A 42079-nucleotide genomic window follows, 5' to 3' on the forward strand; every position below is an offset into this window, starting at 1 on the left:
GGGCGGGGTGCCGTCACACGCCCGCCGCCCCCAGCAAGGACCCCGCCGCGTAGGTCACCGCCATGGCCAGCGCCCCGCCGCCCGCGTTCCGCAGCACCGCACGGCCGGGCCTGGCCGCGCCCAGCCGTGCGCTGCTCCAGCCGGTGAGGACGAGGGCGGCCAGGACGGACAGCACGGTGACGCCCAGCCGCCACCCCGGCGGCGGCAGCACGATCGCCAGCAGGGGCAGCAGCGCGCCGACCGTGAACGCCAGGAAACTCGCCCAGGCCGCGTGCCAGGGATTGGTCAGTTCGTCGGGGTCGATGCCGAGCTCCACGCGCGCGTGGGCCCGCAGCGCGTCCCGCGCGGTGAGCTGCTCCGCCGCCTCCCGGGCCACGTCGCGCGACAGGCCCCGCTCCTGAAGCATGTCGGTCAGCTCCCGCAGCTCCGCCTCGGGCTGCTCGCGCAGCTCCCGCCTCTCCAGGGCCAGCGCGGCCATCTCCGAGTCCCGCTGGGTCGACACCGACACGTACTCCCCCGCCGCCATCGACATCGACCCCGCGAGCAGCCCGGCCAGCCCGGCCGTCAGCAGCGCCGAACGGGAGTCCGTCGCGCCGGCCACACCGACGACGAGTCCCGCGGTGGACACGATGCCGTCGTTCGCCCCGAGGACGGCGGCCCGCAGCCAGTTGAGCCGCGCCCCGAGCGCACCCCCGTGCGCCTCGTCGTGCGTTGGTTCCGTCGGTTCCGTCGGTTCCGTCACAGAACGGAGAATCGCACAGTTCGCCCGTCGCGCAGACCTCTGACCGGCGGTCAGCCGCCGTACCGGCCCCGCGGACCACCCTTCGCCGGACCGGTGCGGGACCACCGGGGGGCGAGGCTGTCAGTCGGGGACCGTATCCTCAGGGACCATGCTCGAAGACCGCACGCTCGCAGGGTTTTCCGCCACGCCGTGGCCGGCCGCGTATCCGAAGGGGTACGCGGTCGTCGACGTGGAGACGACCGGCCTGGCGCGGGACGACAGGATCGTCTCCGCGGCGGTCTACCGGCTGGACGCGCGCGGTGAGGTCGAGGACCACTGGTACACGCTGGTCAACCCCGAGCGGGATCCGGGGCCGGTGTGGATCCACGGGCTGACGAGCGAGACCCTGGAGGGCGCGCCGCTGTTCGCGGACATCGCGGAGGAGTTCGGGTCGTGGCTGGCCGACCGTGTGCTCGTCGCGCACAACGCGGTCTTCGACTGGCAGATGATCGCGCGGGAGTACGCGCGCGCGGAGCGTGAGGCGCCGGTGCGGCAGCGGCTGTGCACGATCGCGCTCGCCAAGGAGCTGGGCCTGCCGCTGCCCAACCACAAGCTGGAGTCGCTGGCGGCGCACTTCGGTGTCATACAGCGGCGGGCGCACCACGCGCTGGACGACGCGCGCGTGCTGGCGGAGGCGTTCCGGCCGAGTCTGCGGGCCGCGGCCGCGGGCGGGGTGCGGCTGCCGCTGCTGGAGTGCCGGCCGCTGACGGAGTGGTCGGACCGGCCGGCGCCCCGGCAGTCGTCGGGCGGCTACGGCGGCTACCGGCAGAGCAGCTGGCGCCCGTCCCGCAAGAGGCCCGCGTGCCCCCACCCCAACCCGGGCCGCTACGAAGCGGGCAAGCGCCTCAAGCAGGGCATGCGGGTGGCCTTCTCCGGGGACACCTCCACCGAACGCGAGCTGCTGGAGGACCGGGCCGTGGAGGCCGGGCTGCACGTGGCCACCAGCCTGTCCCGGCTGACCAGCCTGCTGGTGACCAACGACCCGGACTCGGGCACGTCGAAGGCGGTCAAGGCGCGGCAGTACGGCACTCCGGTGGTGGACGAGGCGGCGTTCGGGCAGCTGCTCGGGGACGTGGAGCCGGCGGACGGCCGTTGACGGGCGTCCGGGTGATTGCCGGACGACTCGCCCGCCGCCCGCTCGCCCGTGCGGCGGCCACGGCTCACCCTGTGGCGCATGGCGAGATGCGAAGTGTGCGGCAATGACTACGGAATGACCTTCGAGGTGCACGCCCAGGGCGCGGTGCACGTCTTCGACTGCTTCGCCTGCGCGATCCACCGCATGGCACCCATCTGCGAGCACTGTCGCGTGCAGATCATCGGGCAGGGTGTCGAGGTCGAGGGCCACTGGTACTGCGGCGCCCACTGCGCCCGCGCGGAGGGGAGGGTCGGAATCGTCGACCACGTGTGAGGACACCCGGGACACCCCTGCCGAAAACACCCCGCGGCCCGGGAGGTACCGTCGTGGGGTGTACCGCTTCCTGTGGACCCGCCAGTGGGTGATCCTCACCATCGTCGCGATCGCACTGATCCCGGCGATGATACGGCTGGGTTTCTGGCAGCTGCACCGCCATGAGCACAGGGTCGCGCTGAACGAGGTGATCTCCGCCTCGCTGGCGGCCAGGCCGGTCCCGGCCGAGTCGCTGACCGCGCCCGGCGCGACGGTGAAACACGCCGACCTGTACCGCAAGGTCACCGCCAAGGGCCACTTCGACACCGCGAACGAAGAGGTCGTGCGCCGCCGCACCAACGCCGACGACAAAGTCGGTTACCACGTGCTGACACCCTTCGTCCTCGAGGACGGCAAGGTCCTCATGGTCAACCGGGGCTGGGTTCCCGCGGACGCCTCGCAGACGGCGTTCCCGAAGATCCCGGCGCCCGAGCGCGGCGAGATCACCGTCACCGGCCGGCTGATGCCCGACGAGACGACCGCGGACAGCGGTATCAAGAACGTCAAGGGCCTGCCCGAGCGCCAGGTGATGCTGATCAACAGCGTCCAGCAGGCCGAGCGGCTCGGCGAGGAGGTCCTCGGCGGCTACGTCCAGCTGACCTCCCCCGTGCCCAAGGACGGCAGCCCCGAACTGCTGCCCGAACCCGAGCACAGTGACATCGGCCCGCACCTGGCGTACGCCGTCCAGTGGTGGCTGTTCGCGGCGGGCGTCCCGGTCGGCTGGGTGGTCCTGCTGCGCCGCGAGGCCCGCGAGCGCGCTCAGGCGGCGGCGCAGGCGGGGGCGCAGGAGACGGAACCGGCGTCGGTGTAGCGAACAGGTCACGGACCGTCCCCACCGCGCGGCACGTCCCTGATTGCCGCCCGCGTCCGCCGGGAATCCGGTCATCCGTGCACCCGCGGATCGAGGACTACGCGCTCATCGGCGACGAGCAGACCGCCGCACTGGTCGGCAGGGACGGCTCCGTCGACTGGCTGTGCCTGCCCCGCTTCGACTCCGGCGCCTGCTTCGCCCGGCTGCTCGGCGACGAGGACAACGGCCACTGGCGCATCGCCCCCAAGGGCGCCCCCGGCCCCTGCGCCCGCCGCGCCTACCGCCCCGACACCCTGGTCCTCGACACCGAGTGGGACACCCCGGACGGGTCGGTACGCGTCACCGACCTGATGCCGCAGCGCGACCGCGCACCGGACCTCGTACGGATCGTGGAGGGCCTGAGCGGCCGGGTGACCGTGCGCAGTACGCTCCGGCTGCGCTTCGACTACGGATCGATCGTCCCCTGGATGCGCCGATCGGACGGCCACCGGGTGGCCGTCGCCGGCCCGGACTCGGCGTGGCTGCGCAGCGAGCCGGCGGTCCGCACCTGGGGCGAGCACTTCGGCACGCACTCCGAGTTCACGATCGCCGCCGGCGAGAAGGTGGCGTTCGTCCTGACCTGGCACCCGTCGCACGACCCGCGCCCGCCGCTGATCGACCCGTACGAGGCGCTGGAGCACAGCGTCGAGGACTGGAGGGCCTGGGCGGCGCGCTGCCGCTACGACGGACCGCACCGGGACGCCGTCGTCCGCTCCCTGATCACCCTCAAGGCGCTCACCTACGCCCCCACCGGCGGCATCGTCGCCGCCCCCACCACCTCCCTGCCCGAGGAACCGGGCGGCGTACGCAACTGGGACTACCGCTACTGCTGGCTGCGCGACTCCACCCTCACCCTGGGCGCCCTGCTGTCGGCGGGCTACCAGGAGGAGGCCGAGGCGTGGCGGAACTGGCTGCTGCGCGCGGTCGCCGGCAACCCGGCCGACCTGCAGATCATGTACGGCCTGGCGGGCGAGCGGCGGCTGCCCGAGTACGAGCTGCCGTGGCTGTCCGGCTTCGCCGGCTCCGCGCCCGTACGCGTCGGCAACGACGCCGTCAGACAGCTCCAGCTCGACGTGTACGGCGAGGTCATGGACTCGCTGTCGCTGGCCCGGCGCTCAGGACTGTCCACCAAACCGCACATGTGGTCGATGCAGTGCGCGCTGCTGACCTTTCTGCGCGGGGCCTGGCGGCAGCCCGACGAGGGGTTGTGGGAGGTGCGCGGCGGCCGGCGCCACTTCGTGCACTCCAAGGTGATGGTGTGGGTGGCCGCCGACCGCGCGGTGCGCACGCTGGAGGAGAACCCGTCGCTGCGCGGGGACATGGACGGCTGGCGGGCACTGCGCGAGGAGGTGCACCGCGAGGTGTGCGAGAAGGGCTACGACGCCGAGCGGAACACCTTCACCCAGTCCTACGGCTCCCGCGAACTGGACGCCGCCCTGCTGCTCATCCCCCGGGTGGGCTTCCTGCCGCCCGGCGACCCGCGCGTGGTCGGCACCGTGGACGCGGTCCGCGCGGAACTCGGCGAGGGCGGCTTCGTACGCCGCTACAGCACCGACACGACCGGCGTCGACGGGCTGCCCGGCGGCGAGGGCACCTTCCTGGTCTGCTCGTTCTGGCTCGCCGACGCGCTGCACATGACCGGCCGTACGAAGGAGGCCCGGGAACTGTTCGAACGGCTGGTCGGCCTCGCCAACGACGTGGGGCTGCTCGCGGAGGAGTACCAGGTGGGCCGCGACGGGACGCCCGGACGGCAGCTCGGCAACTTCCCGCAGGCGTTCAGCCACATCGGCCTGGTGAACACAGCCCTCGCCCTGTACGGGGAGGAACGGGCAGGATAGATGTCATGGATCTTGGACTGAAGGACCGGGTGTACGTCGTCACCGGCTCGACCCGCGGACTGGGCAACGCCGCCGCGCGCGAGCTCGTCGCGGACGGCGCGAAGGTGGTCGTCACCGGACGGGACGGGAAGCGGGCCGCCGAGGCGGCGGCCGAGCTGGGCCCGAACGCGGTCGGGGTGACCGTGGACAACGCGGACCCCGAGGCCCCCGCGCGGCTGATCGCGGCGGCGCGGGAGCACTTCGGCGGCTTCCACGGCATCCTCGTCAGCGTCGGCGGGCCGCCGCCCGGCTTCGTCGCCGACAACACCGACGAGCAGTGGCAGGCCGCGTTCGAGTCGGTGTTCCTGGGCGCGGTGCGGCTCGCCCGCGCGGCGGCGGCCGAACTGGAGCCGGGCGGGGTCATCGGGTTCGTGCTGTCCTCGTCGGTGCACGAGCCGATTCCCGGGCTGACCATCTCCAACGGGCTGCGGCCCGGGCTCGCCGGGTTCGCCAAGTCCCTCGCGGACGAGTTGGGGCCGCGGGGGATCCGGGTGGTGGGACTGCTGCCGGGGCGCATCGACACGGATCGCGTGCGCGAGCTCGATGCGTTGTCCGCGGATCCTGAGGCGACGCGGGCGGCGAGTGAGTCGCGTGTGCCGTTGCGGCGGTACGGGACGCCGGCCGAGTTCGGCCGGGCGGCCGCGTTTCTGCTGTCGCCCGCGGCGTCCTATCTCACGGGTGTGATGCTGCCGGTCGACGGCGGGGCCCGGCACGGTTTCTAGCGCCTGGCCGACCGACACGGCCCCGCGCCCCTCGGGTGGGTCAGCTCACCCGTTCCGCGCGGTGCTTGACGCTGCTCAGTCTCACCTCTGCCGGGAGGCTCTCCAGGTTGGCCGAGTCCCTGGCTCGAGCAAGGGACCGAGTCGTGAGGTCGGTCAGGGTCGTTCCCGGGTCCACGTGGGGTTCCAGGAGGAGCTGGACGTGGGTCGCGGGGGTGGCGCGGCGGCCGGTGAGGTGGACGTGGGCGCGGGACACGCCGTCCAGTTGCTCGGCCTCCGCCGCCAGCACGTCCGCCAGGGCGCGGCCCCGCAGCAGGGCGGTCTCGCCGTCGCCGGTGTCGACCAGCACCTCGGCGAGCCGGCGGCGGCGCAGTACGGCGATCAGCCACCACAGGGCCAGCAGGAACAGGACGGCCAGGCCGCCGAGGACGGCGGGCCACCACCAGCCGGTCTCGCGCCACCGGGTCCGCTCGGCGGTGCTCAGCAGTACGTCGTGCGGGCCCCGGTGGATCCACCAGGAGGGCGGCCGCAGGCCCAGCCCGAGGGCGAGCACCGATCCGCCGACGACCAGCAGCACCAGCCCGACGAGCCCGGTCAGCACCCGGTTGACGATCCTGAGCACAGGTCTCACCCCTTCCGTCCTGGCCGGGTGACGCGCACCGACAGGGCGGGCGGCCGGGTCAGTCCGAGTCCGGCGACCGCGTCGGCGAGCACGGTGTCCAGGTCGGCTCGGACCTCCTCCAGCTCCCGGAAGTGCGAGACCGCGCGTACGTCGGCCCGGCGGCGGCGCAGCCGTACGCGGACCGACCGCACTCCGGAGATCTCCATGGCCCGGTCGCGCAGCACGAGCGCGGCGGCGTTGCGGTGCAGCCCCGCCCGTACCTCGGGGTGGGTGCGCCGCATCGGCAGCAGGCGGCGCAGGCCGGGGGTGACGGCCAGCACGATCAGCCACAGGCCGAGAAGAGCGGCGACGCCCGCGCCGACGCGTACCCAGGCGTCGTCCAGGGGGCGCCCGGCCAGCTGCCGGGCCAGTTCGCGGCGCCAGGTCAGGGCGGAGCGGTGGGCGCGTACGGCCGCGATGTCGTACAGGAACACGCCCGTGAGGATCAGGAGCAGCAGGGCGACGATGCCGGCGGGCACCCGGCGGGCCGACCAGAAGCGGCCGCCGCGGCCGTCCGCGCCGTCCTGGACGGGCGGGGGTTCGTGGGTGTCGGGGGCTTCGGGCCGCCCGAGGGTGTCGTCCTTCTCGATGACCGGTAGGGGCTGCGTGGTGCTCTGAGAGCCCGGGGTCTCGCTCATGACGTCCTCCCCCGTGCCGCGCCGTGCGCGGGTGCCAGGTGCAGCCGTTCCACCCGGACGGCGACCTCCGGCACCCGCATTCCCACCAATGCGCCTACCCGCTCGGTCACTTGACGGCGCACCGCGCGGCAGCACGCGCCGATGTCCCGCGGGTAGGGGAGGTCGAGGAGGATCCGGACGCGGGCCACGTCGTGGTGCACGACCACCGTGGCGTGCGGTGGCGCGGCGTCCGGCGGCAGCGGGCCGAGCGCCTCGCGGGCCGCCTGTGCGGCGATCTTGGCGACGACGCGGTCGGCGATCGCCGTGGCGCCGCGCTCACCGGGCTCGGGGTTCACCGCGGGTCACCGCCGGCGGTGGTCACGGGGGCGGAAGAAGTCGCCGGGTTCCAGGTCCCCCTCCAGGAACCGGCCGACGACGAAGCCGACGGCGCCCAGGGCCGCCACCAGCAGGAAGGCGCCGAATCCGCCGAAGTAACCGGCGAAGCCCAGCGCCATGCCGGCGATCATGCCGACCACGGCCATGCTCATCCTGCGCTCCTCACCTGCTAGGCCGGTGCTGTGGTTCGATGGTGCCGCGGTCGCCTGCGTGTCACTGGATGCGCGGCTCCGGTTCCTCCTCCTCTTCCTCCGGCAGCTTCACGTCGCTGACGGCGATGTTGACCTCGACGACCTCGAGACCGGTCATCCGCTCCACCGCGTCGATCACGTTCTCCCTGACCGCCCGCGCCACGTCGATGATCGACACGCCGTAGTCGACGACGATCTCCAGGTCGAGCGCGGTCTGCACCTCGCCGACCTCGGCCTTCACCCCCCGGGTCACGGACTTCGTGCCGCCCGGGACCCGGTCCCGCACCGCCCCGAAGGTCCGGGAGATCCCGCTGCCCATGGCGTTCACACCGACCACGTCGCGTGCGGCCATTCCGGCGATCTTCTCCACGACGCCGTCGGCGATGGTGGTCCGGCCCCGGGTACCGGGGTCTCCCAGACCGCGCCGGGTCGCCTGTGTCCTGCGTGTCGCGGAGGTCTCCGGGACCTCCCGTTCAGCTTCGGGGGTCTTCGTCCGGTCCTGTTCCGTGGTCATCGCCGTACGTCCCTTCGGTCGTCGTCCCCGAACCACGGTAGGCGGACCGGCGCGATCGCGCGCCCGAAGCGGACCGGGTTCACTCCCCTGTGCCGGCCAGGTCCCGCAGACGCCGGCCCTGGGCCTCGCGTTCGGCGGCGCGCTGCCGCTCGTACGTCCGCTCCTGGGCGCCGCGCAGCAGGGCCTTGGTCTCGACGACGGCGTCACGGGGCGCCGCCAGGAGTGCGGAGGTCAGGTCCCGTACGGTCGCGGCGAGCTGGTCGAGGGGCACGGCGAGGTTCGCCAGGCCGGTCTGCACCGCCTCCTCGGCACCCACGTACCGGCCGGTGACGCAGATCTCCAGCGCGCGGGCGTAGCCGACCAGCCCCACCAGCGGATGGGTGCCGGTGAGGTCGGGGACCAGTCCGAGGCTGGTCTCGCGCATGGCGAACTGCACGTCGTCCGCGACGACGCGCAGGTCACAGGCCAGCGCCAGCTGGAAGCCGGCCCCGATGGCGTGCCCCTGGACGGCGGCGACGGACAGGATGTCGTTGCGCCGCCACCAGGTGAACGCCTCCTGGTACTCGGCGATGGTCGCGTCCAGCTCGGCGTCACCGCCGCGCGCGAGGTCGACGAACGACGGCTCGCCGTCGAAGCCCTCGGGCGCGAACGCCTGCCGGTCGAGCCCCGCGGAGAAGGACTTGCCCTCACCGCGCAGCAGCACGACACGGACGGAGCCCGGCAGCAGCCGCCCGGCCTCGGTGAGCGCCCGCCACAGGGCGGGGCTCTGCGCGTTGCGCTTGGCCGGGTTGGTCAGCGTCACCGTGGCGACCGCGTCGTCGACGGTGAGCCGCACGCCGTCCTTGTCGAGTACCGGATCGAGGTTGTGCTCGGGCGAAGCCATGGTGCGCCTCCGATGGGTGCGGTCAGCGTGGATGCCCTGCGGGCATCGTAAGTGACTGCACAGTAACCACCCGGCCGGCCGGTGGACCGACCGGGTGGTCGCCATCGAAAGCCGATGGGCCGCCCGTGGCCGGTCAGGCCGATGGGGTCTTTTTGCCCCGTGTCGCCCCGCCACGCCCGCGGAGCGTGACGCCCGACTCGCTGAGCATCCGGTGGACGAAGCCATACGAGCGGCCGGTTTCCTCGGCCAACGCCCGAATGCTCGCACCGGCGTCGTACTTTTTCTTCAGGTCTGCCGCGAGCTTGTCGCGCGCGGCGCCGGTCACCCGGCTGCCCTTCTTCAGAGTCTCGGCCACCCGTGCCTCCTCATGGGAAGTGCGCTCTGGTCCCCTCATGATCACCCCTCCGGGCCCTGATGGCCACCCATTCGGCAAGGTCCGTGAGACAGGCTTGTGACGACAGGAGCGCGTCCCCACAAGCGGAATCCACTATTCCGCGCGACGGCGTCCGTGCCGCCGAACGGGTTCTTCCGCGAAACGCCTGGTCAGCGACGCAGAACGGCCGAGCCCTTGGTACATAAGGGCTCGGCCGTGAAATCGATGGAGGACACACCTCGGTATGAGGAGATCTCACACAGATGATGGATCACCGCTAGGCCGAATGATCCATACGCCGTTGATCAACTGTTCGATCAAGCGAGGGCGACGAGGTCCGCGTAGTCGGCGCCCCACAGGTCCTCGACACCGTCGGGCAGCAGGATGATCCGCTCCGGCTGCAGCGCCTCGACGGCGCCCTCGTCGTGGGTGACGAGGACGACGGCGCCCTTGTAGGTGCGCAGCGCGCCGAGGATCTCCTCGCGGCTGGCCGGGTCGAGGTTGTTGGTGGGCTCGTCGAGCAGCAGGACGTTGGCGGAGGAGACGACCAGGGTCGCGAGCGCCAGGCGGGTCTTCTCGCCGCCGGAGAGCACCCCGGCCGGCTTGTCGACGTCGTCGCCCGAGAACAGGAAGGAGCCCAGCACCTTGCGGACCTCGACGAGGTCCATGTCGGGGGCGGCCGAGCGCATGTTCTCCAGGACCGTGCGGTCGGGGTCCAGGGTCTCGTGCTCCTGCGCGTAGTAGCCCAGCTTGAGGCCGTGACCGGGGACGACCGCGCCGGTGTCCGGCTGCTCCACGCCGCCCAGCAGCCGCAGCAGGGTGGTCTTGCCGGCGCCGTTGAGGCCGAGGATGACGACCCGGGAGCCCTTGTCGATGGCCAGGTCGACGTCGGTGAAGATCTCCAGCGAGCCGTACGACTTCGACAGGCCCTCGGCCATCAGCGGGGTCTTCCCGCAGGGCGCGGGCTCGGGGAAGCGCAGCTTGGCGACCTTGTCCTGCTGACGGACCTCGTCCAGGCCGGACAGCAGCTTCTCGGCGCGGCGGGCCATGTTCTGCGCGGCGACCGTCTTGGTGGCCTTGGCGCGCATCTTGTCCGCCTGCGCGTTGAGTGCCGCGGCCTTCTTCTCGGCGTTGGCCCGCTCGCGCTTGCGGCGCTTCTCGTCGGCCTCGCGCTGCTGCTGGTAGAGCTTCCAGCCCATGTTGTAGACGTCGATCTGGGCGCGGTTGGCGTCCAGGTAGAACACCTTGTTGACGACCGTCTCGACCAGGTCGACGTCGTGCGAGATCACGACGAAGCCGCCGCGGTAGGTCTTCAGGTAGTCGCGCAGCCAGACGATCGAGTCGGCGTCGAGGTGGTTGGTCGGCTCGTCGAGCAGCAGGGTGTCCGCGTCGGAGAACAGGATGCGGGCCAGCTCGATCCGGCGGCGCTGACCGCCGGAGAGGGTGTGCAGGGGCTGGCCGAGCACCCGGTCGGGCAGGTTGAGCGCGGCGGCGATGGTGGCGGCCTCGGCCTCGGCGGCGTAACCGCCCTTGGTGAGGAACTCGGTCTCCTGGCGCTCGTACTGCCTGAGCGCCTTCTCGCGGGTGGCTCCCTGGCCGCTCGCGATGCGCTGCTCGTTCTCGCGCATCTTGCGGATCAGCACGTCCAGGCCGCGGGCGGAGAGGACGCGGTCGCGGGCGAGCACGTCGAGGTCGCCGGTGCGCGGGTCCTGCGGGAGGTAACCGACCTCACCGGAACGGGTGACGGTGCCGCCGGCGGGGATGCCCTCGCCGGCCAGGACCTTGGTGAGGGTGGTCTTGCCGGCGCCGTTGCGGCCGACCAGGCCGATGCGGTCGCCCTTGGCGATGCGGAAGGTGGCGGATTCGATGAGGACGCGGGCACCGGCGCGCAGCTCGATACCGGAAGCGGAGATCACGGACAGACTCCTGGGCGGACGGGGGCGGGATGGGCGGCTGAGGACGTTCCCGCCGTCTAATGCGCGAGGAGAATGGCCATGGGGGAAAGTCTAACGGGGGTGTGCAAGCGGTTTTCCCGTGTGTGCGCGGCGGGGCGTTGTCAGTGGCGGGTGCCACACTGAGCCGCGAACCGGATTTTCCGGCGAGAACCGACGCACAAGGGAGTGATCGGCATGGCGGACACGGCCGGCGGACGACGCCCGAGCATGTACCCGACACTGCTGTACGCGGACGCGAGGGCGGCCGTCAAACAGCTGACGGAGGCGTTCGGCTTCACGGAGCTCTCGGTGTACGAGGGCGAGGACGGCCTCGTACACCACGCCGAGCTGGTGCAGGGCAACGGTGCGGTGATGCTGGGCTCGAAGGGCCGCGGCGGCCGCTTCGACGAGGCGATGCGCGACGCGGGCCCGGCGGGGGTGTACGTGGTGGTGGACGACGTGGACGCCCACCACCGGCGCGCGGTGGACCACGGCGCGGAGATCCTGATGCCCCCGACGGACCAGGACTACGGCTCCCGGGACTACATGGCCCGGGACGTCGAGGGCAACGTCTGGAGCTTCGGCACGTACGCCCCCCGTATCGAGGGATGACCCCGCTGCCCCGGCTGACCTGGCTGCCCTGGCTGAACTGGCTGCCCTAGCTGCCGCCGGTGTGCACCTGGAAGGCGGCCCGGCGGACGGCCTTGGCCAGGGCCGGGTCGGGGTGGGCGGCGGCGAGGGCGACCAGTACCTGCACGGTGCGGGGGTGGCCGACGGCGCGCACCTCGTCCAGGAGCGCCGGGACGGTGGGCTGCACCGCGGCCTCCAGGTGGCGTACGAGCATGGGGGCCTCGCCGTGGTCGGCGACGGCGGCGGCGGTGTCCACCCACAGCCACGTGGCCTCCTCGCGGGTGAGGACCCCGTAGGCGTCCTCCGCGTCGGCGCCGTCGTGCTCGGCGAGCCACAGCAGGGCGTACGGTCTGAGCGCCGGCTCGTCGAGCACGGACCGTACATCGGGTTCGGCGGGCGCGCCGACGACCCGCAGCGCCTCGAAGGCGAGGCCGCGCAGCAGGGCGTCCTCGCCGCGGGCGGCACCGAGCAGTCCGGCGACGGCACTGCCGACGGGCCTGGCGGCCAGCCAGGCCCGGTACTCGGCCCGGGCCGCGTTCGGCCGCAGCTGCGCGCAGCCGCGGAGCATGTCCTCCGCCGACTGCTCGATGTTCCCCGCGGGGCTCTGGGCGGCGACACAGATCTGCTCCAGCTTGACCCAGACCGCCCAGCTGCCGAGCGGCGTGAGCGTGGCCTGCCCGTCGCCGTAGGTGAGCGCGCCGACGGAGGCGAGCGCCCGCAGCGCCCAGTCGAGCAGGGGCGCGAGCACGGCGCCGTCGGCCGGCTCGGCGACGGGCGGGGGGTCGGAAGCCGCCGGGCCCACGGGCTCGCCGGCCTCGGTGGCCGGGGCGGGCTGCGGGTCGTAGGGGATCTCGCAGCGTTCGGTGCGCAGTTCGGTGACGCGCTGCTGGAGGAGGTCGAGGAGCTGGTCGACGGGGACGGGGCCGGCGGAGAGCTGGAGGAAGGAGAGCACCTGCGGCATGGCCGAGACGACCTCGGCGACGGCGGCGGGCTCGTGGCCCCCGGGCTCCGGGCAGGCGAGCGACCAGGCGTCGAAGAGGGCGACCCAGCCGCGCAGGACGGCGCTGTCGTCGCGGTTCCAGGCGCGCAGCCGCCAGCCGGGGCGGGCGCTGTCGCCGTGCACCTCGATCAGGCCGGCGAGACGGGCGGTGTCCCAGTCGGCGCGGACCTGGTCGGCGGTCAGGCCCAGGGCGTCGGCCGCGCGTTCGGCGGACGCGTCGGAGAGGGCGGCCGTGCCCTCTCCGGTCGCCCCGGCGCGGCCGGGACCGAGGGCGGCGTCGGCCCAGCGGGCCACGCGGGCCGCCCCGGCCAGCCGGGAGCGCGCCATTCCGGCCAGCTCCGCGGGGGCCGGAGTGCCCTCCGGGGGGCGCGGCGCGGCGCGGCGCGGGTGCCGCTGGTTCACGGCTCGGGGGGCGGCGGCCAGGGGCCGTGGGCGGACGAGTCGAAGCCTGGAGTCGCGCGGGATACGGGACGTCACGGGTGCAGTCTTCCTGGTGACGGTCCGAAAACCCAAACGGAATGCCACGCCGGGCGACGGAGAGGGCCGGGGCAGGGGCCGGGAGGAGGGCGGCACGACGCCGTCAGGCCAGGGCCGAGGCCGTCGGCGGCCGGGGCACCGGCCGAAACGGAACCCGGTCGGCCCGGCCCACCCGCCCGCGGGCCCCGGCCTTCGCCCCGGCCTTCGCCCCGGCCCTCGCCCCCGCTCACATCAGCGGCGTCAGGAAGCGCCGCAGCGCCTCCTCGTACCCCTCCGGGTCGGCGTTCCACATCGCGCCGTGCGGAGCGCTCCGCACCGTGTGCAGGGCGACCAGATTGGGACGGCGGTCGGCGAGGCGGCGGGAGAGCTGCCAGGGTGCCACCTGGTCGCCGGGGCCGTGGAAGATCAGCGTCGGCACCGTGAGTCCCTCGGGGCCGGTCGCCTCGGCGAGCCGGTCGCCGTACAGGCCGGCGCGCCCCTGCGCGGCGTGCACCGCGAGCGGCAGCAGCGGCCCCGGGGTGTGCCGGGCCCGGGCCAGGGCCCGCACCGTGGCCTCCCAGCTGAGCACCGGGGAGTCCAGCACCAGCCCGGAGACGCGCTCGCGCAGCTCCGAGTGGCGGGCGGCCCACAGGGCCATCGTGGCGCCGGTGGACCAGCCGAGCAGGACGACCCGCTCGGCCCCGTGCCGCACCGCGTGGCGGATCGCCGCGTCCAGGTCGTGCCACTCGGTCTCGCCGAGGTGGTTGAGTCCGTCCGGGGAGCGGGGCGCGCCGGCGTCGCCGCGGTAGGCGAGGGCCAGCACCGGGAAGTGCCGGTCGTGCAGGAACTCCATGATGTTCATGGCCAGTTCGCGGGTGGTGCCCAGACCGTGCACCGCGATCACCCAGGTCTCGCGCACTCCGGGCACGAACCAGGCGGGCAGGGCGCCGAGTTCGCCCAGGATTTCCACGTCGTCGTGGTTCAGGCCGAGCGCGGAGCGGGGGTTGCCGACGTGCAGGTTGGGGGTGAGCCACACCTTGTCGCGGGGGTGCAGGGAGCCGTGGGTGACGCGTTCCAGGCGGCGTACCACGGTGTCGGGGCCGTGCGGGGCGCCGGGCAGGACGGGGCCGGCCACCGCGTGGGAGCCGTTGCCGGCCAGGCCGTAGGTGCCGGGGCGCAGGGAGGCCAGGTCCCGGGTGAGGGTGATCTGGCCCGCGGCCGTGCCGTGGACGGTCAGCCGCGGTTCGGTGGGCAGCGGCCGGCCCGGGGGCGCCTTGAGCGCGGCGTCGCTGGCGAGCCGGCCCGCGGCGACGCTCGTCGCGCCGGCCGCCGCCAGGACTGCGGTGACGGCCGCGGCCGTCGCTGTGACTGTGCGCACGGGACCAGTGTCGTGGCGTATCCGGCCAGGGGCCAGTGGGAGGAAGGGTCGGGGTGACATGACCCTGCGAGTTCCACCGAAGGGCGGCGTTCATCCCCGCGCCGCCCGTACGGGCCGCTACCGTCCCGGCTGCCCGTACCCCCGCAGCCGCTCCCCCGCCCGCGCCAGTTGCTCCGGTGTCAGCAGGGACGGTGTCAGGCCGGGCATGGACGACGCCGTCAGCCAGAGGCGGCACATCCACTCCAGCTGGGCGGTGCGGTCGTAGGCCTGGTCGAGGGTGGTGCCGTAGGTGACCGTGCCGTGGTTGCGCAGCAGGCAGCCGGTGCGTCCGGCGAGCGCGCGCAGCATGTTCCGGGCCAGCTCCTCGGTGCCGTACGTCGCGTACGGGGCGACCCGGACGGGTCCGCCGAGCGCGCCGGTCATGTAGTGGATCGGCGGCAGCTCGGCGACGAGCGTGGAGACGGCCGTGGCGTGCACGGCGTGGGTGTGGACGACGGCGCGGGCGTCGGTGGTGCGGTGGACGGCGAGGTGCATGGGCAGCTCGCTGGTCGGCACCAGTGTGCCGAGCACCTGCCGTCCCTCCAGGTCGACGCCGGTCACGTCGTCGGGGGTGAGCCGGTCGTAGGGGACACCGGACGGGGTGACCAGTACGGTGTCGCCCACGCGTACGGAGACGTTGCCGGAGGTGCCGACGACCAGCCCGTCGGACACCGTGCGGCGGGCCGTCGCGACGAGCGCCTCCCACGCGTCGGCCACCTCCGCCGCACTCCGCGCGCCCCCTGCGCGCTCCCGTACGCCTTCTCGTTCCCGCCGCTGCTCCGTCATGTCCCGATCCTGTCAGGACACGCCCCGGAAGTGACCGGTATCTCCTTGGCGGATCACAGGAACGGACACCGCGACGACCGCCCCAGTTCATCTTCTGTTCACCCGGATTACCTACGTTCAACGCGCCAATGACGCTCGAACGATTGCCAGGTAAATGGAAAGCTTCTCGCTGATCCTCGCGATTGTGGTGATCACCGCACTCGCGTTCGATTTCACGAACGGTTTCCACGACACCGCCAACGCGATGGCCACCACCATCTCCACCGGCGCACTCAAGCCCAAGGTCGCGGTGGCCATGTCCGCCGTGCTCAACCTGGTGGGCGCTTTCCTCTCCGTGGAGGTCGCCAACACGATCTCCAAAGGTCTCGTCGACGAGAGCGGCATTCGTCCCGAGGTCATCTTCGCCGCCCTGGTGGGCGCGATCCTCTGGAACCTGCTGACCTGGCTGGTCGGCCTCCCCTCCAGCTCCTCGCACGCCCTCATGGGCGGCCTGATCGGCGCCACCGTCGCCTCGGCCGGCTTCGGCGCGGTGCACGGCGGCGCCCTGATCACCAAGGTGCTCATCCCGGCGATCGCCGCCCCGCTCGTCGCGGGCATCGCCGCCCTCTTCGCGACCCGGCTGACGTACAGCCTCGGCAAGAAGTCGGACGGCAGGGCGGCCGAGAAGGGTCACCGCGTCGGCCAGATCGCCTCCGCGGGCCTGGTCTCGCTGGCCCACGGCACCAACGACGCGCAGAAGACCATGGGCATCATCACCCTCGCCCTGATCACCGGCGGCGCCCTCGCCCCCGGCTCCAACCCTCCCGTCTGGGTCATCGTCTCCGCGGGCCTCGCCATCGCGATCGGCACCTACCTCGGCGGCTGGCGCATCATCCGCACCATGGGCAAGGGCCTGACCGACCTCCAGCCGCAGCAGGGCTTCGCCGCCCAGACCAGCGCGGCCACCGCCATCCTGGCCTCCTCCCACCTCGGCTTCTCCCTCTCCACCACGCACGTCGTCTCCGGCTCGGTGATGGGTGCGGGCCTGGGCCGCAAGGGCGGTGTCGTCCGCTGGTCCACCGCGACCCGCATGTTCGTCGCCTGGGGTCTCACGCTGCCGGCCGCCGCCCTGGTCGGAGCCGGCGCGGAGGCCGTGACGCGCCTCGGCAGCTGGGGCACCGCCGCCGTCGCCGTGTTCCTGGTGGCCTCCAGCGCCGCGATCTGGAAGATCTCCCGCCGCGAGGTCGTCGACCACACCAACGTCAACGACACCCACGCGGACGGCACCCCCGCCGACGGCGCCGAGGAGCCGGCCGGCGTGATCACCCAGGCCATGGCCGCCGTCACCCCGCCCCCGGCCTCCCCGGTGGCCGGGGACCTCACGGTGACGATCCCCGCCCAGGCGTCCGCGCCCGCCCCCGCGGCGACCCCGCCGGCCGCCGCCGTCTGAGCCCGCGTCCCGGCAGAAGGAAGAGAAGCACCATGAACATCGACTGGGCGGCCCTCGGCTCCGTCTTCGGCGTCAGCCTCGGCGCCTCGGTGGGCCTCGTGGCCCTGTTCACCCTCGGCATCGCCGGCCTCTCCCGCCGCGAGCGGGCCGTCGCCCAGGGCAGCGGCGGCGGAGCGCTCGCGGTCACCGGCGCCTACGCCTGCTTCGCCGCGTGCGCCGCCGCGGTGGCGTACGGGATCTATCTGATCGTGGCCTGAGCACGGCCCGATCATGGCCTGACCATGTCCTGATCACGGCCTGAGCCGGCGGACACGAGCCGCATCGCCCGCTCTGCCCGGGACGTCTCCACGACGTCCCGGGCAGAGCGGGCGTTCTCGTGCGCCGGTCGTACGCGGTGGTGTGGGGCTCATCTCACCGCGCCTGCGCAGGTCAACGGCAAGTTGACGGGTGTTCGCGGGGCGTGGTGGACTGCCGGGGCCATGTACGGCGGCAGGAGAGGAAGCCGGTGCGAATCCGGCGCGGTCCCGCCACTGTGACCGGGGAGGAAACCCCCCGGGAGCCAGGAACTCTCGCCGCCGGTCTCGTCGAACCAGGGCGTGGACACCCTGAGTGAGGACATATCGCCATGCGCGGCTGCCGACCGAGATCCACCAGCGACACCCCGACCGCACCCGTCATCGGCTGACCCGATGGGTGCCGATCGCGTCTTCGCGTACGGCGCCACGGCCGGCCTCCTCGGTGATCTGCTCCTCGGCGACCCCCGCCGCGGGCACCCGGTCGCCGTGTTCGGACGTGCCGCGGGTGCCGTGGAACACGTGCTGTGGCGGGACCACCGCGGCTGGGGCGCCCTGCACACCGCGGTGTGCGTGGGGGGCACCGTGGCGTCGGCCGCGCTGGCCGCCTCCGCCGTACGCCGCTCCCGTACCGCCTCCGTCGCCCTGACCGCCGCCGCCACCTGGGCCGTCGTCGGCGGCACCTCGCTCGCCCGGGAGGCACGGGCGATCGGACGGGCGCTCGAGGCCGGGGACGTCGAGGGCGCCCGGGCACGGCTGCCGCACCTGTGCGGGCGCGACCCGCAGGCGCTGGACGCCGACGGGATCGCCCGGGCCGTCGTCGAGTCCGTCGCCGAGAACACCTCCGACGCGGTGGTGGGCGCGCTGGTGTGGGGCGCCGTGGGCGGCGTGCCGGGGCTCGTCGGCTTCCGCGCCGTCAACACCCTGGACGCCATGGTCGGGCACAAGTCCCCCCGCCACCGCCGCTACGGCTGGGCCTCGGCCCGCCTCGACGACCTCGCCGGATGGCCGGGGGCACGGCTCACCGCCGCCCTGGCGGCCGTGGCGGGCGGCGATCCACGCGGTGCCGTACGGGCCTGGCGCGCCGACGCCGGCAAGCACCCGAGCCCCAACGCCGGCCCGGTCGAGGCCTCGTTCGCGGGGGCGCTCGGCGTGCGGCTGGGCGGCACGCTCTCCTACGGAGGACGCGTCGAGCACCGCCCGGTGCTCAACGGATCCGGGCGCGCCGTCCGGGCGGGGGACGTCGAACGGACCGTACGCCTCTCCCGGCGCGTGAGCTGGCTCGCGCTCGGCGTGTGCGCGGGCGCACGGCTGCTGTGCGCCCACCGGACGAAGGGACGCACGTCATGAGCGGCGGACTGCTCGTCGCCGGCACCACCTCCGACGCCGGGAAGAGCGTCGTCACGGCCGGGATCTGCCGGTGGCTGGTGCGGCAGGGCGTGAAGGTCGCGCCCTTCAAGGCGCAGAACATGTCCCTCAACTCCTTCGTCACCCGCGGGGGTGCCGAGATCGGCCGGGCGCAGGCCATGCAGGCCCAGGCGTGCCGGATCGAGCCGACCGCGCTGATGAACCCGGTGCTGCTCAAGCCCGGCGGCGAGCAGAGCAGCCAGGTGGTGCTGCTGGGCAGGCCGGTCGGCGAGCTGAGCGCGCGCGGGTTCTTCGGGGGATCCGGGGGGTCGTCCCCCGGGAAAAGGCTGCACGGCGGGCGGCAGCGGAAGCTCCTCGGCACGGTGCTGGACTGCCTGGCCGAGCTGCGGGACGCGTACGACGCGGTGATCTGCGAGGGGGCGGGCAGTCCGGCGGAGATCAATCTGCGCCGGACCGACATCGTCAACATGGGGATCGCGCGGGGCGCGCGGCTGCCCGTGCTGGTCGTCGGCGACATCGACCGCGGCGGCGTCTTCGCCTCCTTCTTCGGCACGCTCGCCCTGCTGTCCCGCGAGGACCAGGAGCTGGTCGCCGGGTTCCTCGTCAACAAGTTCCGGGGCGACGTCTCGCTGCTCGAACCCGGGCTCGACATGCTGCACGGGCTCACCGGGCGACGCACGTACGGCGTACTGCCGTTCCGGCACGGGCTGGGCATCGACGAGGAGGACGGGCTGCGGGTGTCCTTGCGGGGCGCGGTGCGGGAGTCGGCCGTGGCGCCCCCGGTGGGCGAGGACGTGCTGCGGGTCGCCGTCTGCGCGGTTCCGCTGATGTCCAACTTCACCGACGTGGACGCGCTCGCCGCCGAACCGGGCGTCGTCGTACGGTTCGTGGACCGCCCGGAGGAGCTGTCCGACGCCGACCTCGTCGTCGTGCCCGGCACCCGGGGCACGGTCAGGGCGCTCCAGTGGCTCCGCGAGCGGGGGCTGGCGGAGGCGCTGCGCCGCAGGGCGGCCGAAGGGCGGCCGGTCCTCGGGATCTGCGGCGGTTTCCAGATCCTCGGCGAGCACATCGAGGACGAGGTCGAGTCGCGGGCCGGGCACGTGGACGGCCTCGGACTGCTGCCCGTACGGGTCCGGTTCGCCCGCGAGAAGACCCTCACCCGGCCGGAGGGCGAGGCCCTGGGCGAACGGGTCGAGGGCTACGAGATCCACCACGGGGTCGCCGAGGTCACCGCCGGCGAACCCTTCCTGGACGGCTGCCGGGTCGGGGCCGTCTGGGGCACGCACTGGCACGGCTCGCTGGAGTCGGACGGCTTCCGGCGTGCCTTCCTGCGCGAGGTCGCGGCCGCCGCGGGCCGCCGCTTCGTGCCGGCCGCCGACACCTCCTTCGCCGCGCTGCGCGAGGAGCAGCTCGACCGGCTCGGCGACCTGATCGAACAGCACGCGGACACGGACGCGCTGTGGCGGCTCATCGAGTCCGGCGCGCCGCGAGGACTGCCCTTCATCCCACCGGGAGCGCCCGCATGAGCACAGTGTTGTTGTTGTCGACCGCCGACACCGATCTGCTGGCCGCCCGTGCCTCGGGCGCCTCCTACCGGATCGGCAACCCGACCCGCGTGGACGTCGCCGAGGAGCTTCCCGTGCTGCTCGACGGCGCGGACGTCGCCGTCGTACGGCTGCTCGGCGGCAAGCGCGCCTGGGAGGACGGGCTCGCCGCGCTGCGGGCGTCCGGGATCCCGACCGTGCTGCTGGGCGGAGAGGCCGTGCCGGACGCGGAGTTGATGGCCGAGTCGTCGGTCCCGGCGGGTGTGGTGGCGGAGGCGCTGCGGTACCTCGTCGAGGGCGGGCCGGCGAACCTGGCCGAGCTGGCCCGGTTCCTGTCGGACACCGTGCTGCTGACCGGCGAGGGCTTCGAGGAACCGCGGAAGATGCCGGAGTACGGCGTCCACGGCGACCGCGCCCTCGCGGAAGGCCGCCCGACCGTCGGCGTGCTCTTCTACCGCGCCCACGAACTGAGCGGCAACACCGCCTTCGTGGACACCCTGTGCGACGCGATCGAGGCACACGGCGCCAACGCCCTTCCGGTGTACTGCGGTTCGCTGCGCGGCGCCGACGCGGGACTGTACGAGACCCTGGGGCGCGCCGACGCCCTGGTCGCCACCGTCCTCGCCGCCGGCGGCACGCACGCCTCGCAGGCGTCGGCGGGCGGGGACGAGGAGTCCTGGGACATCGGGGCGCTGGCCGAGCTCGACATCCCGGTGCTGCAAGGGCTCTGCCTGACCTCGTCGCGGACCGCGTGGGACGCGTCGGACGCGGCCCTGTCCCCCATGGACGCGGCGATGCAGGTCGCGATCCCGGAGTTCGACGGACGGCTGATCACGGTCCCGTTCTCCTTCAAGGAGCAGGGCCCGGACGACGTACCGGTGTACATGGCCGACCCCGAGCGGGCCGCCCGGGTGGCCGGGATCGCCGTACGGCACGCACGGCTGAAGCACAAGGCCAACGCGGAGAAGCGGATCGCGCTCGTCTTCACGGCGTACCCGACCAAGCACTCGCGGGTCGGCAACGCGGTGGGGCTCGACACCCCTGCCTCGGCGGTACGGGTACTGGACGCGCTGCGGGAGGCGGGGTACCTGGCCGAGGGGTACCCCGACAACGGCGACGAGCTGATCCACCGCCTGATCGAGGCCGGCGGCCACGACGTGGAGTGGCTGACGGNNNNATCAGCTGGCCGCCGCACCCGCGCGCGTGCCGCTCGCCGACTACCGGGCCTGGTTCGACCAGCTCGACCCCGGGCTGCGGGACGCGATGCTTCGGGCGTGGGGTGAGCCGCCCGGCTCGCTGTACGTCGACGGCGACGACATCGTGCTGGCGTCGCTGAGGTTCGGGAACGTCGTCGTCATGATCCAGCCGCCGCGCGGCTTCGGCGAGAACCCGATCGCGATCTACCACGACCCCGACATGCCGCCGTCCCACCACTACATGGCGGCCTACCGGTGGCTGGAGGCTGCGACATCGGAGGGGGGCTTCGGCGCGGACGCGATCGTGCACATGGGCAAGCACGGCACGATGGAGTGGCTGCCCGGCAAGGGGCTGGGCCTGTCGCGCGGGTGCGCACCGGACGCGGTGCTGGGCGACCTGCCGCTGGTGTACCCGTTCATCGTCAACGACCCCGGCGAGGGCACCCAGGCCAAGCGGCGCGGGCACGCCACGGTCGTCGACCACCTCGTGCCGCCGATGGCACGCGCGGACACCTACGGCGACCTGGCCAAGCTGGAGCAGCTGCTCGACGAGTACGCGTTGGTCTCCGACCTGGACCCGGCGAAGGCGCCGGCCGTACGGGCCCAGATCTGGACGCTGGTCAAGGCCGCCGAACTGCACCACGACCTGCGCGTGGACGAGCAGCCGGACGACGGCGAGTTCGACGAGTTCGTCATGCACATCGACGGCTACCTGTGCGAGATCAAGGACGTGCAGATCCGGGACGGCCTGCACGTCCTGGGCGGCGGCCCGGTGGGCGAGCCCCGTGTGAACCTGGTGCTGGCCGTGCTGCGTGCCTCGCAGGTGTGGGGCGGGCGGGCGAACGCGCTGCCGGGGCTGCGGGCCTCGCTGGCGGAGCACTTCGGGCTGGTGGAGAAGGAGTTGCTGGCCGAGCCGGGTGCGCCGGTGAAGGTGCCGGTGGAGCTGACGGACCTGGTCGAGGTCCCGCCCGTCTCCCACCACCACCCTTCCAAGGAAGGCGCTTCGCGCCCCTTTGTTCCCGCGCGTACCGCCTCCGACGCGATCGACCTGCTGGAGCAGCTGTGCCGGCGGATCGCGGAGGGGATGGAGGAGCGCGGCTGGGCGGCTTCCGGGAGCGGGGCCCTGGTGCGGGAGGTGCTGGGCGCCGAACTCCCGGAAGCGGTGGCCGTGCTGGACTTCGCCTGCACCGAGGTCGTGCCCCGGCTCGCCCGTACGACGGACGAGATCGGGCACATCCTGCGGGCGCTGGACGGCGGTTACGTCCCGGCGGGCCCGTCCGGCTCCCCGACCCGGGGTCTGGTCAACGTCCTGCCGACCGGCCGGAACTTCTACTCGGTCGACCCCAAGGCGATTCCCTCCAGGCTGAGCTGGGAGGTCGGCCAGTCGCTCGCGGACTCGCTCGTGCAGCGGTACCTGCAGGACACGGGCGAGTACCCGAAGTCGGTCGGCCTGACGGTCTGGGGCACGTCCGCGATGCGCACCCAGGGCGACGACATCGCCGAGATCCTGGCACTGCTGGGCTGCCGCCCGGTGTGGGACGACGCGTCGCGCCGGGTGACCGGTTTCGAGGTGGTCGGGTTGGAGGAGCTGGGCCGGCCGCGCATCGACGTCACGGTCCGGATCTCGGGTTTCTTCCGGGACGCGTTCCCGCACGTGGTGGGGCTGATCGACGACGCGGTACGGGCGGTGGCGGAGCTGGACGAGCCCGCCGAGCGGAACTTCGTGAAGGCCCACGCCGACGAGGACACCGCCGAGCACGGCGACCGGCGGCGCGCTACGGCTCGCGTCTTCGGCTCCAAGCCGGGGGCGTACGGCGCGGGGCTGCTGCCGCTGATCGACGCGCGCAACTGGCGCAGCGATGCCGATCTGGCCGAGGTGTACGCGGTGTGGGGCGGTTACGCCTACGGGCGAGGGCTGGACGGGCGAGCGGCGCGCGGGGACATGGAGACGGCGTTCAGGCGGATCGCTGTGGCGGCGAAAAACGTGGATACCAGAGAGCATGATATCCACGATGCGGATGACTATTTCCAGTACCACGGCGGCATGGTTGCCATGGTGCGGCACCTGACGGGGGCGAGCCCGGAGGCGTACGTCGGGGACTCCGCCGTACCGGACCAGGTGAAAACCCGCACACTGGGCGAGGAGACACACAGGGTCTTCCGCGCCCGCGTAGTCAACCCTCGCTGGATGAGCGCCATGAGAAGGCACGGCTACAAGGGTGCTTTCGAGATGGCGGCAACCGTCGACTACCTCTTCGGCTACGACGCCACAGCGGGCGTGGTCGACGACTGGATGTACGAGAAGCTCAGCGCCGAATACGTCTTCGACGTCGAGAACCGGGACTTCATGAAGAAGTCCAACCCATGGGCGCTGCGCGGCATCACCGAACGGCTGCTGGAGGCCGCCGACCGAGGGCTGTGGGCCGAGCCGGACGCGGACACGCTGGAGCGGCTGCGCGCCACCTACCTGGAGCTGGAGGGCGACTTGGAGGGCGAGGACAAGTGACCACCCCGTTTCCGTTCACGGCCGTCGTCGGTCAGGACGACCTGCGGCTCGCACTGCTGCTGAACGCGGTGTCTCCGTCGGTCGGCGGAGTACTGGTGCGCGGCGAGAAGGGCACCGCGAAGAGCACCGCTGTGCGTGCTCTTTCGGCACTGCTGCCCCAGGTGGATGTCGTCCCCGGGTGCCGTTTCTCCTGCGACCCCGGCTCTCCCGACCCCGCCTGCCCGGAAGGGCCGCACGAGCCGGGGGCCGGCGTCGAGAGGCCCGCGCGGATGGTCGAGCTCCCCGTCGGTGCCTCCGAGGACCGGCTGGTGGGCGCGCTCGACATCGAGCGGGCGCTGGCCGAGGGCGTAAAAGCGTTCGAGCCCGGCCTGCTCGCCGACGCCCACCGGGGGATCCTCTACGTCGACGAGGTCAACCTGCTCCACGATCACCTGGTCGACTTGCTGCTGGACGCCGCCGCCATGGGCGCCTCGTACGTCGAACGCGAAGGCGTCTCCGTACGGCACGCCGCCCGTTTCCTACTCGTCGGGACCATGAATCCTGAAGAGGGGGAACTCAGGCCTCAACTCCTCGACCGGTTCGGGCTGACCGTCGAGGTCGCGGCCTCGCGGGAGCCGGAGCAGCGGGTGGAGGTCGTGCGGCGGCGGCTCGCCCACGACGACGATCCCGCCGGGTTCGCCGCCCGGTGGGCGGACGAGGAGGCCGCCGTACGGCAGCGGATCGTGGCCGCGCGGGAGCTGCTGCCGCAGGTTCGGCTGGGTGATGGCGCGCTGCGGCAGATCGCGGCGACCTGTGCGGCCTTCGAGGTGGACGGCATGCGCGCCGACATCGTCATGGCCCGGACCGCCACCGCGCTGGCCGCGTGGGCCGGGCGGACCGACGTGCTCGCCGAGGACGTGCGGCAGGCCGCGCTGCTGGCCCTGCCCCACCGGAGGCGGCGGAATCCCTTCGACGCGCCGGGGCTCGACGAGGACAAGCTCGACGAGACCCTCCAGGAGTTCGGAGGCTCGGAGGACGACGACCCCGACCCCGGTCCGGACGGCGGCCCCGGCGGTGACGGCGGACAGCCCGCGCCCGACGACGGCAGTGGCGGTCCGCAGGGCGAGGAGAGCGGCGGTGAGCCGCAGCCGTCCGGTGCCGGCGCCGGTGAGCAGTCCGCCGTACGGGCCTCCGAGCCGTTCCGTACCAAGGTGCTGAGCGTGTCCGGCATCGGCGAGGGCGCCGCCGGGCGGCGTTCGCGGGCGCGGACCGAGCACGGGCGGACGACCGGGGCCCGGCGGCCCCAAGGCGCCCTGACCAAGCTGCACTTGGCGGCCACCGTGCAGGCAGCCGCCCCGCACCAGCGGGCGCGGGGCCGGACCGGATCCGGACTTCTCCTGCGTCGTGACGACCTCAGGCAAGCGGTACGAGAAGGCCACGAATCCAATCTCGTGCTGTTCGTGGTCGACGCCTCCGGGTCGATGGCCGCGCGGCAGCGGATGAGTGCCGTGAAGGGTGCCGTGCTGTCGCTGCTGCTGGACGCCTACCAGCGGCGGGACAAGGTGGGGCTGGTGACCTTCCGGGGGTCGGGTGCCGAGGTGGCGCTGCCGCCCACGTCGTCCGTCGACGCGGCGGCGGCCCGTCTGGAGTCGCTGCCGACGGGTGGGCGGACTCCGCTCGCCGCCGGGCTGCTCAAGGCGCACGACGTGCTGCGGGTGGAACGGCTGCGGGATCCGGCGCGGCGGGCACTCCTCGTAGTCGTGACGGACGGGCGGGCCACGGGTGGCCCGGAGCCGGTCGCTCTCGCCGGGCGTGCGGCACGGCTGTTCGCCGCCGAGGGGGTCGCGTCGGTGGTCGTGGACTGCGAGTCGGGTCCCGTACGGCTGGGGCTGGCCGGGCGGCTCGCGGGTGAGCTGGGCGGTACGGCCGTCACGCTCGACGAGCTGCGGGCCGACTCGATCGCCGGGCTGGTCAGGGAAGTTCAGGGCGACAGGAGGGCCGCGTAATGCCGCAGGGGCAGCCGAGTGCCGTACCGGACGACGGACTGACGACCCGTCAGCGGCGCAACCGGCCGCTCGTCGTCGTGCACACCGGGGTCGGCAAGGGCAAGTCCACCGCCGCCTTCGGGCTGGCGCTGCGCGCCTGGAACCAGGGCTGGCCGATCGGGGTGTTCCAGTTCGTCAAGTCGGCGAAGTGGAAGGTCGGTGAGGAGCGGGCGCTGCGGGTGCTGGGCGACTCCGGCGAGGGCGGGAGCGTCGCCTGGCACAAGATGGGCGAGGGCTGGTCCTGGGTGCAGCGGGACGCCCAGATGGACAACGAGCAGAAGGCCCGCGAGGGCTGGGAGCAGGTCAAGCGGGACCTGGCCGCCGAGACGTACCGGCTGTACGTGCTCGACGAGTTCGCGTACCCGATGCACTGGGACTGGGTCGACACCGACGAGGTCGTGGAGGTGCTGCGGGAGCGGCCCGGGAACCAGCACGTGGTGATCACCGGGCGCAACGCGCCCCGGAAGCTGGTCGACTTCGCCGATCTCGTCACCGACATGTCCAAGGTCAAGCACCCGATGGACGTCGGGCAGAAGGGGCAGAGGGGCATCGAGTGGTGACGTCCCCGTCCGTGCCCCGGCTGGTCGTTGCCGCGCCCTCGTCGGGGAGCGGCAAGACCACCGTCGCCACGGGGCTGATGGCCGCGCTGGCCCGGCGGGGGCTGTCCGTGTCCCCGCACAAGGTGGGGCCGGACTACATCGACCCCGGCTACCACGCGCTCGCGACCGGGCGCGTGGGACGGAACCTGGACGCGTATCTGTGCGGGCCCGAGCTGGTCGGGCCGTTGTTCCTGCACGGGGCGCGCGGGTGTGACATCGCCGTCGTCGAGGGCGTGATGGGGCTGTACGACGGGGCCGCCGGGGAGGGTGAGCTCGCGTCCACCGCCCAGGTGGCCAAGCTGCTGCGGGCGCCGGTGGTGCTGGTCGTCGACGCGTCGTCGCAGTCGCGGTCGGTGGCGGCGCTGGTGCACGGGTTCGCGTCCTGGGATCCGGAGGTGCGGATCGGGGGCGTGATCCTCAACAAGGTGGCCTCCGAGCGGCACGAGGTGCTGCTGCGGGAGGCGCTGGACTCGACCGGGGTGCCGGTGCTGGGGGTGCTGCGGAGGGCTCCGCAGGTCGATACGCCCTCCCGGCACCTGGGGCTGGTGCCGGTCGCCGAGCGGCGGACCGAGGCCGTGGAGGCCGTTGCGGCGATGGCCTCGCAGGTGGAGGCCGGGTGCGATCTGCCGGCGTTGGTCGCGCTGGCGCGGGGTGCGGGGGCGTTGTCCTGTGCGGCTTGGGATGCGGGTGCGGTCCTGGCGCCCGCGGCGGAGGCACTGATGAATGCGGCGCCTCCGCCGATTGCCGGTCCGGCGCCGAAGATCGCCGTTGCCGGTGGGCCCGCCTTCACCTTCTCCTACGCCGAGCACACGGAACTGCTCACCGCCGCCGGTGCCGACGTCGTCCGCTTCGATCCCCTGCGCGACGAGCAACTGCCCGAAGGCACCCGTGGATTGATCGTCGGCGGCGGGTTCCCCGAGGTGTACGCCGCCGAGTTGTCCGCCAACGAGCCGCTGCGCGAGGCCGTCGCCGAGCTCGCGCTCAGCGGTGCCCCCGTCGCCGCCGAGTGTGCCGGGCTGCTGTACCTGTGCCGGGAGCTCGACGGGCGGCCGATGTGCGGGGTGCTGGACGCCGCCGCCCGGATGACCGGGCGGCTCACGCTCGGCTACCGGGACGCCGTGGCCGTGAGCGACAGCGTGCTCGCCGGCGCGGGGGAGCGGATGCGCGGTCACGAGTTCCACCGGACCGTCGTCGAGCCCGGCTCGGGCACGGGGCCGGCGGCTCCCGCCTGGGGGATGCGCGCTCCCGAGCGCCGGGTCGAGGGGTTCGTACAGAACAACGTGCACGCGAGTTACCTGCACACCCACTGGGCCGCCGTGCCCGGTGTCGCCCGTCGGTTCGTCGAGAGGTGCCGGACGTCATGAGCAGCAGGCTGATCGGAGTGGGGGTCGGGCCCGGCGACCCCGAGCTGGTGACCGTCAAGGGCGTCAACGCGCTGCGCGCGGCCGATGTCGTCGTCGTACCCGTCATGGCTGCGTTCGACGGAAAAGACGGCGGGGAGCGGGGGCGTGCCGAGGCGACCGTGCTGCACTACGTGCCCGAGGAGAAGGTCGTCCGGGTGGTGTTCGCGCTGAACGAGCGGGCCGACCGGGCACGGCGCGAGGCGGCGTGGGACGCGGCCGGGGAGCGGGTCGCCGGCCTGCTCGAACAGCACGGCCGCGTCGCCTTCGCCACCATCGGTGATCCGAACGTGTACTCCACCTTCACGTACCTCGCGCAGACCGTCGCCGCCCTGGTGCCGGGGACCGTCGTCGAGACCGTGCCCGGCATCACCGCCATGCAGGACCTGGCGGCGCGGTCGGGTGCCGTGCTCACCGAGGGCACCGAGCCGCTCACCCTGGTGCCGGTCACCGCCGGGGCCGCCGTGCTGAAGGAGGCGCTGAGCGGGCCCGGCACGGTCGTGGCGTACAAGTTCGGGCGGCAGGCGCGGGAGGTCGCCGAGGCGCTGCGGGACAGCGGGCGGATCGACGGCGCGGTGTGGGGGTCGGCGCTCGGGCTGCCGGAGGAGTCCGTCCGGCCCGCCGCGGATCTCGACGGGGCTCCCCTGCCGTACCTCTCCACGCTCATCGCGCCCGCCCGGCGCGACGGCGGGCGGGGCGGCAAGCTGTGAGCCGTACCCGTCTCCGGGTGGACCGGTCAGGCGGCCAGACCGACCACCACCCAGATGAACACCACTCCCGCGGCCGTGCACAGCAGGGTCGAGCGGGCCGGGTGCTCGTGGTGGGCCTCGGGGAGGATCTCGGCCGCGGCGAGGTAGAGCAGCGCCCCGCCGAAGAGACCGAGATAGCCGCCGAGGAACCACTCCGGGATGGTGACGAAGGTGGTCGCGGCGGCGCCCACCACCGGTGCCAGGGCGTCCGCGACGAGCATGGCCACCGCCTTGCGCCGTGCGTTGCCGTACAGGCTGGTGAGGGTGAACGTGTTGAAGCCGTCCGCGAAGTCGTGGGCGATGACCGCGAGCGCGACCGCCGCGCCCATGCCGCCGCCCACCTGGAAGGCGGCCCCCATCGCCACACCGTCCATGGCGCTGTGACCGACCATCGCGGCCGCCGCCGTCAGGCCCACCTCGGGTGCGCGGTGGTTGTGCCGTTCGTCGCCACCGTGCGCGGCCTGCCGTGCGGCCAGCAGGCGCTCCACCAGGTGGGCCAGCAGGAAGCCGGCCACGAACAGCAGCAGGGCCGCCGGTACGCCGAACACCTCCCCGCCCGCCGCGTGCAGCGCCTCGGGGAGCAGGTCCAGGCCGACCACGCCCAGCATCAGGCCGCCGGCCAGTCCGAGGACCAGATGGCGGCGGTCGGTCACCCGCTGTGCCGTCCAGCCGCCGGCCAACGTCATCAGGAACGCGCCGAGCGCGACGTAGACCGCCATGTGCCCTTGCTATCGGATCAGCCCCCGGTCGCGCACTTCCGGCCACCGCCGGCCCCCCGCACACCGTGACGTTCCGCGTGCCGTTCCGGCTGCCACTCCGCCTGTCATTCCGTGTGTCATTCCGCGTGTCATTCCGCGTGTCATTCCGTACGAGAGGACCCCACCCATGGCCGATGCCCCCGCCGGCAAGGTGACCTTCGTCGGTGCCGGTCCCGGCGCCGCCGACCTGCTGACGTTCCGCGCCGCCCGCGCGATCACCGAGGCCGACGTCGTGATCTGGGCGGCCAGTCTCGTCCAGGCCGACGTGCTCGACCACGCGCGCGAGGACGCGGAGGTCCTGGACTCGGCCACCATGTCTCTGGAGGACGTCGTCGCCGTGTACGAGCGGGCGTGCGCCGAAGGGCTGAAAGTGGCCCGTATCCACTCCGGCGACCCGGCCCTGTGGGGCGGCACGCAGGAGCAACTGGACCGGTGCGCGGCGCTCGGGATCGAGACGGAGGTCGTGCCCGGCGTCTCCTCGTTCTCGGCCGTGGCCGCGCTCGTCGGGCGCGAGCTGACCATTCCCGAGGTCGCCCAGTCGGTGATCCTCACCCGGCTCGGCGGCGGCAAGACGCCGATGCCGCCCGGCGAGGAGGTGCGCGAGTTCGCCCGGCACGGCACCACCATGGCCGTCTTCCTGTCGGCGGCCCGCAGCGGCCAGCTGGTGCGGGAGCTGCTGGAGGGCGGCTATCCGACGTCCACGCCGGTCGTGGTGGCGTACCAGGCGACCTGGCCGGAGGAGCTGGTCGTCAGGTGCACGGTCGGCACGCTGGAGGAGACGGTCAAGGAGCACAGGCTCTGGAAGCACACCCTGTTCCTGGTCGGCCCGGCCCTGGACGCGCACGGCACCCGCTCGCACCTATACCACCCCGGCCACTTCCACGGCTACCGCAAGGCCGACCCCGAGGCCCGCAGGGCCCTGCGCGCGCGGGGTGCGAGCACGTGATCACGGTCGTCGGCACGGGGACGGGGGCGGCGTACGACACCCGGGTGCTCCGCGGCGCCGGGCTCGTCGTGGGCGGGCGGCGGCACCTGGACGCCGTACAGCTGCCGGAGGGCGCCGAGCGGGTCGTGCTCGGGCCGCTGGAGCCCGCGCTCGGCGTGGTGGAGCGGTACGTCGGGAAGGGGCGGCGGGTCGTCGTGCTGGCCTCGGGCGACCCCGGGTTCTTCGGGATCGTGCGGGCGCTGGCCGAGCGGTTCGGGCCCGGGCGGCTGGACGTCCGCCCCGGGGTGTCCTCCGTCGCCGTCGCCTTCGCGCGGCTCGGGCTGCCCTGGGACGACGCGGTGGTGGTCAGCGCGCACGGGCGGGACCTGCGGACGGCCGTCAACGTGTGCCGGGCCCGGCCGAAGGTCGCCGTGCTGACCGGGCCGGGGGCCGGGCCCGCCGAGCTGGGCGCCGCGCTGGCCCGCACGCCCTCCGGCGACCGGGTGCTGGTCGTCGCCTCCGCGCTGGGTGATCCGGCACGCGAGCGCGTGGAGCGGGTCACGCCCGCCCGAGCCGCCGAACGGGACTGGGGGGCTGGCGTGAGCGTGGTGCTGTGCCTGGACGAGGCGCGTGCGCTGGGTGGCGTACGGACCGTCGCCGGGCCCGTGGACGGGCCGGCGGGCTGGGCGCTGGACGAGGGCGCGTTCGCGCACCGCGACTCGATGATCACCAAGTTCGAGGTGCGGGCGCTGGCCCTGGCCCGGCTCGGGCCGCGCCTGGGCGACCTGGTCTGGGACGTGGGGGCCGGGTCGGGGTCGGTGGCGGTGGAGTGCGCGCGGCTCGGTGCCGCGGTCGTGGCCGTCGAGAAGGCCGCGGACGGCGTCGAGCGGATCCGCGCCAACGCCGACGCCCATGGGGTCGACCTGGCCGTGGTGCACGGTACGGCCCCTGCCGCGCTGTCCGGGCTGGACGATCCCGACGCCGTGTTCATCGGCGGCGGGGGGCGTGAGCTGCCGGACGTCGTCGGCGCGTGCGCGCGGCGGGCCCGGCGGACCGTCGTGGTCGCCGTGGCCGCGCTCGACCGTGTGCCGGCGGCACGCGAGGCGCTCACCGCCGCCGGGTTCGCCTGCGACGGGGTGCTGCTGCAGTCCTCCCGGCTGGCGCCGCTGCCGGGGGACGTGACCCGGCTGGCGGCCACCAACCCCGTGTTCCTGCTGTGGGGCGTGCGGCCCCCGGCGACCAGTGAAGGAGTTGCTCAGTGATCGGCCTCATTTCCGCCACCGCGGCGGGCGCGGCTGCGCGGGACCGGCTGGCGGCCGCGTGGCCGGACCGTACGCGGGTGTACGACGGGCCCGTCGGGGACGCCGTACGGGCCGCGTTCGCCGAGTGCGAGCGGTTGGTGTGCTTCCTGGCGACGGGGGCGGTCGTCCGGCTGGTCGCGCCGCTGCTGGGCGGGAAGGCGTCCGACCCTGGTGTGGTGTGCGTGGACGAGGGCGGGCGGTTCGCCGTGTCGCTGGTCGGCGGGCACGGCGGCGGGGCGAACGAACTCGCCGTGGCGGTGGGCGAGGTGCTGGGGGCCGAGCCCGTGGTGACGACCGCGACGGACGCCGTGGGGCTGCCGGGGCTGGACACGCTGGGGCTGCCGGTGGAGGGGGATGTGGCCGGGGTGTCGCGGGCGCTGCTCGACGGCGAGCCCGTCGCCCTCGAGGCCGAGGTGCCGTGGCCGCTGCCTCCGCTGCCGGTGGCGGAGCGGGGGTCGTACACCGTGCGGGTGACGGACCGGGCGGTCGAGCCGGGCGGGCGCGAGGTGGTCCTGCGGCTGCCGTCCCTCGTGGTCGGCGTCGGCGCGTCCAGGGGCGCTCCCGTGGAGGAGGTGCTGGGGCTGGTCGAGGGCGCGTTGCGGGACGCGGGGCTGTCCGCGCGGTCCGTCTCCTGTCTCGCCACCGTCGACGCCAAGGCGGAGGAACCGGGGCTCGTCGCGGCGGCCGGGCGGCTGGGGGTGCCCCTGGTGGCCCACTCCGCCGAGGAGTTGGCGACGGTCGACGTGCCGAACCCGTCCGCCGCGCCGCTCGCCGCCGTCGGTACGCCGTCGGTCGCGGAGGCCGCCGCGCTGCTCGGCGGGGGTGAACTCGTCGTGCCCAAGCGGAAGTCGGAGCGGGCGGACGGGCGGCCGGCCATGGCCACGTGTGCCGTGGTGCGGCGGCCGGGGCGCGGGCGGCTCGCGGTCGTCGGGCTCGGGCCGGGCGCCCGGGACCTGCTGACCCCGCGTGCGAAGGCCGAACTGCGGCGGGCCTCCGTGCTGGTGGGGCTCGACCAGTACGTCGACCAGATCCGCGACCTGCTGCGGCCCGGCACCCGGGTTCTGGAGTCGGGGCTCGGGGCGGAGGAGGAGCGGGCGCGGACGGCGGTGGCCGAGGCCCGGCGCGGGCACGCCGTGGCGCTGATCGGCAGCGGGGACGCCGGGGTGTACGCCATGGCCTCCCCCGCGCTCGCCGAGGCGTCGGACGACATCGACGTGGTCGGGGTGCCGGGGGTCACGGCGGCGCTCGCGGCCGGGGCGGTCCTCGGGGCACCGCTGGGGCACGACCACGTGTCGATCAGCCTGTCCGACCTGCACACGCCGTGGGAGGTCATCGAGCGGCGGGTGCGGGCGGCGGCGGAGGCCGACCTCGTCGTGACCTTCTACAACCCGCGCTCCCGGGGCCGCGACTGGCAGCTGCCCGAGGCGCTGGCGATCCTCGCCGGGCACCGGGAGCCGACGACGCCGGTGGGTGTCGTACGCAACGCCTCGCGGCCGGACGAGTCCAGCCGGCTGACGACGCTGGCGGCGCTGGACCCGGCGACGGTCGACATGATGACGGTCGTGACGGTCGGCAACACGGCGACCCGCGAGATCGCGGGCCGCATGGTCACGCCGCGGGGCTACCGCTGGCAGGAGACCCGGGAGGAACCGAAGTGAACCGCGTCGTCCACCCCATCGAGCAGGAGTCCTTCCGGCGGCTGCGCGCCCGCCTGGACACCTCGCGCTTCCCGCCGCTGACGCGGGCGGTGGTGGAGCGGGTCATCCACTCCGCCGCCGACCTGGAGTACGCCTCCGACCTCGTCATGGACGAGGGCGAGCTGGTGACGGCGCACGCCGCGCTGCACGCGGGGGCGCCCGTGGTCGTGGACGTGGAGATGGTGGCGGCCGGGATCACCCGGCGCGACACCGTCTGCCGTCTGAAGGACGCCCGGCCGGGCCCCGGGCTGACGCGTTCGGCGCACGCCGTCCGGCTGGCGTACGAGGAGGTCGGTCCGGGCGCCCTGTGGGTGATCGGCTGCGCTCCGACCGCCCTGGAGGAGCTGCTGGGGCTGGACGCCTCCCCCGCGCTCGTCGTCGGTCTGCCCGTCGGCTTCGTCGGGGCGGCCGAGTCCAAGGCCGCGTTGCGCGAGAGCGGGCTGCCCGCGGTGAGCAACGTGTCCGAGAAGGGCGGTTCGGCGGTCGCCGCCGCCGCGCTCAACGCCCTGCTGTACCACCCCACTTCGTTTGAATCACCCGAGGAGACCCTGTGACCACCCCGCCGCCCGCCCTGCTCATCGCCGGTCACGGCACCCGGGACGAGGCCGGAGCCGAGGCGTTCCGTTCCTTCGTAAGGGAGTTGGGCCGCCGTCACCCCGAACTGCCCGTCGCGGGCGGCTTCATCGAGCTGTCCCCGCCGCCGCTGGGCGAGGCGGTCGCCGATCTGGTGGGGCGGGGGGTGCGGCGGTTCGCCGCCGTACCCCTGATGCTGGTGTCCGCCGGGCACGCCAAGGGCGACATCCCGGCGGCGCTGGCCCGCGAGAAGGAACGGCACCCGGGGATCTCGTACACCTACGGCCGCCCGCTGGGACCGCACCCCGCCCTGCTGAGCGTGCTGGAGCGACGGCTGGACGAGGCGGTGGATCCCTCCTGGGACCGCTCCGAGGTGACGGTGCTGCTGGTCGGGCGCGGGTCGACGGACCCGGACGCCAACGCGGAGGTGTTCAAGGCGGCACGGCTGCTGTGGGAGGGGCGGGGTCACGCCGGTGTGGAGACGGCGTTCGTGTCGCTGGCGGCGCCGGACGTGCCGAGCGGTCTGGAGCGGTGCGCGCGGCTGGGTGCGCGGCGGATCGTGGTCCTCCCCTACTTCCTGTTCACGGGCATCCTGCCGGACCGGGTGCGGCGGCAGACGGAGGACTGGGCGGCGGCGCACCCGGAGGTCGAGGTGCGCTCGGCGGACGTGATCGGGCCGGAGCCGGAGCTGCTGGACCTGGTGAGGGAGCGGTACGAGGAGGCGGTGAAGGGCGATCTGCGGATGAACTGCGACTCGTGCGTGTACCGGATCGCGCTGCCGGGCTTCGAGGACAAGGTGGGGCTGCCGCAGCAGCCGCACTACCACCCGGACGACGACGGCCATCACCACGGGCACCACCACGGGCACCACCACGGGCACCACCACGGCGGGCACGCACACTCCCATGCGCACTGAGGCCGGGATGCGGGGCGGCCGCGTCCACGACCTGCGGCACCACGGAGACGCGGAGGTGCGGGACGACGGTGCGGCGCTGGTGGACCTCGCCGTGAACGTGCGGGCGGACACGCCCCCGGCGTGGCTGCGGGAGCGGATCGCCGCCTCGCTCACCGGTCTCGCGGCCTACCCGGACGGGCGGGCCGCGCGGGCGGCGGTGGCGGCTCGGCACGGGCTGCCGGTGGAGCGGGTGCTGCTGACGGCGGGGGCGGCGGAGGCGTTCGTGCTGCTGGCACGGGCGTTGAAGGCACGGCGTCCGGTCGTCGTGCATCCGCAGTTCACGGAGCCGGAGGCGGCGCTGCGGGACGCCGGGCACACGGTGGACCGGGTGCTGCTGCGGGAGGAGGACGGCTTCCGGCTCGACCCGGGAGCCGTCCCGGAGGACGCGGACCTGGTGGTGGTCGGCAACCCGACGAACCCGACGTCGGTCCTGCACCCGGCCGCGTCCGTCGCCGAACTGGCCCGCCCGGGAAGGTTGTTGGTGGTCGACGAGGCGTTCATGGACGCGGTGCCGGGCGAACGGGAGGCGCTGGCGGGCCGGACGGACGTGCCCGGTCTGGTGGTGCTGCGCAGCCTGACGAAGACGTGGGGGCTGGCGGGGCTGCGGATCGGCTACGTGCTGTCCTCCCCGGAGGTGATCGCCGAACTGGAGCGGGCCCAGCCCCTGTGGCCCGTGTCCACGCCGGCGCTGGCGGCGGCCGCGGCGTGCGTGGAGCCACGGGCACTGGCGGAGGCGGAGGCGGCTGCCCGCCNGCATCGCGGAGGACCGGGCCCGTCTGGTGGCGGGCCTGGTCTCCTTCGCGGGGGCGGGGGTGCGGGTGGTGGAGCCGGCCGAGGGTCCCTTCGTACTGGTCCGTGTGCCGGAGGCGTCGGACGTACGGCGACGGCTGCGCACCCTGGGCTACGCGGTGCGGCGCGGGGACACGTTCCCGGGACTGGGCGAGGAGTGGCTGCGCCTGGCGGTACGGGACCGGGAAACGACGTCCGGCTTCCTGACGGCCCTGTCCACGGCGCTGGGCGCACCGGCGTAGGGCTCCGCCGCCCCGGCCCCGGCCTCCGCCCCCGTACCCCTGCTCCTGCTCCTGCTCCTGCTCCTGCCTCTATCCCTGGCTCTGGCTCTTGCGCTTGCGCGCCAGTGCCACCGCTCCTCCGCCGAGGGCGAGCAGCACGGCCGAGCCTCCCGCCAGGTAGGGGGTCAGGGAGCTGCCGCCCGTCTCCGCCAGGTCGACGGACTTCGCGGCGGGAGCGCCCTGGGGCTTCACCTCGGCTTCCTGGGGCTTCACGTCCGTGTCCGGGCCCGGGTCGGCCTGCGGCGCGGACGCCTTCTCCGGTGCCGCCACCGGGGACTCGCAGGTCGCCCTGGCGAGGGTCACGGTGCCTTCCACCTCGGCCACGTTCAGCTTCAGCGGGTTGACGGAGACGTTGAGTTCGAGGGCGGTCGCCGCGGCCGTGCCGGACGTCGTCTCCCGCTTCGACAGGTCCAGACGGACCTCGCCGACACCGGGGACATGGACGTCGGTGGTGCCGCCGGAGGTGAGCGTCACCCTCTTGCCGAGTACCGTCACAGCGCCCAGGACGTTGCTGCTCGCGACCGGGGGCTCGCCCGCCTCGCACGTCGCCCTGGACGTGACCTGGTCGACCTCGATCAGGGACAGCAGAGGCAGACCGGGGACATGGACGCGGGCGTGGGCCAGTTCGACCGTGCTCTCGGCCTTGTCCGCCGAGACGGTCGCGTCGGCCTTCGCCACGTCCGCGCGGAGCACGCTGAAGGGCTTTCCGCCGTCGACGCCGTCGAGTTGGGCGGTCAGCGCGGTCTGGTGTGCGCTCTGCGGTGCCTCAACCTCGTTCAGGGAGACGGCGAGCGGGACGTTCACCGTCTTGTTGAGCAGGGACACGTCCAGCCCGGTGCGCAGGACGGAGGCGCTGGCGCGACCGTCCTGCGCACCGGTCGCATGCGCGGCACCCGCTCCGGCCAGCGTCACCGGGCCGGCGGCCAGGACGGTGGCGGCGGCGACGGTGGCGCAACGGCGTGCGGGCATGCGGAAGGTGTGGCCGTTCAAGGTGTGGGACCCCCAGAAGAGAATGCTTGGGACCCGGTAAGAATTACGCACTGCGAGTGAACGGTCAGCGATCCTGGGTTACTTCACCCCTTCGTGGGGTTTCCGCCCATCCGTTCGATTTTTCTGGCACGGGCGTTCCCTCCGGTCACCCCCGTGACTGACTGTGGTCAGCAGACGGAGCGGCCTCCGGAGTAGGGCAGGAAGGCCGTCCAGGCCTCCCGGCTGACATGCACCCTGGCCCCCCTCGCATTCTTCGAGTCCCGTACGACGACCTCGCCGACCGTCTCCGCGACCTCAACGCAGTTACCACCGCCCGAGCCGCTGTAGCTGCTCTTCCGCCACGCCAACTGACCGTGGCCGTCGGTGTCCTGCCGCTTGTTCATGCCACTCCTGCAAGTCGTCGGATGAGGCGTGCGGATTTCTCAGCGCAGCCTCGCCAATATCGAACCGGCTCACCGCCTCGGCTTCGATCAACGCGAAGTCCTGGAAGAACTTCGGCAGTTTGGCCCTGTCCACGTCCTCCTGGAGCTCCGCGAGCACTCCGCCCGCCCCGAGGACGCGCTCGGCCGCCTTCGTGAAGGTGGACTTCGCCGGCCGTCGGCCCTGCTCGATGGAGGCCACCTGCTCACAGGAGTAACCGACGGCGTCGGCCAGTTCCTGCCGGGTGAGCCCATTCTTGGTGCGGAAGAGCTTGGCCAGCTTGCCGTACCCGACCCAGATGGCCGGGTTCTCTCCGCCTGCGACTCGCCGCCTGCGCCGCGAGCTCACTTGACCGCCCGTACCGGCCGTGTTGTCCGTGCTCATGCGTCCACCCCCATGTACCGAGGTTCCTGGTCCGGTTGAACGCCTTGCTCCCCACCCCGGTCACGGGCGGAGACCTGTACAGATCCGCTCCCGCCTCGTACACCGGGACCGAGTACGTCGCACGCCGACCCGGTCCCAGCAGCTCAGGCCTCACCGCCTCCGTCGTTCCAACGCCTCCTCTGGCGTCAGGAGGGGGTCACGTCAAGGTGATACGTCGTGTCGACCCAGAAACCGTCACCAGTGCTCGCCTTGATCTCCAGGACGTACTGCCCCTGCGCCAGCGGAGCCAGGCCCGACCAAAGCCCCCAGGCGACTCGCCGCACCAATCCTGTACGGAACGGCGGCGAAGTGTACTCGTGCAACGGCAGCACGGTTCCGTTCAGGAACGCCGTGGCCTCCGCAACATCCATCACGGCCGGACGAGTGGAGAAGAGGGCGGGGCGCTGGGTGTTGAAGACAGGGAAGAAGATCGGGCGCCCGAGGGTTACGGAGCAGCGGCGCTCCACCCGACCGCCGTAGGTTCCGGCCAGGAACCACACGTCCTCGGGCTGCTGCCAGTCCGCGAACTCACCGGTCTCGTCCAGCACCGGACTGCACTCGTCGGGCGCGGAAAACGCCCACTGCCACCATCGCGCTGCGAGTCTGCCGCCTTCGTGAGGATTCAAATCCCACACGTTCTCCCCGCCCATTCCGCTGCCTCCCCTACGGTTGCTCTACCACGACAGGCCGGTCCAGCCGAAATGCGGCATACCTTTCGCGCTGCTTTCAGAGGCATCCAGGTGTCCGCGACACTGATCTCATTCACCCCGGTTTTGCCATCCATCGGGATTACTTCCGGTTTCGTAATCGTGTGGCTCGATATGGTCCCACGTCTCTCCGCTGACTGCTTCGAACGCCGCCGGAGCGACCTCAAGGAGTTCTTCAGCCACCGCCGCTTCATCGCTCGTGAACGGCGAAAATTTCTCCGCGCTTGAAAGAACTCCGGCAACGGCATCCGGACCGGCAAGGACTACGGCACACCTGGCGTAAAGAAAACGGTCATCAGACTGCTTGACAGGCCTGCCGGAGCCAGACACCACCTCCGCTACGGGGATATCTGCCAGCGCCTTGAGGTCAAGGCGGAACAGGATCTCGGCAAGGCGGTCTGCAAAGCCCTTGATCTCTTCTGGGTTGAGCCGACAGAGCCTTCCCTGGATGGCTGCACACTGCTCGTCCGGCGGCGTGGCCGCACTCACTTGGATAATCTTCCAGAAGACAGGCTCTGTCATCATTTCTCTGGACCCTTTCAGGCAACACCGGGCACTGACTGGATCAGCCTACCCGAATCCCAATTGATCCGACAATGCCTGCTACCGAATGCGGGCACCCCCGCAGGCGCCCGCATTCGATCGGGTCACCTGTCGACAGGGTTGCCCGGGGGCCGGAATCCTCCATTCTTCCGTTTATAGCGGCGTATCAGCCATGTCTCCATCTTGCGGGCAGCCTTCTTCCCCTTGAAGCTGCCATGGATCCGGAAGGACCACGAGTGCTGAGGTTGCTTTCTCTGCAGTCTCGCCACCTGGCTATGGACGCGACGCCCCTTTCCTTCTCCGTACTTCCAGACCGACTTGTTCTTGTAGATGGAGTACACGTACGTCTTGCAGGTACACTTGAGTGAATTGCCGTGATATCCGCACGACGAGTTGTGTGCGAGGACACCGCCCTCGCCGCTGTTCACGATGAACGTGTGAACGTTTCCGACGTTCAGGTTGACGACGAATTGATTCGGGATTTCGCCCAAATTCCTGGTGGCGGTGACCCGTCGCTGCGTGTCTTCCGGGTCGGTGAGCACGTCGCCCACGTGCACATCGGCGGCCTTTACCCAGCCCTTGTCGACGACCCATAGCGGGTGCTCCGCTGTGGCCTGGAGCGGCGGGGTCGTCGGGTCGAGGTCCGTGTCGATCTCGACTATGTGCTTGGTGCCGTAGCCGTCGAAGACCTCCAGAACTGGTTCGGCGTAGGTCTCGCCGGTCTCGGGGTCGGTTGCCGCTACGTAGTCACCGATCTCGATGGCGCCAATGGGCAGGTAGCTGCCATCAGCCATCAGGACCAGCGTGTCCGGGGCGAAGGAGTTGCAGCGGGAGCGGCGGAAGACCGACCGGGCCCGGGAGGAGGTCCGGTTGACGCGGCTGGCCTTGCGGATCGTGCGGGCCGCCTTGAAGCCCTTGACCGCGAGGCGGCCGGCGGAGCCGAAGGCGACGCCGACGCTCATTTCGGCGGCCTTGCGCCAGTTGCCCGTGGCGGCGTACGAGATGGCACCTACCGCGGAGGCGACGTTGCCGATCGGGCCGGGGATGTAGGAGGCAACCTCCGCGACCCGGGCGACCTTTCTGAACGCCTTCTTCCAGCTGAAGCCCCAGTGCCCGTCCAGATCGACGCAGTTGACGGGGTCGCCGCTGCAGTAGTCGTAGGCGTTGGCATTGCCGCCGGGCTCGGGGTCCGTCTGCAGGAACCGGCCGAGCGCCGGGCTGTAAAGGCGGGCGCCCATGAGGATGACGCCGTCCAGGGCCTCACCCGAGCGCTGCTTGGCGCCGAGCCAGCCGTACCGCTGCGGTGCCTGGCCGTCGACCGGCACCCCGAACTCGTCGTAGAGCAGTACCTTCGGTGCTGTCATCGCGGTGTCCAGGGTGACGGACACGTCGCCGTGCAGGTTGGCGAACTGCAGCTCCACGTCGCCGGTCGCGGACGTGGTGGCCACGAGGTCGCCGTCCGGGCCGGAGACGTTGCGGGTCAGGGTGCCCTGGGTGGTGTCCTCGATGATCCAGCGGGGCTCGTCGGAGTCGTCTCCATAGTGGTTGAGTTTGCTGGTGGCGTTCGCCCAGGTGCCGTCCGCCTGCTTCTTCTCAGTGGTGAACGCCTCAAAGCGCAGAGCGGGGTCGAGGGTCCAGGACTGGCGGGTGTCGCCCGCGCTCTGGGACGCGACTAGGTCGTTCGCCCAGTAGGCGTTGACCGAGCCTGTGCCGGTGGCCGTGGTGCGACCGAAGGCGTCGTAGGTGTAGCCCGTGGCCAGCAGCCGGTCGGCGCTGTCGTACGAGCTGGCCGTGGTCGTGCCGCCGGTGGTCCCGCACGAGCCGTCCTCGGCGGCCGGTATGACCGTCTTGGAGGTGCGGTTCATGCGCCCCGCAATGCTGCGGCCGGCCTCGTCGAAGCGGTAGTTGCGGGTGACGCAGCCCTCGGCAATGGTGCTCTGGACGGCCTTCGTCAGGCGGCCGAGACGGTCGTAGGTGTACTCCTTACTGTCGGTCGAGGAGGTGTCGGAAGCCACCGCCCCCTGCGTGGTCAGCTCGACGTGCTGGCCGTAGACGACCTCGCCGTCCGAGGTGCGGGTGTAGGTACGGCCGGTCGCCGCGCCTGCCGCGTTGAAGGTGTCCTTGCGGACGTAGCCGCCTGGGTACGTCTGCTCCACCATCTGGCCGCTGGGCCCGTACTTCGCGGTGAAGGTGCCGGCCACACTGTCGGTGACCGACGTGACGAAGCCGCGTGGCTCCTTGGTGCGGTCGTAGATGTAGCTGGTCCAGCCGGTGTTGTCGGTTACCTTGAGCGGCTTGCCGTACTTGTCGAACTCGGTGGTCGTGGTGCCGCCGTCGGCGTCCGTGTAGGACAGCAGCCGGTCGAGAGCGTCGAAGACGCGGCTGATGGTCTTGCCACCGGCCGTCGTCTTGACGGCATGTCCGGTGACCGGGTCGTACTCGGTGGTCACCTTCGGCAGGGTCTTGCCGACGTCGGAGGTGATCTCCGTGGAGACGATCCGGTCGGCCGCGTCGTAGACGGTCACCGTCTTGCGGCTCTTGCCCGCGTTGGTCTCGGTGACCTCCTCCACGTCCCCGAAGCGGGAGTAGCGGGTGATGCGCTTGACCGGCAGGGTGTCGGGCATACGGGCGGTGTCCGCACCCGTGACCTTGCCGCCGGGCAGCGTGACACACGGGTTGCCCGCCCACTCGGGACGGTTGCCGCAGGCCGCGTCGTCCGGGTTGGCCTTCGCGGTGTAGAAGACGGTCTTGACGGTGCCCGTGTCCGCGCCTTTGGAGCCTGGTCTGCGGGACTCGACCGCTCGACCGGCCGCATCGTACTTGATCGCCGAGGTCAGGTTCGCCCCGCCGGAGACGGCGTCGGTGGTCACCGAGGTCTCCGCGCGCAGGGTCCAGCCCGAGGTGCCACCGATCGGAGTGCCGTAGCCGGTCTTGGTGACCCGGACCTCGACATCCGCCGTGTAGCCCTCGATGCGGGCGCCTTCGCGAGTGGTGGTCTCCAGGTGGTACGCCGCCCCGTCCGGCTTGCCCTCGTCGTAGACGTGGACCGTGTGGGAGCGGACGACCACCGACTCACC

General features: G+C 72.8%; 40 protein-coding genes, 3 pseudogenes and 1 riboswitch. Of the genes and pseudogenes, 23 read left to right on the forward strand and 20 right to left on the reverse strand.

Annotation, left to right across the window (positions count from 1 at the left end; genetic code table 11):
• Window positions 1-13: 13 nt before the first annotated feature.
• Window positions 14-742 (reverse strand): VIT1/CCC1 transporter family protein, encoded by a 729-nt coding sequence (locus tag RH94_RS34960; RefSeq protein WP_073952326.1) that lies wholly within the window; start codon window positions 740-742, stop codon window positions 14-16.
• Between the two features lie 148 nt (window positions 743-890).
• Here RH94_RS34960 and RH94_RS34965 point away from each other — a divergent pair, with 148 nt between their 5' ends.
• The 5 genes from RH94_RS34965 to RH94_RS34985 all read left to right on the forward strand — a co-directional run bounded on the left by RH94_RS34965 (window position 891) and on the right by RH94_RS34985 (window position 5677).
• On the forward strand, window positions 891-1877 hold the full coding sequence (locus tag RH94_RS34965) for a DEDDh family exonuclease (protein ID WP_073952327.1): 987 nt from the start codon (window positions 891-893) through the stop codon (window positions 1875-1877).
• 78 nt (window positions 1878-1955) lie between these two features.
• Window positions 1956-2189 carry a hypothetical protein gene (locus RH94_RS34970; protein WP_073952624.1) on the forward strand — a complete coding sequence of 78 codons (234 nt, stop codon included), beginning with the start codon at window positions 1956-1958 and terminating at the stop codon, window positions 2187-2189.
• 58 nt (window positions 2190-2247) lie between these two features.
• Window positions 2248-3039, forward strand: a complete 792-nt coding sequence (locus RH94_RS34975; protein ID WP_073952328.1) for an SURF1 family cytochrome oxidase biogenesis protein — start codon at window positions 2248-2250, stop codon at window positions 3037-3039.
• Between the two features lie 77 nt (window positions 3040-3116).
• A complete protein-coding gene (locus RH94_RS34980; protein ID WP_073952329.1) occupies window positions 3117-4916 on the forward strand; it encodes a glycoside hydrolase family 15 protein in 1800 nt (599 codons plus the stop codon).
• Between the two features lie 5 nt (window positions 4917-4921).
• Window positions 4922-5677 (forward strand): SDR family oxidoreductase, encoded by a 756-nt coding sequence (locus RH94_RS34985; protein WP_073952330.1) that lies wholly within the window; start codon window positions 4922-4924, stop codon window positions 5675-5677.
• A gap of 40 nt (window positions 5678-5717) precedes the next feature.
• Here the strand turns inward: RH94_RS34985 and amaP are convergent, their stop codons facing one another.
• The 8 genes from amaP to RH94_RS35025 all read right to left on the reverse strand — a co-directional run bounded on the left by amaP (window position 5718) and on the right by RH94_RS35025 (window position 11225).
• Entirely contained in the window at window positions 5718-6305 is a 588-nt protein-coding gene (gene amaP, locus RH94_RS34990; protein ID WP_079189308.1) for an alkaline shock response membrane anchor protein AmaP, read from the reverse strand.
• Entirely contained in the window at window positions 6302-6973 is a 672-nt protein-coding gene (locus RH94_RS34995) for a DUF6286 domain-containing protein (RefSeq protein WP_073952332.1), read from the reverse strand. Before RH94_RS34995 ends, amaP begins: the two co-directional genes overlap by 4 nt.
• Window positions 6970-7308 carry an Asp23/Gls24 family envelope stress response protein gene (locus RH94_RS35000; protein WP_073952333.1) on the reverse strand — a complete coding sequence of 113 codons (339 nt, stop codon included), beginning with the start codon at window positions 7306-7308 and terminating at the stop codon, window positions 6970-6972. The genes RH94_RS34995 and RH94_RS35000 overlap by 4 nt, the downstream gene beginning before the upstream one ends.
• Window positions 7309-7314: 6 nt before the next feature.
• A complete protein-coding gene (locus tag RH94_RS35005; protein WP_073952334.1) occupies window positions 7315-7500 on the reverse strand; it encodes a hypothetical protein in 186 nt (61 codons plus the stop codon).
• 61 nt (window positions 7501-7561) lie between these two features.
• The gene (locus RH94_RS35010) at window positions 7562-8053 is read right to left on the reverse strand and encodes an Asp23/Gls24 family envelope stress response protein (protein WP_073952335.1); all 492 of its coding nucleotides are present in this window, start codon (window positions 8051-8053) and stop codon (window positions 7562-7564) included.
• A gap of 79 nt (window positions 8054-8132) precedes the next feature.
• Entirely contained in the window at window positions 8133-8936 is an 804-nt protein-coding gene (locus tag RH94_RS35015) for an enoyl-CoA hydratase/isomerase family protein (RefSeq protein ID WP_073952336.1), read from the reverse strand.
• A gap of 133 nt (window positions 8937-9069) precedes the next feature.
• Window positions 9070-9291 (reverse strand): helix-turn-helix domain-containing protein, encoded by a 222-nt coding sequence (locus tag RH94_RS35020; protein ID WP_229885776.1) that lies wholly within the window; start codon window positions 9289-9291, stop codon window positions 9070-9072.
• A 335-nt stretch (window positions 9292-9626) separates the two neighbouring features.
• The gene (locus RH94_RS35025) at window positions 9627-11225 is read right to left on the reverse strand and encodes an ABC-F family ATP-binding cassette domain-containing protein (RefSeq protein ID WP_073952337.1); all 1599 of its coding nucleotides are present in this window, start codon (window positions 11223-11225) and stop codon (window positions 9627-9629) included.
• Between the two features lie 213 nt (window positions 11226-11438).
• Between RH94_RS35025 and RH94_RS35030 the strand changes: the two genes are divergently transcribed.
• Window positions 11439-11855 (forward strand): VOC family protein, encoded by a 417-nt coding sequence (locus RH94_RS35030; protein WP_073952338.1) that lies wholly within the window; start codon window positions 11439-11441, stop codon window positions 11853-11855.
• 46 nt (window positions 11856-11901) lie between these two features.
• Here the strand turns inward: RH94_RS35030 and RH94_RS35035 are convergent, their stop codons facing one another.
• The 3 genes from RH94_RS35035 to RH94_RS35045 form a co-directional block, all read right to left on the reverse strand.
• The gene (locus RH94_RS35035) at window positions 11902-13350 is read right to left on the reverse strand and encodes a hypothetical protein (protein ID WP_199881127.1); all 1449 of its coding nucleotides are present in this window, start codon (window positions 13348-13350) and stop codon (window positions 11902-11904) included.
• Window positions 13351-13576: 226 nt separating this feature from the next.
• Window positions 13577-14707 carry an alpha/beta hydrolase gene (locus RH94_RS35040; protein WP_073952340.1) on the reverse strand — a complete coding sequence of 377 codons (1131 nt, stop codon included), beginning with the start codon at window positions 14705-14707 and terminating at the stop codon, window positions 13577-13579.
• 117 nt (window positions 14708-14824) lie between these two features.
• The gene (locus RH94_RS35045; protein WP_073952341.1) at window positions 14825-15532 is read right to left on the reverse strand and encodes a class II aldolase/adducin family protein; all 708 of its coding nucleotides are present in this window, start codon (window positions 15530-15532) and stop codon (window positions 14825-14827) included.
• Window positions 15533-15686: 154 nt separating this feature from the next.
• Between RH94_RS35045 and RH94_RS35050 the strand changes: the two genes are divergently transcribed.
• Together RH94_RS35050 and RH94_RS35055 are read left to right on the forward strand one after the other, a co-directional pair.
• On the forward strand, window positions 15687-16961 hold the full coding sequence (locus tag RH94_RS35050) for an inorganic phosphate transporter (RefSeq protein ID WP_073952342.1): 1275 nt from the start codon (window positions 15687-15689) through the stop codon (window positions 16959-16961).
• A gap of 32 nt (window positions 16962-16993) precedes the next feature.
• Window positions 16994-17218: a hypothetical protein gene (locus RH94_RS35055; protein WP_073952343.1), complete on the forward strand. Its 225-nt coding sequence runs from the start codon at window positions 16994-16996 to the stop codon at window positions 17216-17218.
• 11 nt (window positions 17219-17229) lie between these two features.
• Here the strand turns inward: RH94_RS35055 and RH94_RS46875 are convergent.
• Window positions 17230-17343 (reverse strand): annotated as a pseudogene (locus RH94_RS46875) (hypothetical protein); the annotation flags it as partial.
• A gap of 113 nt (window positions 17344-17456) precedes the next feature.
• Window positions 17457-17530, forward strand: a riboswitch (cobalamin riboswitch).
• A 120-nt stretch (window positions 17531-17650) separates the two neighbouring features.
• Here RH94_RS46875 and RH94_RS35060 point away from each other — a divergent pair.
• From RH94_RS35060 to cobI, 8 genes and pseudogenes are all read left to right on the forward strand, one after another.
• A complete protein-coding gene (locus RH94_RS35060) occupies window positions 17651-18604 on the forward strand; it encodes a cobalamin biosynthesis protein (RefSeq protein WP_073952344.1) in 954 nt (317 codons plus the stop codon).
• Window positions 18601-20148, forward strand: coding sequence for a cobyric acid synthase (locus RH94_RS35065; protein ID WP_073952345.1), 1548 nt, complete (start codon window positions 18601-18603; stop codon window positions 20146-20148). The genes RH94_RS35060 and RH94_RS35065 overlap by 4 nt, the downstream gene beginning before the upstream one ends.
• Window positions 20145-21339: cobaltochelatase subunit CobN (locus RH94_RS45620; RefSeq protein ID WP_234426263.1), on the forward strand; the 1195-nt coding region annotated here is incomplete at its 3' end. The genes RH94_RS35065 and RH94_RS45620, both read left to right, overlap by 4 nt.
• Window positions 21340-21343: 4 nt before the next feature.
• A pseudogene (gene cobN, locus RH94_RS35070) lies at window positions 21344-23868 on the forward strand (cobaltochelatase subunit CobN); the annotation flags it as partial.
• Entirely contained in the window at window positions 23865-25853 is a 1989-nt protein-coding gene (locus tag RH94_RS35075) for a putative cobaltochelatase (protein ID WP_073952346.1), read from the forward strand. The pseudogene cobN and the gene RH94_RS35075, both read left to right, overlap by 4 nt.
• Entirely contained in the window at window positions 25853-26452 is a 600-nt protein-coding gene (gene cobO / locus RH94_RS35080; RefSeq protein ID WP_073952347.1) for a cob(I)yrinic acid a,c-diamide adenosyltransferase, read from the forward strand. The genes RH94_RS35075 and cobO overlap by 1 nt, the downstream gene beginning before the upstream one ends.
• Complete coding sequence (locus tag RH94_RS35085; RefSeq protein WP_073952348.1) at window positions 26446-27855, forward strand: cobyrinate a,c-diamide synthase; 1410 nt, start codon at window positions 26446-26448, stop codon at window positions 27853-27855. The genes cobO and RH94_RS35085 overlap by 7 nt, the downstream gene beginning before the upstream one ends.
• Window positions 27852-28601: a precorrin-2 C(20)-methyltransferase gene (gene cobI, locus RH94_RS35090; RefSeq protein WP_073952349.1), complete on the forward strand. Its 750-nt coding sequence runs from the start codon at window positions 27852-27854 to the stop codon at window positions 28599-28601. Before RH94_RS35085 ends, cobI begins: the two co-directional genes overlap by 4 nt.
• Before the next feature lie 26 nt (window positions 28602-28627).
• Here cobI and RH94_RS35095 read toward each other — a convergent pair whose 3' ends face one another.
• Window positions 28628-29359, reverse strand: a complete 732-nt coding sequence (locus RH94_RS35095; RefSeq protein ID WP_073952350.1) for a ZIP family metal transporter — start codon at window positions 29357-29359, stop codon at window positions 28628-28630.
• Window positions 29360-29525: 166 nt separating this feature from the next.
• On the opposite strand from RH94_RS35095, the gene cobM reads away from it, so the two are divergent.
• The 7 genes and pseudogenes from cobM to RH94_RS45625 form a co-directional block, all read left to right on the forward strand.
• Window positions 29526-30344 (forward strand): precorrin-4 C(11)-methyltransferase, encoded by an 819-nt coding sequence (gene cobM, locus RH94_RS35100; RefSeq protein ID WP_073952351.1) that lies wholly within the window; start codon window positions 29526-29528, stop codon window positions 30342-30344.
• Entirely contained in the window at window positions 30341-31585 is a 1245-nt protein-coding gene (locus RH94_RS35105) for a bifunctional cobalt-precorrin-7 (C(5))-methyltransferase/cobalt-precorrin-6B (C(15))-methyltransferase (RefSeq protein WP_073952352.1), read from the forward strand. The genes cobM and RH94_RS35105 overlap by 4 nt, the downstream gene beginning before the upstream one ends.
• The gene (cobJ, locus tag RH94_RS35110; protein ID WP_073952353.1) at window positions 31582-33282 is read left to right on the forward strand and encodes a precorrin-3B C(17)-methyltransferase; all 1701 of its coding nucleotides are present in this window, start codon (window positions 31582-31584) and stop codon (window positions 33280-33282) included. The genes RH94_RS35105 and cobJ overlap by 4 nt, the downstream gene beginning before the upstream one ends.
• Window positions 33279-33875, forward strand: coding sequence for a precorrin-8X methylmutase (locus tag RH94_RS35115; protein ID WP_073952354.1), 597 nt, complete (start codon window positions 33279-33281; stop codon window positions 33873-33875). Before cobJ ends, RH94_RS35115 begins: the two co-directional genes overlap by 4 nt.
• Complete coding sequence (locus tag RH94_RS35120; RefSeq protein WP_073952355.1) at window positions 33872-34810, forward strand: sirohydrochlorin chelatase; 939 nt, start codon at window positions 33872-33874, stop codon at window positions 34808-34810. Before RH94_RS35115 ends, RH94_RS35120 begins: the two co-directional genes overlap by 4 nt.
• Window positions 34800-35601 (forward strand): Rv2231c family pyridoxal phosphate-dependent protein CobC (cobC, locus tag RH94_RS35125; protein WP_234426264.1); only part of this gene is annotated, 802 nt, incomplete at its 3' end. The genes RH94_RS35120 and cobC, both read left to right, overlap by 11 nt.
• Window position 35602: 1 nt before the next feature.
• Window positions 35603-35880 (forward strand): annotated as a pseudogene (locus RH94_RS45625) (Rv2231c family pyridoxal phosphate-dependent protein CobC); the annotation flags it as partial.
• Between the two features lie 69 nt (window positions 35881-35949).
• On the opposite strand, the gene RH94_RS35130 reads toward RH94_RS45625, so the two are convergent.
• From RH94_RS35130 to RH94_RS41015, 6 genes are all read right to left on the reverse strand, one after another.
• Window positions 35950-36909, reverse strand: a complete 960-nt coding sequence (locus RH94_RS35130) for an SCO1860 family LAETG-anchored protein (RefSeq protein WP_073952356.1) — start codon at window positions 36907-36909, stop codon at window positions 35950-35952.
• 167 nt (window positions 36910-37076) lie between these two features.
• Window positions 37077-37292: a DUF397 domain-containing protein gene (locus tag RH94_RS35135; protein ID WP_073952357.1), complete on the reverse strand. Its 216-nt coding sequence runs from the start codon at window positions 37290-37292 to the stop codon at window positions 37077-37079.
• Window positions 37213-37713 (reverse strand): helix-turn-helix domain-containing protein, encoded by a 501-nt coding sequence (locus RH94_RS39175; RefSeq protein ID WP_079189309.1) that lies wholly within the window; start codon window positions 37711-37713, stop codon window positions 37213-37215. Before RH94_RS39175 ends, RH94_RS35135 begins: the two co-directional genes overlap by 80 nt.
• A 185-nt stretch (window positions 37714-37898) precedes the next feature.
• The gene (locus RH94_RS35145) at window positions 37899-38402 is read right to left on the reverse strand and encodes a hypothetical protein (RefSeq protein ID WP_073952358.1); all 504 of its coding nucleotides are present in this window, start codon (window positions 38400-38402) and stop codon (window positions 37899-37901) included.
• 108 nt (window positions 38403-38510) lie between these two features.
• Complete coding sequence (locus RH94_RS35150) at window positions 38511-38984, reverse strand: DUF4240 domain-containing protein (protein ID WP_079189310.1); 474 nt, start codon at window positions 38982-38984, stop codon at window positions 38511-38513.
• Between the two features lie 122 nt (window positions 38985-39106).
• Window positions 39107-42070, reverse strand: coding sequence for an RHS repeat-associated core domain-containing protein (locus tag RH94_RS41015; protein ID WP_158073120.1), 2964 nt, complete (start codon window positions 42068-42070; stop codon window positions 39107-39109).
• Window positions 42071-42079: the final 9 nt, after the last annotated feature.

This window comes from Streptomyces kebangsaanensis (assembly GCF_001906585.1).
GTDB classification, from domain to species: domain Bacteria; phylum Actinomycetota; class Actinomycetes; order Streptomycetales; family Streptomycetaceae; genus Streptomyces; species Streptomyces kebangsaanensis.

Coding starts and splice junctions, on each gene's coding strand:
- RH94_RS35150 (WP_079189310.1), bottom strand. CDS start 38,984: ATGATGACAGAGCCTGTCTTCTGGAAGATTATCCAAGTGAGTGCGGCC.
- RH94_RS35015 (WP_073952336.1), bottom strand. CDS start 8,936: ATGGCTTCGCCCGAGCACAACCTCGATCCGGTACTCGACAAGGACGGC.
- RH94_RS35010 (WP_073952335.1), bottom strand. CDS start 8,053: ATGACCACGGAACAGGACCGGACGAAGACCCCCGAAGCTGAACGGGAG.
- RH94_RS35045 (WP_073952341.1), bottom strand. CDS start 15,532: ATGACGGAGCAGCGGCGGGAACGAGAAGGCGTACGGGAGCGCGCAGGG.
- RH94_RS39175 (WP_079189309.1), bottom strand. CDS start 37,713: ATGAGCACGGACAACACGGCCGGTACGGGCGGTCAAGTGAGCTCGCGG.
- RH94_RS35065 (WP_073952345.1), top strand. CDS start 18,601: ATGAGCGGCGGACTGCTCGTCGCCGGCACCACCTCCGACGCCGGGAAG.
- RH94_RS34970 (WP_073952624.1), top strand. CDS start 1,956: ATGGCGAGATGCGAAGTGTGCGGCAATGACTACGGAATGACCTTCGAG.
- cobO (WP_073952347.1), top strand. CDS start 25,853: ATGCCGCAGGGGCAGCCGAGTGCCGTACCGGACGACGGACTGACGACC.
- RH94_RS34995 (WP_073952332.1), bottom strand. CDS start 6,973: ATGAGCGAGACCCCGGGCTCTCAGAGCACCACGCAGCCCCTACCGGTC.
- RH94_RS35005 (WP_073952334.1), bottom strand. CDS start 7,500: ATGAGCATGGCCGTGGTCGGCATGATCGCCGGCATGGCGCTGGGCTTC.
- RH94_RS34965 (WP_073952327.1), top strand. CDS start 891: ATGCTCGAAGACCGCACGCTCGCAGGGTTTTCCGCCACGCCGTGGCCG.
- RH94_RS35145 (WP_073952358.1), bottom strand. CDS start 38,402: ATGGGCGGGGAGAACGTGTGGGATTTGAATCCTCACGAAGGCGGCAGA.
- cobI (WP_073952349.1), top strand. CDS start 27,852: ATGAGCAGCAGGCTGATCGGAGTGGGGGTCGGGCCCGGCGACCCCGAG.
- RH94_RS35060 (WP_073952344.1), top strand. CDS start 17,651: ATGGGTGCCGATCGCGTCTTCGCGTACGGCGCCACGGCCGGCCTCCTC.
- RH94_RS35050 (WP_073952342.1), top strand. CDS start 15,687: ATGGAAAGCTTCTCGCTGATCCTCGCGATTGTGGTGATCACCGCACTC.
- cobM (WP_073952351.1), top strand. CDS start 29,526: ATGGCCGATGCCCCCGCCGGCAAGGTGACCTTCGTCGGTGCCGGTCCC.
- RH94_RS34985 (WP_073952330.1), top strand. CDS start 4,922: ATGGATCTTGGACTGAAGGACCGGGTGTACGTCGTCACCGGCTCGACC.
- RH94_RS35055 (WP_073952343.1), top strand. CDS start 16,994: ATGAACATCGACTGGGCGGCCCTCGGCTCCGTCTTCGGCGTCAGCCTC.
- RH94_RS35030 (WP_073952338.1), top strand. CDS start 11,439: ATGGCGGACACGGCCGGCGGACGACGCCCGAGCATGTACCCGACACTG.
- RH94_RS35095 (WP_073952350.1), bottom strand. CDS start 29,359: ATGGCGGTCTACGTCGCGCTCGGCGCGTTCCTGATGACGTTGGCCGGC.
- RH94_RS35135 (WP_073952357.1), bottom strand. CDS start 37,292: ATGAACAAGCGGCAGGACACCGACGGCCACGGTCAGTTGGCGTGGCGG.